This window comes from Albimonas donghaensis, from assembly GCF_900106695.1.
In the GTDB taxonomy this organism is placed as follows: domain Bacteria; phylum Pseudomonadota; class Alphaproteobacteria; order Rhodobacterales; family Rhodobacteraceae; genus Albimonas; species Albimonas donghaensis.
The window spans coordinates 171225-212189 of the sequence record NZ_FNMZ01000006.1 but is presented as its reverse complement, the minus strand read 5'-3'; the positions used below and the strand labels follow the sequence as shown (position 1 = coordinate 212189).

At 63.5% G+C, this 40965-nt stretch carries 31 protein-coding genes, 1 tRNA gene and 1 pseudogene (1 of these 33 cut by a window edge); 17 read left to right on the top strand and 16 right to left on the bottom strand.

All coding sequences use genetic code 11. The features are described 5' to 3' along the window. The first annotated feature begins 18 nt into the window (after window positions 1-18). Window positions 19-95, top strand: a tRNA-Met gene (locus BLV24_RS16285). Here the strand turns inward: BLV24_RS16285 and BLV24_RS23035 are convergent. From BLV24_RS23035 to BLV24_RS16250, 7 genes are all read right to left on the bottom strand, one after another. Then, window positions 52-1635: a recombinase family protein gene (locus tag BLV24_RS23035; RefSeq protein WP_425426105.1), complete on the bottom strand. Its 1584-nt coding sequence runs from the start codon at window positions 1633-1635 to the stop codon at window positions 52-54. The two genes, BLV24_RS16285 and BLV24_RS23035, sit on opposite strands and share 44 nt — an antisense overlap. Window positions 1636-2277: 642 nt before the next feature. Then, window positions 2278-2439 carry a hypothetical protein gene (locus tag BLV24_RS22070; RefSeq protein ID WP_176954782.1) on the bottom strand — a complete coding sequence of 54 codons (162 nt, stop codon included), beginning with the start codon at window positions 2437-2439 and terminating at the stop codon, window positions 2278-2280. A 75-nt stretch (window positions 2440-2514) separates the two neighbouring features. Further along, the gene (locus BLV24_RS16270) at window positions 2515-3240 is read right to left on the bottom strand and encodes a M48 family metallopeptidase (RefSeq protein WP_092683695.1); all 726 of its coding nucleotides are present in this window, start codon (window positions 3238-3240) and stop codon (window positions 2515-2517) included. After that, window positions 3237-6530 (bottom strand): type I restriction endonuclease subunit R, encoded by a 3294-nt coding sequence (locus BLV24_RS16265; RefSeq protein ID WP_092683693.1) that lies wholly within the window; start codon window positions 6528-6530, stop codon window positions 3237-3239. Before BLV24_RS16265 ends, BLV24_RS16270 begins: the two co-directional genes overlap by 4 nt. A 126-nt stretch (window positions 6531-6656) precedes the next feature. Continuing rightward, window positions 6657-7388 carry a DUF3800 domain-containing protein gene (locus BLV24_RS16260; RefSeq protein ID WP_092683691.1) on the bottom strand — a complete coding sequence of 244 codons (732 nt, stop codon included), beginning with the start codon at window positions 7386-7388 and terminating at the stop codon, window positions 6657-6659. A 1-nt stretch (window position 7389) separates the two neighbouring features. Further along, window positions 7390-8559, bottom strand: a complete 1170-nt coding sequence (locus tag BLV24_RS16255; protein ID WP_092683689.1) for a restriction endonuclease subunit S — start codon at window positions 8557-8559, stop codon at window positions 7390-7392. Further along, complete coding sequence (locus BLV24_RS16250; RefSeq protein ID WP_092683687.1) at window positions 8556-10061, bottom strand: type I restriction-modification system subunit M; 1506 nt, start codon at window positions 10059-10061, stop codon at window positions 8556-8558. The genes BLV24_RS16255 and BLV24_RS16250 overlap by 4 nt, the downstream gene beginning before the upstream one ends. 823 nt (window positions 10062-10884) lie before the next feature. Between BLV24_RS16250 and BLV24_RS16245 the strand changes: the two genes are divergently transcribed. Next, window positions 10885-11580 (top strand): hypothetical protein, encoded by a 696-nt coding sequence (locus BLV24_RS16245; protein ID WP_092683685.1) that lies wholly within the window; start codon window positions 10885-10887, stop codon window positions 11578-11580. A 526-nt stretch (window positions 11581-12106) separates the two neighbouring features. Here BLV24_RS16245 and BLV24_RS16240 read toward each other — a convergent pair. Further along, entirely contained in the window at window positions 12107-12694 is a 588-nt protein-coding gene (locus BLV24_RS16240; protein ID WP_281242933.1) for a recombinase family protein, read from the bottom strand. A gap of 553 nt (window positions 12695-13247) precedes the next feature. Between BLV24_RS16240 and BLV24_RS16235 the strand changes: the two genes are divergently transcribed. Together BLV24_RS16235 and BLV24_RS16230 are read left to right on the top strand one after the other, a co-directional pair. After that, window positions 13248-13781, top strand: a complete 534-nt coding sequence (locus tag BLV24_RS16235; RefSeq protein ID WP_092683681.1) for a hypothetical protein — start codon at window positions 13248-13250, stop codon at window positions 13779-13781. Between the two features lie 575 nt (window positions 13782-14356). Then, entirely contained in the window at window positions 14357-15673 is a 1317-nt protein-coding gene (locus tag BLV24_RS16230; RefSeq protein WP_092683679.1) for a phospholipase D-like domain-containing protein, read from the top strand. A gap of 208 nt (window positions 15674-15881) precedes the next feature. On the opposite strand, the pseudogene BLV24_RS22640 reads toward BLV24_RS16230, so the two are convergent. After that, window positions 15882-16121, bottom strand: a pseudogene (locus BLV24_RS22640) (transposase); the annotation flags it as partial. Window positions 16122-17195: 1074 nt separating this feature from the next. On the opposite strand from BLV24_RS22640, the gene BLV24_RS16220 reads away from it, so the two are divergent. Both BLV24_RS16220 and BLV24_RS16215 read left to right on the top strand, forming a co-directional pair. Further along, window positions 17196-17969: a hypothetical protein gene (locus BLV24_RS16220; protein ID WP_092683675.1), complete on the top strand. Its 774-nt coding sequence runs from the start codon at window positions 17196-17198 to the stop codon at window positions 17967-17969. A gap of 521 nt (window positions 17970-18490) precedes the next feature. Next, window positions 18491-18817, top strand: a complete 327-nt coding sequence (locus BLV24_RS16215; protein WP_092683673.1) for a hypothetical protein — start codon at window positions 18491-18493, stop codon at window positions 18815-18817. Window positions 18818-18897: 80 nt separating this feature from the next. Here the strand turns inward: BLV24_RS16215 and BLV24_RS21695 are convergent, their stop codons facing one another. Then, entirely contained in the window at window positions 18898-19251 is a 354-nt protein-coding gene (locus BLV24_RS21695) for a hypothetical protein (RefSeq protein WP_143040335.1), read from the bottom strand. A gap of 45 nt (window positions 19252-19296) precedes the next feature. Continuing rightward, window positions 19297-19743, bottom strand: a complete 447-nt coding sequence (locus BLV24_RS16205) for a helix-turn-helix domain-containing protein (RefSeq protein WP_092683669.1) — start codon at window positions 19741-19743, stop codon at window positions 19297-19299. Window positions 19744-19812: 69 nt separating this feature from the next. Between BLV24_RS16205 and BLV24_RS16200 the strand changes: the two genes are divergently transcribed. The 3 genes from BLV24_RS16200 to BLV24_RS16190 all read left to right on the top strand — a co-directional run bounded on the left by BLV24_RS16200 (window position 19813) and on the right by BLV24_RS16190 (window position 21888). Next, window positions 19813-20076, top strand: a complete 264-nt coding sequence (locus tag BLV24_RS16200) for a helix-turn-helix domain-containing protein (RefSeq protein WP_218133448.1) — start codon at window positions 19813-19815, stop codon at window positions 20074-20076. Then, on the top strand, window positions 20073-20453 hold the full coding sequence (locus BLV24_RS16195) for a hypothetical protein (RefSeq protein WP_092683665.1): 381 nt from the start codon (window positions 20073-20075) through the stop codon (window positions 20451-20453). Before BLV24_RS16200 ends, BLV24_RS16195 begins: the two co-directional genes overlap by 4 nt. A 196-nt stretch (window positions 20454-20649) precedes the next feature. Beyond that, window positions 20650-21888, top strand: a complete 1239-nt coding sequence (locus BLV24_RS16190; protein WP_092683663.1) for a hypothetical protein — start codon at window positions 20650-20652, stop codon at window positions 21886-21888. 17 nt (window positions 21889-21905) lie between these two features. Here BLV24_RS16190 and BLV24_RS16185 read toward each other — a convergent pair whose 3' ends face one another. Both BLV24_RS16185 and BLV24_RS22065 read right to left on the bottom strand, forming a co-directional pair. Then, window positions 21906-22475, bottom strand: a complete 570-nt coding sequence (locus BLV24_RS16185) for a recombinase family protein (protein ID WP_092683661.1) — start codon at window positions 22473-22475, stop codon at window positions 21906-21908. Window positions 22476-22660: 185 nt separating this feature from the next. After that, the gene (locus tag BLV24_RS22065; protein ID WP_176954780.1) at window positions 22661-23305 is read right to left on the bottom strand and encodes a hypothetical protein; all 645 of its coding nucleotides are present in this window, start codon (window positions 23303-23305) and stop codon (window positions 22661-22663) included. A 1099-nt stretch (window positions 23306-24404) separates the two neighbouring features. On the opposite strand from BLV24_RS22065, the gene BLV24_RS16170 reads away from it, so the two are divergent. Then, entirely contained in the window at window positions 24405-25703 is a 1299-nt protein-coding gene (locus BLV24_RS16170; RefSeq protein ID WP_092683655.1) for a reverse transcriptase domain-containing protein, read from the top strand. 73 nt (window positions 25704-25776) lie between these two features. Here the strand turns inward: BLV24_RS16170 and BLV24_RS16165 are convergent, their stop codons facing one another. The 3 genes from BLV24_RS16165 to BLV24_RS16155 form a co-directional block, all read right to left on the bottom strand. After that, the gene (locus tag BLV24_RS16165; protein ID WP_092683653.1) at window positions 25777-26478 is read right to left on the bottom strand and encodes a hypothetical protein; all 702 of its coding nucleotides are present in this window, start codon (window positions 26476-26478) and stop codon (window positions 25777-25779) included. A gap of 387 nt (window positions 26479-26865) precedes the next feature. Continuing rightward, window positions 26866-27141, bottom strand: coding sequence for a hypothetical protein (locus tag BLV24_RS16160; protein ID WP_092683651.1), 276 nt, complete (start codon window positions 27139-27141; stop codon window positions 26866-26868). Window positions 27142-27469: 328 nt separating this feature from the next. Next, window positions 27470-33430, bottom strand: coding sequence for a cadherin-like domain-containing protein (locus BLV24_RS16155; RefSeq protein ID WP_092683649.1), 5961 nt, complete (start codon window positions 33428-33430; stop codon window positions 27470-27472). Between the two features lie 307 nt (window positions 33431-33737). Between BLV24_RS16155 and BLV24_RS16150 the strand changes: the two genes are divergently transcribed. The 7 genes from BLV24_RS16150 to BLV24_RS16120 form a co-directional block, all read left to right on the top strand. Then, entirely contained in the window at window positions 33738-34934 is a 1197-nt protein-coding gene (locus BLV24_RS16150; RefSeq protein WP_092683647.1) for a transporter substrate-binding domain-containing protein, read from the top strand. Between the two features lie 26 nt (window positions 34935-34960). Then, window positions 34961-35638 carry an ANTAR domain-containing response regulator gene (locus tag BLV24_RS16145; RefSeq protein WP_092683737.1) on the top strand — a complete coding sequence of 226 codons (678 nt, stop codon included), beginning with the start codon at window positions 34961-34963 and terminating at the stop codon, window positions 35636-35638. Between the two features lie 193 nt (window positions 35639-35831). Beyond that, on the top strand, window positions 35832-36752 hold the full coding sequence (locus tag BLV24_RS16140; RefSeq protein ID WP_092683645.1) for a nitrilase-related carbon-nitrogen hydrolase: 921 nt from the start codon (window positions 35832-35834) through the stop codon (window positions 36750-36752). Continuing rightward, complete coding sequence (locus BLV24_RS16135; RefSeq protein ID WP_092683643.1) at window positions 36749-37921, top strand: substrate-binding protein; 1173 nt, start codon at window positions 36749-36751, stop codon at window positions 37919-37921. The genes BLV24_RS16140 and BLV24_RS16135 overlap by 4 nt, the downstream gene beginning before the upstream one ends. A gap of 85 nt (window positions 37922-38006) precedes the next feature. After that, a complete protein-coding gene (locus BLV24_RS16130) occupies window positions 38007-38840 on the top strand; it encodes a branched-chain amino acid ABC transporter permease (RefSeq protein ID WP_092683641.1) in 834 nt (277 codons plus the stop codon). After that, window positions 38833-40662 (top strand): branched-chain amino acid ABC transporter ATP-binding protein/permease, encoded by a 1830-nt coding sequence (locus BLV24_RS16125; RefSeq protein ID WP_092683639.1) that lies wholly within the window; start codon window positions 38833-38835, stop codon window positions 40660-40662. The genes BLV24_RS16130 and BLV24_RS16125 overlap by 8 nt, the downstream gene beginning before the upstream one ends. Next, on the top strand, window positions 40655-40965 hold the beginning of the coding sequence (locus tag BLV24_RS16120) for an ABC transporter ATP-binding protein (protein WP_092683637.1). Its footprint extends 457 nt past the window's final position; only the first 311 of its 768 coding nucleotides appear in the window; its start codon is at window positions 40655-40657; its stop codon lies beyond the right edge, outside the window. The genes BLV24_RS16125 and BLV24_RS16120 overlap by 8 nt, the downstream gene beginning before the upstream one ends.

Below are 40965 nucleotides of genomic sequence, written 5' to 3'. Positions count from 1 at the left end.
TCACGATAACAAAACACCCGCGGGGTGGAGCAGCCCGGTAGCTCGTCAGGCTCATAACCTGAAGGTCGTAGGTTCAAATCCTACCCCCGCAACCACTGACAGCGAACGCCCCGATGCCAATTGCTCGGGGCGTTTTGCTGTTCCACCCTCAACCAGCGCCAGGATGCCTCCAAGCTCGCCGTGGATGTCCACGGCGAACCCTTCGCCAGTCGGCGTCACGATCACCTTCTCCACCAGGCTTTGGATCACTGAGATCGCGTCTTGACGGAGCATCGGGTCGCTCAAACCATCGATCAGCTTGGCAACCTGTAACCGGTAGATCGCCTCCATGTTCGAGATCGGGATGACCGTCTCGTCGAAGGAATCTCCGATAGCTTGGAGCAGGTCATTCCGTTCGGCCCGAAGGCTTTTAATCTTGGACCCGATCAGCGGATCGTCGATGCCATTGGCAAGAGCATCTACCAATCGTTCCAATTGGACGTCGATCTCCGAAAAGCGCTTTCGCTGCGCGACAGCCCGGCTCGCCCGTTCCTTTCGAATCCGGGCGACCTCTCGCTGAAACTCGGCCATGAACTCCCCGACGATATCGATGTCGAACAGGCGGGTCTTGAGACCGCGGAAGACCCGCTTTTCGACCTCCTCTCGTGGGATCGTTTTGCTGTTCTCGCAGGTCCGGGAAGCGCGGTAACGGGAGCAGCCATAGCGACCGCCGCCGGTGATCGCCATCGGCCCGCCGCAGAGCCCGCAGGTTATCAAACCAGACAGGGCGTGGGTCTTTCGGTGCGCCCGGTTCAGTGCGTTCCCGTCGCCGTCTTTGGGCATCTCCAAGGTGACCATCTCCTGGCGGGACTTCACCGCCTTCCAGAGATCGTCTGGGACGATCCGTAGCTCGGGCACCTCCGTCACGAGGTGTTGATCCTCGGGCTGTAGGCGCGACACGCGCTTTCCGGTGCGCGGGTCCTTCACGTAGCTGGTCCGTCCATAGATGAGCTTCCCCACATACGCGGCATTGTTGAGAATGCCGGTGCCGCGGTCCCTTTGCCCTCGGATCGTCGTGTCTTTCCAGACCGCTCCACTAGGGCCGGGGATGTGATGGCGGTTCAGGCCACGGGCGATCTCCCGCGGGCTGACGCCCGCGGCGTATTCCCGGAAGATGCGCAGGATGACTTCGGCCTGTTCCGGCACCACAACGCGGCCCCCGACATCCGTTACGGCATAGCCATAGCCGAGACCGCCAGCGGACTTGCCTTTGGCCACCCGGCCCCTCTGGCCTCGCTTCGTCTTCTCCCGAAGTTCAGTCAGCATCTGTTGACCAACGAAGCCGGTGACCATGACGTGCATCGGCGTGATCTCACCCATATTGATGGTGAATATTTTGACGCCATAGAAAGTTAGGAGATCGTTGAACGAGGCCGTGTCGGCGAGGCTGCGCGATAGTCGGTCCATGGACTCGGTCAGAACGACGTCGAACCTCTTGCGTTCAGCGTCCGAGCAGAGACGCTGGTAGCCGGGGCGCTGCGTAGAACTGCCGCTGAGCGCAGCATCGGAGTAGACCTCGACCACGTTCCACCCCATGCGTTCGGCATAGGCCCTGCACTCGCGCACCTGGTCGTCGATGGACGCTGCGCTCTGCATTTCGGTCGAATAGCGGGCGTAGATGGCGACTCTCAGCATGGGCGACCCCCCTCGTCCAGAATGCCGCCTTCTCGGACATAGTCCAGCGCCGCCTGACGGGCGAGCACCCGAGCCAACGCTTTTAGCTTCCCTTTGTGGTGATCGTGTTCGCCCGCGGAACTCGGATGGTCTTTCAATTCTCGTCTGTCGACAGACGTATCCATTGCAAACCCTGCATATTCAGGGTCCGGGGTTTCCATGTCCGGCACCGGTGGCCGACGCGCACGAACAGGGACGCCTGCAACATGCAGCCGAGTGCAACAATTTAGCTTGCCCTGAACGTGGTTCGGCCCAGGAGTATCCGGGCAAGGGGACGCCGCTTAATCCTGGAAGAGGTAGGAACGACGGGGCCTAGGTTCAAGTGAAATCTCGCGCACAGCGTCAGATTAAGCATCTGCCCTCTCGTAGGCGGGGCTGAGGAGTGCGTCTCGGAATATCTCCCAGGCTTTTCATTCGCCAGCAACTTGATCAGCACTTCGGGGCTTCCGTATTTCGGGGGAATGCCGTCTCCATTAACATGTCTGCATTCGCCATGGAAAAGTTGACGAACGGATTGATCGTCGCCTGTAACCGGACGCTAGGCTCGTCGATCATGTCGACGGCTCAATGGGCCATGACCAGACGGACGCTCCCGGTGAGGTCCAAGCTGAGCCGCTGGTTCATAATTCGGATGATCTCCGAGATGGTCACTGCGACCAGATCGGCGGACTTCGATGTGCTGACCTCGTCGGTGCCGGGCAGCGCTGACTGATCGCCCGAGGTCACGCTGACGTCCTTCACCTCGGTGGACCCAGCGAACTTCAGGCCACTGAGATCGGCGGCTTCGGCAAAGTCGGTGCGCTACCCGTTCAGGACTTCGACCATCGCATCAAGTCGGGCCTTGATCTCGCGCCAGCCGGGTTGGACCTGATCCAGCAGCCGTGTGAACTCCACGCCGTGGTTGTGGTGCTTCAGGTGCGCGAGTTCATGCACCAGCACGTAGTCGATGGCGTCCCGAGGCGCTTTCACCAGGTTGGGATTGAGGACGATCCGCCCATCGGGGGCGCAGTTGCCCCATTGGCGTGTCATCACTCGAAGCTCGAACGGCGGCGGTGCAGGCACCCATGAGAGCGTCTTCGAGAGCGCGGCGATCCGCTTGCGGAAGTAGCTGCGGGCCCGATCCCGGTGCCACAGTCGAACCAGCGTTCGGACGGTGGACGGGGTGGGGTCGGGCAGGCGCACCTCCAAACGGTTGGCAACCAGCTTGGCCTGTCCGGGGCTGTCCTGGTCGGCGATCACCTTCAGGACATAGCGGCGGCCAAGGTGCAGAACCTGCTCGCCCGAGACATGTTCACGGGAGGAAACGTGTCGAAACCGGGCGCGGGCGTCAGCCACATGGGTGACGATCCATCGGGCTCGGCGACGGACGGCCTGATCGATCTTCTCATCGGGTTCGCCGGGAGGAGCGTCGACCTGAACCGAGCCGTCAGGATCGACGTGGATGGCGATCCGGCTGGTGCGGGTGGAGACCTCGTGGATCGTGTAGGGAACCCGCTCGTCGCCATAGGCGAGGACACCGTTTCTCATGCGGAGCCTTTGCCTAGAGCACCCGCCCGGACGACCTCGACGAGTCGATCCAGAACCGTGTTGGCGGGGTGCAGGCCGCCGAGAAGACGGAACAAGCGGGGCAGGAGAGTCTGGCGGATGGCGGCCTCGATGCTGGCGGGGTTGATCGCATTCGCGGCGATGGCATCCTCCACGATCTGGTCGATGTGCAGGGCCTCGGCGGTCATGGTCTCTTCGCCCAGCGCCGCCTTGGCGTCCTCGTCGAGGTCCATCAGCAAAACGCCGAAGAACGCCTGCGCCATTCGGTTGCCTTCGAGCGCCGCGGGCATGCCCGGGGTGCTGCGGTTGCGGACCTGCTCTTCGAGGTCTTTGAACAGGGTGTATTGCTTGCCGGGGTGGTCGAAAAGGGCCTCGGCTTCGCGGATCGCCTGACGCAGCAGTTCCGAAAACACCTTGCGTGCGTAGGGGTCGTCCAGCAGGTCCTGCTCGATGGTCTTTCGGATGCGGGTCTTGATTAGGTCGGCTTCGGTGCGGGTTTTTTCGTCCGACCACGTCACCGGATCGTCGGACTGACCAAGGTCGCCAAGGCTGATGAACCCTTCCGGTTCCGCGATCTGCTTTCCGATGACCTGCTGATCGATCATGCGCCTGATCTGGCCTTCGTAGACGGAGAAGTCGACCTCTTCCTGCGCGTCCCGGCGGGCTTGAATCCGGCGTTCGGTGAAGAACTTCAGGTCTTTCTTGTAGGTGCGTATCTGAGCTTCGGAGAACGCGCCGTCCTCGAAGAAGGAGCGAGACGAGAGGGCCAGCTTCAAGCACATTCCGAAGGCGGTCAGCGCTTCGTAGAAATCCTCCCGGACCTTCTGGTTCTGGTCGTAGGAGCGCCCTGTCTCATCCTCGCGCAGCACCGGCATGAGGATTCGGCGGAACTGCTCATGGTCCTCCGTGTTCTTCACATCGCGGAAAATCGCCCACAGCGCGTCATGCAGACCTGGCAGGCGTTTGTATTCGGTCGAGACGTTGGCGATGGTCCCGGCCAGATCGTCGATCTCGTAGCCCGCCTGGGTCTGCTCTGCGAGGTCCTGATAGTCCCGGATCGAGGTGTCGAGTTCGGCCAGAATCCCGCGGTAGTCGATCAGGTAACCGCGATCCTTGCCTTCGCGCAGCCGGTTCACCCGGGCGATGGCCTGCAGCAGGTTATGACCCTTCAGGTTCTTGTCGATGTAGAGCACGGCGTTGCGGGGCTCGTCGAAGCCGGTCAGCAGCTTGTCCACCACGATCAGGATGTCCGGGGGTCCGTCGGTGCCGAAGTCCTCGATCACCTTGGCCTCGTAGGCTTCGGGATCAGCGCCGAAATTGGCCTTCCACCACCTCTGAACTTCCGGGGATTTGGCCTCGTCCGCCTCATCGTGCCCCTCCCGAGAATCCGGGGCCGAGATCACCACGGCGCTGGTCACCATTCCGGTCGCATCGAGCGCACGCTTGTATCGGATCGCCGAGAGCTTGCTGTCGGTGGCAAGCTGGGCCTTGAGGCCGGGGGCCAACTTGGCAAAATTCTCTTGGAAATGCTCGGCGATGTCCCGAGCGATCAGATCGATCCGATTTACCGCGCCGTAGACCATCCCGCGCGTTGTGAATTTGCGCTTGAAATCGGCTTTCTCATTTTCGCTCAACCCATCCGCGATCTTCTCGAAGCGAATGTCGATGGCTTCTTCATTGAAGTCGATCAGCGGCTTGCGCTCCTCGTAGACCAGCGGCGTCACCGCGCCGTCTTCGACCGCCCGCTGCATGGTGTAGGCGTGCAGGATCGGGCCGAACTTGTTGCGGGTCTTGTCCTCCTTCAGCAGCGGCGTTCCGGTGAAGGCGACGAAGGCCGCGTTGGGCAGGGCCTTGCGCATCCGCTCATGCGCCTCGCCCCCCTGCGAGCGGTGCCCTTCGTCGACCAGCACGATGATCTGGTCTGAATCGTTCCGGCACTCGGGAAGCTTGGTCGCCGAGTTGAACTTCTGCAGTAGGGTGAAGATGATCCGTTCGGTCCCTGAGCCGATCCGCTGGGCCAGATCGCGCCCCGAGTCGGTCTTCGCCCGCTCCCCGTCCTTCTTCGTCGCCACGGCCGAGCCGAAGGCCCCGCCGGACATGAAGGTCCCGGCAAGCTGCTTCTCCAGATCGATCCGGTCGGTCACCACGATCACGCGACAGTTCGCCAGCCCCGCGTCCAGCAGCAGCGCCTTGCATAGCAGCACCATCAGGTTCGACTTGCCCGAGCCCGTGGTGTGCCAGACCACCCCGCCTTCGCGAGCCCCGTCTAACCCCCGACCGGAGAGACGCGCCAGCATCGCCTTCACGCCGAACGCCTGCTGGTAGCGGGCGGCCATCTTCCCGAGCTTGCTGTCGTAGAAGATGAAGAACCGGGCGAATTCCAGCAGCCGGTCGGGGCGCAGCAGGCCGACGAGGGTCTCGTCCTGTTCGGTCGTCAGAACCGGCCCGGCATGGAGGGACTCGTAGCGGTCCCAGGCCGATTTCGGGCGGTCGGCGAAGAGGGAGGCTTTCTGCGCACCGGACAGCTTGGTGGAGCGGATCGCCTGTATCTCCCCCGCCCCTATCCCCTCCTCCCGCCACAGCGACCAGAACTTCCTGTCGGTGCCGGTGGTCCCGTATCGAGCTTCGCTGCCGGAGATCGACAGCAGAAGCTGGGCATAGGCGTAGAGGTCCTGGATGCCATCGCCCATCTGGTTGCGCAGGTGCTGGCTGACGCCCTGCTGGACCATCGCCTCGCTGCGGGACGCGCCGGTGGGGCGCTTGGCCTCGATCACCGCCAGCGGGATGCCGTTGACCAGGCACACGATGTCAGGGCGATAGCGTTGCTGGCCGCCGGTGCGCAGGACGCTGAATTCCTCGGTCACATGGAACGTGTTGGCCGAGACGTCCGTCCAGTCGATCAGGGGCACGGTCACCGCATGTCGCTGGCCGTCGACGAATTCGATCACCGTGATGCCGAGGGTGAGGTGACGATAGACCTCCTGGCTGGCCTGGCCCAATCCGGCGGAGAGCCCGGGCGAGGCGAGCGTCCGCATCACCTGCTCGATCCCCGCGGGCGAGAGCGCCCGACGCTCCCCCTTCCAGTCGAACCGATGCCGGGCGAGACGCTCCCGCAGCACATCCCCCATCAGCACCGAGCGGTCGGAGCCGCGGCGGGCGAGGCACTCGGCCGGGCCGATATAGCTCCAGCCCATGGCGATCAGCACATGCAGGGCGGGGAGCTTGGCCGCAGCCTCTTCGCGGGTGTCGGGGGTGCTGCGATCCTCAGGCATGATCGCCGATCCGGCCCCGGAACATTTGCAAAATCGAAGCGCCCCGCCTATATCCTGACCATGGATTGGGAATTACCCGGTCGGCATCTGGGTCCTGGGAAACCGGGGCCCTTTTGCTTTTCTGGCTCATGGAAATTCCTTGATCGCATATAATTTCTCGGCGAGCACCGCGTAGGTGCGGTTCGCCTGATCAGGGCGGAGCGTCTTCAGCGCGAGGGGCCGGGCCGTCAGGTCGGCAAGCTGCAGACCGGTCGAGTTGGTCGACTTCCGGGCGAATTTCGGCTCGAATTCCAGGTCCGAGAACCGATGCTGTCGATAGCCCCACTGGCGTTCCCCCGCGACGATGCGACGGAAGGCGAGTTCGAGGCTCTCGTCCTCCTCCTTGCCCCGGCATTCGAAAACCACGTGAACCCGCCGCCCCGCCTGACCTGTCCCCTGCATGAACATGAGAAGCCGTTCGAGACAGAAATGCAAAGCGATCTCGTAGGGGCTCCACGGATTGGCGTATCTTTCGGTCAGCTTCACCTTGTCGATGACCGAGGCGATCACCCGGAACGGCGCATCCGCCACGATCTGGTGGAGATCGGCGTAGAAACCCTCCCGCAGCGCCCGGTTGGTGAGCAGGAAGGTGAAATCCCCCTTGCTCTTGCGGATTTCATGCTCGTGCAGGATCACCGCGTCGTGGCCCCAGTATCGGAATTTCAGCGCCTGCACCGCCGGGACCACGCGGTTGATATAGTCGACCTTGTCGAACACGCAGAAGGAAAGGGCGAAGACCGGGAACTGCCGGTCGATGGAGGTGAGGCTGTGATCCCCGCTTTCATCCACGAAGACGATGAAGTCGGAGAACTCGGACATGTCAGACCCGGACCCGACGCTTGCCGGTCAGGAGTTGCTGCATCAGGGCGGATTTTTCGGTGCGGAGGGTGCGGGCCTGGCTATCGAAAATTCCGATTTCCTCGTCACATGCCCGTAGGGAGACGGCGATCCGATCTTGCTCGGCGGGCTTTGGGACGCCAATCGGGACCGCGAGCATTAGGCCGGTATCGAGCCTTCCGGTTCCATGGTTGGCGGTATTCACCAGCTTCATGAACTGCGCCTTCCGCGCCGCGAGGGCGTAGGACAGGAACAGTCCCGAGACGTTTGGTTTTGGGGTCAGAGCCTTGACGTCCTGATTGAACGCCACCTTTCGGGTGGTGATGCCGACCGGGAAATCCTTCATCAGGGTCATGCCGCGAACGAGAACGAGGATCGTCCCGGCGGGCACGATCTTTGCGCTGCGGGCTCCCGCCTCGGTCAGGTGGTCCTCTGAATCCGACAGGAAGTGAGTTTTGAGGTCCTTGGCCGAGAGCCACGGCAGGTCGCCGTCCCAGTTTTCGGGGCTGGCCTTGCTAGGGGTGCCGCCGGATTTGATGGTGACGATCTCCTCCAGAGCGCGCTCGGGCCACGGCTGCCCCTCGAACTCCGGGAAGCGGCGCTTGCCGGTGAGGAGGGTCTGCATGAGGGCGCGTTTCTGGGCCTTGGCGGCGGCCAGCAGCGCCTCGGTCGTCTCGATGGCCCGGTCCCAGGTCGAGAGGATTTCCGCGATCTTCCGTTGCTCGGGGAGCGGGGGGATCGCGCACGGTATCCGTTTGAAGTCGTTGAAATACAAACGGAGCCTGTCCTCGGTGAGGCCGTATGAGTAGGCCCAGAAACGGTGAATCATCTCTGGAAGCTTGAACAGGTAGGAGGCGAAGAGCGGATCAAGGTTCTTGCGGGGCGCGAGGACCACGTAGGCAGGGCTCACCAGAGCTTCCTCGCACGCCAGCCCTGACGCGCCCTGCCACATCCGCATCATGTTGTATGCGATATCGCCGGGACGCACCCGAAGGTGTTCATGCGGGGCGAGGTTGGTGTCGGTCTTGCGGTCGAGGCTGTCGCGTCGAACCAAGCCCCGGTCGAGCGTTACCGAGAGCGTGGGGAGCCCATCCGCCCCTCGTTCGCGGCGGCTCGTGAAGTAGTCCCCGAGGCGCTGGCCATGATGGTTCATGCCAGCCCAAGCTCCCGAAGGTAGCCGTCCATCCGGTCTTCCAAATCCGAAAGCTCGCTCCGAAGACGCGTCCGGTCGGCGCGCACCGCCATCAGGTCGATCTCGGCTTCCTCCTCGAACGTGTCGACATATCGCGGGATGTTCAGGTTGAAGTCGTTGGCCTCGATCTCCGCCCGGGTCGCCCGATAGGCGTATTTCTCCACGCTCGCCCGACCCGCCACGACCTCCGCGATCCGGGCGACCTGCGCCTCGCCCAGACGGTTCTGGTTGGTGCCTTCCTCGTAGTCGCGGCTGCCGTCCACGAACAGCACGTCCTGATCGGTCTTGCGCTTGCGGAACACCAGGATCGCCGCGGGGATGCCGGTGCCGAAGAACAGTTTTTCCGGCAGGCCGATCACCGTCTCCAGCAGGTTCTCCTCGATCAGCTTGCGGCGGATTCTGCCCTCCGCGGCTCCGCGGAACAGCACGCCGTGCGGGACCACCACCGCCATGCGGCCGGTGCGGGGCTTTAGCGTCTCGATCATGTGCAGGATGAAGGCGTAGTCGCCCTTGGTCCGCGGCGGCAGGCCCCGGCGGAAACGGCCGAAACGGTCGGTCTCGGCGCTCTCCACGCCCCATTTCTCAAGGCTGAACGGGGGATTGGCCACCACCACGTCGAAGTGGCGCAGCAGATCGTCCGATGTGCGCAGTTTGGGGTTCCGGATCGTGTCGCCCCATTCGATCTGGTGGTTCTCCTCGCCATGCAGGAAGAGGTTCATCTTGGCCAGCGCCCAGGTGGAGCCGATGGCCTCCTGACCGAACAGGGAGTAGCGGCGCTTGCCGGTGCGGTCGCGGATCAGGCGTCCGCATTTCATCAGCAGGGAGGCGGAGCCGCAGGTGGGGTCGCATATCTCGTCGCCCTCCTGCGGGTCGACCAGCCGGGCGATCAGGTCGGAGACCTCGGCGGGGGTGTAAAACTCCCCGGCCTTCTTGCCCGCGGAGGCGGCGAAACGGGAGATCAGGTATTCGTAGGCACCGCCGATGATGTCCAGTCGGCCGACCCGGGACGGACGCAGGTCCAACGCTGGCTTGGCGAAATCCTCCAGCAGGTGGCGGAGGATGTCGTTCTTCTGCTCCTCGTCGCCCAGCTTGTTCGAGTTGAAGCTGATGTCCTGGAACACGTCCCGGAGCTTGGCGATGTTGGCTTCCTCGATGGCGTGGAGGGCCTTGTCGATCCGCTCACCGTTGCCGGGCTCGTGGCGGCGCTTGTGAAGGGCGTCGAAGCTCGCGCCCTCAGGGAGCACGAAGGGTTCCTGCTTCATCAGGGCATCGACCAGGTCGGGGTGCTCGCGATGCTGCCGCTCGTATTCGGCGCGATGGTCCTTCCACACGTCCGAAAGATATTTCAGGAACAGCATGGTGAGGACGAAATCCTTGTAGATCGACGGATCGACCACGCCCCGGAAGGTGTCGCAGGCCCCCCATGCGGCCTTGTTAATCTGGTCCTGAGTGATCGGATCCATTGTGGTTTTCGCCCCCGTTCGGTTGGCGGGCACGATTTCAGACAGCCGTCGTCGTGGCAACCGGAGTGGCTTCCGTGCCTGTTCCCCGTTCAGGAAACCGAGACGTCGAGACAACGTCGAATTGCGTCATGCGGAGTGTTCGAGATGAACAGCCTTCATAGAATCATGGATCAATTCTCAGGCATCTCTGGAGCGTCGAAATAGACATCAAGCATATAAAAAAGTGCATTTCTCGCGAAAAAACATCTTTAAGTATATTGACTTTAATAAAAATACTATTTTAAGTAATAAAAAAAGCTTGCAGTTGCCAAAGTGCGCCCATATATGAAGCATCGTTGATGCCTGGCGGCAGAAGAGACGCCGCAATGTCGACCAGTTGTTTGCTCTTAAGGTCAGTCATATTTTGTAAAGCCGCTAAAGCGGCTGTCCTGAGGTGAGGTGAATGAATAGAAAAAAACTTGGATATCATCGCGGATGAACCCGAGCGCTCAGCAACGTGGTGTCAGGAGAAGGTGGGAAAATATTCTGAGTGTGGAAGAAGGTGCATCGAGATTTCGAGTGATATGATCGAGATGAATAGGCTGTTTTATACATTTGCGGGTGGCTAAAACTATGGAAAATCGCCACCGCCTGTGAATTGAAAGACGCCAATTTGGTGCGTGAAGTAGCGGACGCAACGTCAAATGGGATATCTTCGATCTGGTTCGTGGCCTCTGATCCCGAAGAGTGTTTTGGGGACATCCTTGAGCAGGTCGAGCGATTAGGCGCGCTGCAGCCTGATTGAAATTCAAGTTCTTGAAAATCGTAATTGAAAGGAGATGCCATGAACATCATGGATGCGAACTACGCGGCTGAAGAGCGAGGAAGCCGATCAATCATCGCGCTGGGATCAGATTCAAGGGGGCAATTCCACTTGGATCGGCCCAAGCGAGATCGGCAGGAAGTGCGCGCCATCCTTGCGTCGAACACGTCGACTGCGCCTCTGGAGCAGGACCTAGTGGACGGCCTGATTTTGGACGTCAGTTCACGTCCGGAGCGGGTTTTCACCTGTTGCTGGCCGCGCGAACAAACCGAGACGGAACTGACCTTAGTGGTGGACGACCCAGCCAATGATGCACTTCATGTGGCCCACTTCTCGATAGGTTTTCCCAACAAGCGGGGCGCGAAGGGTTGCGTCGTCGAAATCTGCAGTGTCGGCATGTTGCTCCGGTGCGACAGCGACTGGCTCGCTCGGTGGGTGTTGGAACCGGGTCAGAACGAAAGCATCGATGTGGTGTTTGATCAACATGGACAGGTCAATGCCGCCGATCTCAGCCTTGCAGTCGGACGCGGCCGCCTCGCCGCCCAGCAGGTGGCGAACATGATCGTCTGGATCGGCGACTTGCTCTTCTCGCAGCCCCGACGCGATGTCATCGATGCGGTTGTCGCGAAGATTGCGGCTGAGGAAGCGGGTTGGCTGTCGGTTCCGCTTACGGCGAAGCAGGCCGATCTATCCGAGCAATTTGACCGTCGCGCCTAATGGGTCAATGCTTGGGTTGGTCGAGGCGGCCCCCGCCTCGGCCATTTTCGACCCTGCGAATGATCAAATTCTCCTAGAGATTCGGGACGGCTCTCGTTGGCGCGGCGGGCGTGGCCCTGAGCATCATGTGTCGGAGCGATCACGGCTGTGAAGGCTTCACGGTCGAGCGGGTCGGTTGGCATTCCTTCCGCGGTCTCCTCCTTTCGCCGGCGGGGGCTTCCGCCTTGAATGCGACCGTGACAACTTCTCGGGCGCTCCAAGGTCGACCCTCGTTCCTGCCGGACGGGTAGATAGCCGAAAGGCGAAACCGATTTGGAGCGTTCGAGAAACTCCATCTGCGGCATCGATGACGACGCCTGGGACATGCTGGAGGAAGTGCGGGAGATAAGCCGAGCCCAAACCGGTGCGCTGATGGTCGACGCCATGGTTCCTTGAGGGTTCCCGGTCGACCGGGTTCTGGAACGTCCTGCGTGGGTGTCTGCGAGTTGCGGGTTGTGGAATCTGACCCGAGCCATGCCGGGTCCGGTCAGTTGGGCTGGCGCAGGGCAGTGTAATACGACGTTCTCGAGATTCCCAAGGAGGAGCAGACCTCGGCGACGGAAAGCTCAGGGTCCACATGCAGGGTCTTCACCTGCCGAACCATCGCGGGGGTGATCTTCCGGGGGCGACCCAGTTGGACTCCACGTGCCTTCAGCACGTTCAGGGAATTCCGGGTTCGCTCCGAGATCAGGGCGCGTTCGTAGCTGGCCACCGCGCCGAGAACCGCCAGAAACACCTCCGCCACGACGCCGGACCCGGTGTCGATGCCATCGCTGATCGAGACGAGTTTGGCATTTTTGGCACGGACCCGTTCGACGATCGTCAGCAGGTCCAGGGTGCTCCGTCCGACCCGATCGATCTTATGCGCATAGATGATGTCGCCGGGCTCAAGCTGGTCCAGCAGCGCGGTCAGTCGGGGACGTCGCGCGGCGCTGAGGGCTCCGGCTATCTGTTCGATATAGATGTCCCTGCGATCCACCTGCGGGTCATGCCGGAGGATCGCGTCGATCTGGGCCTGAAGCCCGTTGGTCTGATCCAGCGTGCTGGTGCGGACATAGGCGAGCTTCTTGGCTATCGGAGCCTCCCGGATCGGATGTGCGGAAATGGCTGTGCGGAAACCCCAGACGGACTGAAGTGAATCGCACGGGTTTTACGAACACATCTGATATCGGTATCAGTCTAATTTGTGGAGTCCAAAGTGGCGTCCGACAAATGAAGGTTTAACGGACTCTACATCTGGTCTAGATTCTGTGGATATCATCCATTACGACGCATAAATACTCCTGACCCATAGGAGGACGCATATGCATATGGTGGAGAAGTGGACGGTTCGAAGAATTCCCGAGCGGGCTTTGGACCGATTGCGGGAGGTCAAAGAGACCTCCGGAATCCCCTTGGGGGAACTGCTCGGGCAAGCGGTCGAGCAATGGTATCGGGAGCTACCCGAGATGGAACCGGTTCCCGAGGGGTGACGCGGTAACCAGGGTGACGGGGGTTCCATATCTTTGCGATCACGAATGCTTCCCCTCGAACCCTGATCGATTGGCCCGATCCCCCATCATGATCCGGTCCAACTCCGACGGCATCGGCCCTCGGGATTCTTTGATTCATTCAACGGCGGTTTCCCCATGGTGATCTTGGTTCTTCCCCTTCTCGCGGGTCTGCTCCTCGGGTGGTTCCATCAAAGACCCCTGCTGAGGTGGTTCAGTGCGGGCCTCGGGGTCCTGCTGGGGATGGTCCTGCTCTGGTCGATCCTCGGTTTGATCGACCTCCTTGGGGAGATCATCATGGCTGATCTTCCCGCACTCACCCGGATCGATCTGATCCAAATGGGGGTGATCGTTCCTCTGCTGACCATCCTGGGCTTTGGCTCGACCAGGTGGGTTCGGATGCGGGTCACCGCGGGAGCACTGGACCGACTGGGCCAGATGCGAACCGATGATCTGCTCCGCCAGATCGAGCAGATCGCCCAAGATAACCGGTTTGATCAGCATCCGTGGATCGAAACCCGATGGAACCGGATGAGCCCCCACGGTCGACGGGAATGGGTCTGGGATCATCGGGACCAGCTTGACCAACTCCATCTGCAGGCCGGTCGGCTTGGTCTGATCAGGCTAGGAACGCATGGGATAGATCGGATCGAGCAGTTCGATCAGGGGTGATCCCGCCGGGACGTGGGGTGGCTGATTGGTCCAACGCGGACGCCAGAATCTCTCGAATTCAAAGATATAGAACCCCCGTCACCGCGTCACCACCGGGGGAAAGGGGGGGCGGTGCCGTTGGGGGGGGGGCGAAGTTCGCGATACGGTCCTCCGGCGCGTCGAGGAGTTTCACAGGAGCGCTCTGGTCCTGCCCGAACATACCTGGACGCCGCGCACGAAATCCGCGAGCTTCTACCCTGAAAGGTCACTTTCGTCCCCATGCAGACGTTGGCGTGCCGCGTGAGTCGACATTGACGCACCCGATAGCTGCCGTTCGCGGCTGCTGCGAAGGCCACGACCCAGCGCTGGCAAGCTCAGCGGACCTTTCAGACTTTCGGGGTGTTGGCTGAAATGAGCTTGATCGGCCCTGAGCTTCCGTCCATTCCTAGCGCAGCGTAGTTCGGGAGCCTGCCTCAAAAAATCCCGATCGATCAGCGGGAAGCGCCATTTTAGACCCGATAGAAGGCGGCTCCTGGTCCTGAGGTGTTTCATTTGGATAGCCGCAATATTTCACATACAAATGGATAGGCTCGGCAATGGCGCTTTCAGAATTATACGCAAACACGGGCGCAACGGGGTTCACCATCAATTTTTTTATGAACACAGGACCGCACCCCAGATCGGGGCTGCTGGCTGCGCCGTTCTTCACGACAAATGATCCCATCAGGGCTCTGACCGACAAAGGGTGTGATGTTCGTCTGATCGTCCGGTTTTCTCCGATCACAACACCGGATGCACTTAGGAAAGCCCTTGAGAACCCACGGGTCAAAACCCGGTATTTCACCGCCGCCAGGTTCCATATGAAGCTGTATATCGTCGACGATATCGCGCTTATTGGGTCTGCCAACCTCACTGATAGCGGCCTTAAATCAAATCGGGAACTTTCAATTCTATTAAGGCAGGGTCGGGATGAGGCTTTCCACTCGCTGCCTGGCCTGTTTGACGACTTGTGGAGCGACGCAGACGTTTTGAACGAAGAAGTGCTCCGTGAATATGAAAAGGCGTTCAAATCGAAGGAAAAACCCCAAGATGAGGACGCCTTCGAGAAATTCATCCACAAATTCGTGAAGCCTGCTGCCCCCAAGAGCGTCGTCGTTGGCAGCGAAAAAAAATCTAAAGAGCGCACATTCATCCAAACGTTTCGCAGGAAATATGACGAAGTCTTGGTGCCTGCGCACCACGAAGTTCTCGAAGTCGCCCAACAGCATGGCTTTGGTCGACCAGAATATGCAGGCCAGGACCCCCAGATCGAAATGGGAAGATTCCTCGGATGGCTGCGTCTAACACAAGGCAGCGGCGGTGGTTGGCGTGAGACGTCGCTGCTCAACGATCCGAAGGATCGGGCAGCGCGGATTGCCGAATACGTGCAGGTCTGGCAATCCGAAAAAGACATTGCGAAAAGCGATATGTATCAAGCATCTAAAGAGATCGAAAACATCGCGAACATACGGACTTTCCTCTGCGATCCGAGCGAGTTGGAACAATTAAGTTTTGACGATCTTTTTCGACACCTGACAGGCTGCCACGCCTTTTTGGAACGCTTGCGCTTTGTTTCCAAGGATATCGGGGAGAACCTGACCGGCCTCGAAAGGCTGCGCATCGACTTCCAGAAGGAAAACACGCTCGAGGCCGTAGTGCGAACAGTTCGCTATCTCCTGGCAGGCTCCGGCGATGCGATTGAGCGTGCCTATGACTGCGTATACGGCAGCTATAAGCTCAGCGGGTTCGGTGAAGCCTGTGTCATGGAGTTACTCGGTTGGGGAGACGCCAAACGTCCTCCATTCAATAATCGCTCCATTCGCGGTATCCGGTTGTTAGGTTTTGATGTGGAGCACTTTGTAGCCGGTGACTAGCCCGGATCATGCATCAGGGCGCGCCCGACGGTCCGGGCTAGGGACGCATGGGCTGGATCGGATCGAGCAGTTCGACCAGGGGTGATTTGTAAGCGTCCGGCCTCGCTGCTCTGCCGGGTCTGCTGAAGTGTCGATAGTGTCCTTGAAGGGATGATGGACACTATCGGGGGCGTTTTTGGGCAAGCAGGACGCGGGCGGGCGGTCCGTCGGCCTCAATCAGGGCCTCCAGGATCAGGTCCCAGACCCCGGCCAGGGCCCATCGTCGGAACTGGCGGTAGACTGAGGCCCAGGGACCGAAGCTGTCCGGCAGGTCCAGCCAGGCCGAGACGGTTCGGGCGATCCAGAACTCGTAGTCCAGAACCTGGCGGTGATCTTTCGGGGGACGGCCCCGCTTAGCACCGGTCTCGATCACGAAGGGCGCGAAGAACGCCCATTCCTCGTCGCTCATCAGGTCGACATCCCAGCCAAGCTCGGCCTTCGCCCTGGCGAGGTCCCGCCTCTCGTTTAATTCACTTTCGCTCCTCAGGTCCGGTTCGAACGCCCCGAACGCTACGAGGCCCCGACCGGCCTTCGTCACAACCTTTGCGATCTGGTCCATGGACGATCTGGCCTCGGCCAGTTTGATTTCGAGGGCGTCGAGGCTCTCGGCGAACCCCATGATGATCGTCACGAGGGAAAGCTGGCCTCGGACTTCCGGGTAGAAATACCGAATGGCACCCGTCTGGAGGTCTAGGCAGCGGACCTGTCGTGCGATGGGGCAGAGGATGGAGTCGTATCCATTCACACTCGGGTTGTCTTTGAACATCTTGATCAGATCATCGGCCCCTGCATGCCGGGGGTCCCTGTCCAGCGCATTGAGAATTCTCCTCAGCGCCTCAAGGTCATGCCGCAGATAAGGCAATTGCAGGATTCCCTCGTGGTCGCCTCGCGCCATCCTCTTGAATCCCGGGGCAAACCGTTTGCCCTTCCCGAGGACGCGGTCGATCCCTCCGTCAGTGGCTTTGAGTCTCGCATCCCTAATTGCGCGACTGCGGGAGGAGAAGCAGGAGTCGTCGGATATGTAAATTTCCATTTTCAAAGTCCTAGTTGGTCAAGCCCTCGTGGTTATGGCCATGTAGGTGCAACGATGTCTTCGATCTAGCGATAAATTGCGCGAGCGACCTGGTCTGTCGGGGACGATACGTTTTCGACAGGTTCCGTATTGATGCACCGCGCGTATCGGGACTTGCCCAGGCTCGGCTTTGTGGGAGTCACCCGAGCGCTAGCGATGCGCACGATTACGAATTTGATTTGTATTTTGATTTCCAACCGGAACACGGCAGATGCCACGCGAGACAGCCTCGCTCGCCAATCACATTATCAATTTTACAATGAAAAATTCGGACAGAGGGCGGATGGCAAAAAAATTTTCGAAAAAAGCTTTACAAGATGCAATATATATGCTAAGATGCACCTGCGGTGACTTACGTTTGCCCGAAAGTATACTGGTTGCCGTCGAATCTGTTACAACGAGGAAACTAAAATGTCTTTCACTATGACGCAGCAGCGAGCGCTCAGCGATCTCGCACGATACACCAATGCTCAGGAGGCCCGGGAGGCGGCGCTCAGGTTGAATGCCTACTCGCCGCGGCTCGATTCGGATCAGATTTACCGGGACATCCGGGAGATCATGATCCACACCGCAGGTAGGGATGGGTCTATCCATAACGCCCACCTGCCGCTGCTCGACTTCGCAAAGTTGCCGGGACGGCGCAGCAACCCCCTGCATGCCGCTGCCATGCGGCGGGCGTGCTGGGGAGTGTGGAAGGACGGGCTGACTCGCAGCCACGAGTCCGCGGGAACTGTCCCGGCCAACACGAACCAGTGGGCTCTCGAATTCGCTCGTCGGATGCGACCGACGCAGATCGAGAGTCCTCGGGAGCTTTTGTCGAACGGCGAAGACGGAGACGAACGGGATCGGGATTTCTTCGACGCCTTGCCGGACGAGTTCGTCGTGTGGCGCGGGGTTTCGGACATTGATCTGGACATCGCCGCGAAGGGCATGTCCTTCACCACCCATGAGGGCGTGGCTCGGTGGTTCGCGTTCCGGAACGGAGGCGATCCCCTCGTGATCCGGGCGACCGTGCGCAAGTCCGACGTCTTCACGGTCTTCGCTTATGACCATGAAGTCGTCGTCCGCCCCACGTCGGTCGAGGTGGTCGAGATGGGCTGCAGCGAAGCTCGGGTTTATCCTAGGGACTCTGAGTGGAATGGCGGCCCTGCCATCGTCATCACGGAAGGGGTGACTGCCTCCTGAGGTTCATCGCATCAGAAGCTGAACAGCGGCGGCATCGGGGGCGTCCCGGTGCCGCCGCCACGCATTGGACTGGCACTGAGTGGGCCGACGGGGGTGTCAGTGCTCGTCGGCCTCATCATCAAGGGTCGCTAGGCGATCCACCGCCCTTTGGCCGAGTCGGGAGACCCCCAGAGACCCGCTCTCACGATGCAGGGCTCGGAGAGAGGGTGTTCGCCTTGCGGTCCAGACCAGCTTCTGCTGGTTCGTCATCCCTGCCCAGCGCGACTGCAGCCATTCGTTCCCGGCGAGCCACGTCGCGGTGCCGTCAGTCAACTTTCCCTCCCTAGCCATAGTCCAGGCCCTGCGCGGCGAACATCCGGTTCCCGTCGACGCCCTCGTGCGCCGATCCTATTCAATGATCGTGGTCGTTGCAGGATGTGCCTGTCGGTGACGCGGATGACAGGGAGAATCTTGCGAAATCCGCAATACGTAAATATTGAACTGAGTGTCGATCCGGTTGTGGGTTTTGCGTGGGAGGGGTCATGCGTTGGATGATTTGCGTGGTGGTGGTGGTGATGGCGGCGGGACCCGCGGGTGCCGAAGAGGGGTCGGTGGTGCTCGCACAGATCGGACGCAGCATGTGCAGCGCCTACCAACCCGCGGTGGAAGCCGCGATCGGCTATGGCCAGCAGGGGTTGCCGCTCTCGGCTGCGGAGAGCGTCATCGAATCCGCCTATAATCTCGATGCTCGGCTGTGGAGTTTCCTCCGTGAATCCGTGCAGGTCGCATATCAAAATCCGGACGCTTTGGGTGCGGCGCTGCGGGACGGTCGGTGGCTTGCGCTGTGCGAACAGGCCCTCCGCCGATGATCGGCCTCCGGGATTGGTTTGGATGGGGTCCCGCCGGATATCCGCGAGGTTCCGTTCAGCGACCTGCTCGGTTCAACTCGCTACTCGCGGCGGTCCTGATGGCTCTCTCGGGATGTTCCGAGGAGATCAGCGAGGATGATTTCGTCAAGGCGACCCTGTGCGCCGTCGCGCTTTCCGCCGCCGATCCAGCGGCTCAGCGAGGGGCGATTCCCCTCAGTCACGACGACCTTGCGGGAGCAGTGGGCGCGTTCGGCCACTTCATCGTGGCGCATGGCCAAGACTTCATCGACCAACATCAGGCGGAGACCCGGCGGATCGATGCACGGGTTGGGAGCGCTGCGGTGAATGCCCGGACCGAGGTTCAGGCAATGAACCGGGATGGGTGGACTCCTCAGGGCGTGGAGAGCCTTCGCGAATGCATTCGGTTTCTGCATGATCTCCCCGGCAGCAGCGGTGGCGGTGGCCGACGCAGGTGATCGCTAGGGGCGAAGAGCGGTTCGGACAAACTCGTCGTGCTGGGCCGGAGAGAAGCTGACCGCGGCACCGGGATCGGCCAGGAGACGTTCGACCTCCCGACGGTAGACCTGCACGACCAGGTCCGCGACCTTCGCCGGAGAGGGTTTGACCCGCATCGTTCGGGCGGTCTCCAGCACCAGCAGGACCGCCTCATGCATCCGGTCCTGATCGACCATCCCGGGCATCCCGGTGAGTTGTCCTTCGAAGATATCCTGAATCTTGACCTGATAGAGTCTGGCCAGCACCTCGATCCGATCCGCGGCGACGCCGGAGACCGCGGTTTCCATCCGGGAGAGCGATGCGGTCGAAATCCCGAGATGCCGGGCCGCCTCGTCCAGCGACATGCCGCGAGCTTCCCTCGCCTTGCGAAGGGTGGAGGCGATCCGGGCTCTGGAGGGTGCGTCAGCCATGAGAGTCGGATTGCATAAAATGTAATTCTCCGCCAGCCCCGACGCGGCTTCGAGAAGAACTCGAAGGGATTGACGAATCGTTACGAAAACCGCAATTCGCAAATCATGAAGCTAGGCGATTGGTTGCGGATGAATGGGGTTCCAGCGGTGCGCTTCGCCGAAAGCGTCGGCACGACTCCCGCCACCATCTCCCGGGTGGTGAACGGGCGCGTGGTGCCGCGGCGCGGCCTAATGGCGGCGATCATCAAGGTGACACGTGGAGAGGTCACCGCGGGAGACCTGGTTCAGGTCGAGCCAAAGCTCAGCGAGAATGATCGAGGGGAAAAGGCGTGACGAACGCTTCGGAAGACGATCAGCCCGCGGGCTGCGTGCAGGGATGTTTCGCGATCATCGTGCTGCTGATGACCGGAGGGTCGCTGCTGGTCCTGGTCTGGCTGCTGTTCGGGGGGATTGTCACCGGGCTGATCAACTTCGTGCTATATCCCGGGTATGAAGCCTGCCAGACGCAGGTCCGTGCCGGGTTGAGAGAACCCAGTTCGGGAGAATTCTCGTGGCCTCCCACGACCCGGGAGCACCGCACCGATCCGAACCGGTGGGCCTACATGTTCGAGGTCAGCGCCCGGAACGGGTTCGGCGGTCGGAATACCCGGACCATGACCTGTGAGATCGACGATACCGGCGAGACCATGGGGGTGTATGTGCAGTGGTAACCGGGGGCGTGACCGACGAGTTCCATCACCTCTGATCAGCGTTCAGAAAAGCACGAAGTCGCTGGACATCAAGGTGGCGAGGCAATCCGACCTCTAGCCAAAGAAAAAGATTCAGGGTGCCGCCGTCGCCCCTGACGTCGGAGCTACCTATCTGCGGGGGAGAGACACGCTCATTTCCGCAGACAGGAGATTAATCATGGAAAAAAAGAAGAAGGGTGATCTATGCGTTACCCCTAACCTTCAGGCGATCTACGAGCAGAGGCTTTCAGCGACGGACGGAAAGGTCGAACGGGCCTTGGGTGTCCGCGGACCCTTCTCGGAGTCGTTCAAGAACCGGATCAGAAGCGATTGCGAGGGGATTCTTCAGAGCGAGTTCCTTGTCAAAGACCTGAAGATATTCAAGCACACCCTCAATGCACTGAACCGCGACCCGCATCATAGCCGAGCCCGCGACCTGAGCGAGATGTTCAGCGGCGATCCGAGGCGCTCCGGATACGATAGCATCCTCTGCCCCCTCGCCCGGCAGGTCCATGGGCTGAATCTCATGACCGGGGCCACCCGGTATTTCTTTCCAGAGGTTCGGAACCAACTCTATTTCCTCACAGTGGTAATGGACTTCGCCCCCGACCTGGAAACGCTGGCCAAGCAAATCGGTGACGCCCGTCTGTCGATGGAGAAGATCGGCGAGGCCATGACCAATAGCCAACGTGGCATCGTCATGTTCGGCACGTTCGAGCCCGACCTTCGTTCCGGCGAGGACTTCATAAAACGAAAGACACTCAGCAAGGCCGCCGGAGACCTCGGCTGGGAGGTGGACGATGCAGGTGGATGGGTGCTCAGCAGCCACCTCCTTGTTCGGGCCGTGGATGTGGCCCCACTGAAGGCGGCTCTTAAGAAAACCTTTCCGGCAAATGGCTGGCGGCGAGTTCATTTGAGGCCATTCGATAAAAACAAGACCGTTCTGGGAAACCTTTTGAAGTTGGTGAAATATGTGTCCAAGTCCAGCCCATCGATAGGTGCTCTCAATTCCGGAAGGGTGAAAATGGTCCCAAGCAACCTGAATCGGAATCTCAGAACAACCGTTCTTGGTCCTCAGGTGCCGGTGTCGTCGGTCCCCGATGAACTAGACCGTGATCATGCTGTCCGTCAGTTGGCGATATTTCTCCACGATACCGGGTTCGACAAACTGACGTTCTCCTACGAGTCTGGGTATGCTCAGGAATGGTATACTCACGAAGAAACATTAATGTTCCTGAACGAGGGGTGGCTTGAGAACTTGCACGGCTACTGCAAGGTCGAAGTTCACCGCAGCGACGACACGCACAGACCGAAGCCACGGCGCGTCACTCGGGAGCTTACCTACAAGTCTGCGGACGTGCCCGAACCGACCCGCGTCTATGTAGGGACCTCCGTGGGTATCAGTTTGGCCATCTGACCCACATCACACGAGCATCACCCCGCCGGGGCCACATCCCGGCGGGCGGGACAGTGACGGTATAGGGTGGCCACGGAAACCCCTAAGACGGTCGCGACCTCGGTGGCCGGACGCCCATCCTCCAGCAGGCTCCGTGCCGCGGCGATCTTCTCTCCGGTCATCTTCACGGGACGACCCCCAAACCGTCCTCGTTTCCTGGCGGCGTCCAGCCCGACCCGGGTTCGCTCACGGATCAGGTCCCGTTCAAACTCGGCGATGGCCCCGAAGATGTGGAACACCAGTTTCCCGCCCGGGGTGCCGGTGTCGATCTCTTCGGTCAGGCTCTTCAGCCCAACTCGTCTCTGGTTAAGATCGGCGACCAGATTGGTCAGATGCGGTAGGGAGCGGGCCACCCGGTCCAGCTTGAAACAGACCATCACATCCCCGGGGCGGGCATAGGCCAGGGCTTCCTGAAGAACCGGACGATCATCGCGGGCACCCGATGCGACATCCGAGAATACCCTCTCGCATCCCGCCCTGTGGAGGGCGTCAAGTTGACCATCGAGAGACTGGTCCCTGGTCGACACACGAGCATACCCAATCAGCATTCCGGTCCTCTCGATTCTTGAAACTCATCTGAACATACTGGGATCAGTGCTGGGTTTTAAGAGAGGATATTGAGACTGGTTCGGCTCAGTGATTTGGTGTGTCGGTCAGGACCCGATTTGATTATCGAAAACGACCGTATTCGAGAGCTAGGCCGCGACCAAGTCTTAAGTGTGGAAGGCATTAATCAGGATCGAGTATTGACCGAGCGTGGGAGTCTTAGCTTGGGAACATATCTGGATAGGTCATGTCGAAATGGTTGGAACCGGATGTCCGGGACATCGATAAAGTATCTCTCTGATCTGAGATATTGAATGGTCTGAGCAAGCCGATCTTGGTGCTTTGAACTCGACTCGATGCGGCCAAATTTGAGATGAAGAACAAGAAGCGCAACGTTTGCCAAGCTGTAGCCTGCGCGTGAGATTTTTAGTATTTCCCGCAGCGATTTTCTGACCGGGTCAGCGAGACGACTCTCCCTTCCCGGAAGTTGGTTGAAGTGGTAGAGGAACCGAAGCTGCTTTTCGAGCGCTGCGGGATGTGAAAGCGGTGCTTGGGTGAGTAGTCGCCGTGCGGTATCGATTTCGTCAATCCAAAGCGGGATTGTTTGGTAGATGGGCTCAAATTCGCTGTCCGGGTGGCTTTCGAAAGAAGAAATTTCAGCCAGAAACTGATTTTCCGTAGGTCGCCAGAAAATCGGCCTGTCCAGAAAATCACCTGACGGAAGTTCGATTAATGCTCGGTGCCATCGCCCAGATCGATTGCTGACTTCGAAAATATCTGCGCTCGGATTTTGTATGACGTCTCGCACGAGTATCGGGGTCCACTCATTCATTCCATCGAACCTCGTTGGGATCGACGGCTCGATTTTGTTCGATGCTCCCCCGAGTTTTGTCTCTGAGTATGTCAATCCCCGCGTGTCTGTGCAGGGATGTTTCGGCCAGGGTGGTCCCAATTCGTCGAAGTAGACACGTCCGCCGTGCCGACTTTGATAGAAGAAGACCGCCGCGCCGCAAACGGGACAGGATGCGTTTGGATCGGTGAATGACTCCCAAGTTTGCCGATATCGGCTATGCCACTCGAATCCTGGAACGTCCGCGGGTAGCCGGGCGCGTATGGCGGGGGTCTCAATAGGCGCTGCACGACGAAGAAAGAGCCCGCGTCCAAACCCGCCCGCGCCAACGCCTCCGCCCCACCCGCAATTACATTTTGGATGATGGTTGTGGGCATTACACATTTCTCGTCCTCGGATTCATCGAGCGGACATAATTGCCCAAGTTGGGGGAGGAGAGGGGCTTGCGCAACCGGAGGTTCGGTCGAGTCTAGGTCGCTGCTGGGAGATGCAGCGGCCTCGCTCCCGCCTGAGCTTCGATCAGGGACGCTGTTTGGTCTTGAAAATGAATGGGCTTGCGCTTACGTCAAGGCTCCTTCTCGGCCTCGGCCCCAGGTCCTCGGACGTGGTGGGCGCGGAAGCCGGGCACCGAGCCGGTCTTGCCGGTGACGTGCGGATCGTCGTGGAGGCCAGTCTCGGCTGGTCGTCACGCTCCGAGGGACGCCGACCCTTCGCCGCCTTTAACGCCATGGCCGCGGTGCACCTGAATGCATGTCACATGGCGGATAGGGCAATTTATCAGGCGGGGGGCCGGGGGCCGGGAGCGCTTGACGTGGTCAAAAACCTGCTATGGTGGAGACTGAGAACATGCGACCCGACCACACCACTCGCCGCCCCCGGGCGGCTCTGGTTCTCACCGCGATTGCGGTGCTGACCACGGCCCTTCTCGGCCTCGGCCCCAGGTCCTCGGACGTGGTGGGCGCGGAAGCCGGGCACCGAGCCGGTCTTGCCGGTGACGTGCGGATCGTCGTGGAGGCCAGTCTCGGCTGGTCGTCACGCTCCGAGGGACGCCGAGCGTGAAGGGTCGGAGTTGGCCGCGGCAATGATGGACTCCGACCGAACACGCGGCACATCGGCGAAGCTGACACTCAATGTGAGGAAGTTTCAGACCCTCTGGTCGGCTTGGATTGCAGTCCGCACCAAGGCACTCTACTCAAAAAACCGAAAGACGGCGGAAGATGCCGCCCGCATCGAGCAGAATCCGGCTCGTTCTATCCGAGCCCTCCATGAGGCATTGCGGGCAGGAACCTTCGAATTCAGTCTTCAGAAAGGTGTCCTCAAGACCCGCAGTGGGAAAGACCCGCGACCCATCGTGGTGTCGCCAGTGATGAACCGGATCGTTCAGCGTGCCATTCTAGACACGCTCCAAAGCGAGTCCCCCAGCCTCAAGTCGCGACTGGGTGCAATCCCCGAGACGCTCCGAACGCCAACCTCTGTTGGCGGGATACCGGGCCGAGGGGCCCAATCAGCGGTCCGTCTGATTCAAGGAGCGGTGGAAGGTGGCGGGCGTCATTTCATCAGGTCGGATATCCGCGATTTCTTTACCCGGGTCCCGACGGGCCAGGTGATCGAGTTCGTCAGGGCGCAGACGCGCGAAGATCAGTTCGCCGATCTGATCGTCCGTGGCCTAAGGGTTGAACTGGAGAATGCCGATGACCCACTCGTCAGGGAATGGCTGAGCCTATTCCCCGATGGTGAAATTGGTGTGCCGCAGGGGTCGTCGCTGTCAGCCTTTTGCGCCAACGTGGTTCTCGCGGAATTCGATGCTGCACTGAACGACCGCGGCATCACGATGGTCAGATACATCGACGACTTCGTGATCTTAGGACCAAATCAGAGAGCGGTGAACAAAGCCTGGGAGCGGGGCTTGAAAATTCTCAATGGTCTCGGGCTAGAAGCGCACACCCCGCGGCGAGGCGGGGCGAAGGCGTCTTTTGGCGACTCCGCCGATGGTTTTGATTTTCTGTCGTTCCACTTCCGAGGTTGCCAAGTTGGTGTATCGAGGGATGCGAAGCAGAGGCTCATACAAGAGGTTCGAGGTGATCTCTCCAAGGCTCGCCGTGACATAGGTCGCTCCACAAAGCTGCCTCGGCGAGCCGAGCCACGGTTCGCCCAGGCCTTGGTGGCAGTCGATAGAAAGGTCCGTGGATGGGGTGATAGTTTTAGGATCGTTGATCAGCGCGTCCAGTTCAGCCAAGTGGACGAGGTGATCTCCGATGAAGTAGAGCGCTTCATTCGTTGGTATGTGCGCCAATCTGCTGAAGCGCCATCAGGCGAGCGAATGAGAAGTCTTGGGGTGGCGCTACTTGCCGACACCCCTTCCGGATGGAGTGAAAATTGAGAGCGGAGATAATTGTTACTGGATTGCGTGTTGCCATCTGGGGTGGGGGGCGTGTCAGAAGATCGGGTGGGTTCTAGGTGGGGGCGTCTGGCTTGTTTTGACGGTTATTGCCTTGCTCGTTTCCAATGATGTTGGAGAGCATCGATGTCACCAAGAATTTTCCGAAAAACGTGTGGGTAATTGTTATGCTGGACTGAAAATGAGGAACCCCTGTAATTCTCGCCCTATATATTTTGGTATTGACCGTTCCCGGCGTCCCAAAGTCGAGAATTTCAGGAAGCGGGGCGCTATAAAATCTCAATAGCTCATTCTGAAGCTGCAACTCGCGCAGGTCTGCAGTTCCGGACAGGGAATGGTAGATGTGGCGAATTTTGTAGCGCTTTGGCAGGGACGCTTTGCAGGCCTTGAAGATGAGACCGAAGCAAAGGTGATCAAAAAAGTCATCTAATCTCGAAACCTGAACTCTATAACCCACAGAGCCATCCGTGTTTATGACAGAGCCTTTCGCGAGGCGCTTTCGAAGTGCGCCATTGTTGAATCCAAGCTGCGGCTTGACTCTAAGTTCAAATATCTCGCGCGCACGATTGTGCGGGGATGCGTTTAGGCATATTTGAGCGAGAACGTATAGATCATCTTTTGATTTGCGATTGTTATGCTTTTCGCATGACCTTACAGTGAGAAGTTGATCGCGCTCATCGTCGGGGAAAAATGATTTCGGCGGAATGTGCTCCTTCGTCGTTCCTGGAGCATCGCAGCCTGGATAGTAGCAAGTCATTTTAGTGTTCTGCGTTGGGAAATCTAGATAGCGGGCGCGTTGCGCGCTCTAGTCTAGCGTCGATGGCATAGTTCGATCACATTCCTTAGGTCAGCTATGCTCTGCAGGATAGCCAAACCTATAGCGGGGTTCCTGATTGCGAGTCACTCGGTGAACTGAACCCATGCATTGCCCCGTATCCGGCCTCGCCCATGAAAGCCATATCGCCCCACACACCGTTTGAGGCTGGTCGAAAGAGTCCGGGAAGAACGGGTTGCGCGATCGTCCTGCCCGTTTAACGGTGATCGTGGAGATCGACGCTGGCGAGATGAAGGTGGAGCTTTATGCCTAGGTGCAGGCAGCGGTGGCCGCGATGACCGGAATCGAGGTTTGAACGGCGAGCCCGTCTCATCTGAACGTGCACCCCGAGTAGAACGTCGAACCGGTCCCGTCCGGGTGCTCGATCTCGATCAGCAGCCGGATGCCTGTGAGGCCATGGGGGTCGTAGCGAAACTGCTGGGCTTCGAAGCTCGCGAGATCACCTGCCTCGATGCGCTTCTCAATCTCCGTCATGCAGCGCTGGTAAGCGAAGCCCGCGTCGAGCCCGGACAACAGGGCTCCAGGGTGGAGCAGTGCATAGCAGACGATCCCTGCTGTCGCGATGAGCGTGCCCAGTGCGAGCAAGACTATCCAAAATCGAGAGGTCTGACGTGATTGATCCATGCCGGTATTTACCGCGGCACGACCAGTCTGGCGGCACGTTGGAGGCTGCGTCGGCTACGACCCACGATCTACACCGCGATGGCGAATGCCCTCTTTCGCTCTCGGTGTGTTCGAGCCCCCGCAACCAGTGATACACATCGACCCCCCGCGATACCATCGCGGGGGGTCGTTGCGTTCCAGCGAACATCCCAATCGAAGGCCGGACACAGACGCGATGCGATGCCGGCAGTTCCCTGCCGGACCCGCCATGGGGCCCGCGCGCCGGGGAACTCGCCGGCGCGCGGGCCTGTCACACCAGCGTCTCCGGCGCCTGCACGGTGAACGAGGCATAGGCGGCGTCCTCACCCCCATGACCGTCCGAGATCGCGTAGTCGAACCCCGTCGGGAAGGACTCCCCAGCCGCGAGGCCGTCAAAATCCCCGTCCGGAACAAACCAGAACCGTCCGTCCAGAAGAAGTCGCACCGCGCCGCCACCCGGCAGATCCACGCGTTCGCCCACATTGGCCGCCGAGCCGAGGACGCTCGAAACCGTGAGCGCCTGCCCCTCCGGATCGCTGTCCGCGCCATGGCCGTTGTCATCGAAGACGGAGCGGGAGAAGGTCGCGGTCGGATTGACGACGAACTCGTCGTCATTCGCCACCGGCGCCGCGTTGGGCGCCGTCACCGTGAAGGTCGCCACCGCCGCATCCGTCCCCCCGGCGGCGTTGGCGATGGCGTAGGAGAACGAGGTCTGGCGGCTCTCCCCCGGGATCAGGTCCGCGAAATCCCCGTCGGACACGAACCAGAACCGCCCGTCCGCCAGCAATCGCACCGCCCCGCCATCCGCGAGGTCCACGCGTTCGCCCACATTGTCGGCCGAGCCCTCGAAGCTCGATACCGTGAAGCCCGGACCGCCCGGGTCGCTGTCCTCGCCAAAGCCGTTGTCCGCGAACACGTCGCTGGCGAAGGTCGCGCCCGGCCGCACGTCGAAATGGTCGTCCTGCGCCGCCGGCGGCACGGGCGGTCCGGAGACGTTGACCGAGAAAGTCGCCTCGTCAAACCCGCCTCGCCCGTCGGAGATGCGGTAGGTTCCCAGGTCCACCCGCACGGACTCGCCGGGGGCGAGGTCGTCGAAGGCGTCCTCGGGGACGAAATAGAGATCGCCGTTGGCTTTCAGCCGGTAGCGGCCGAAATCGCCCGAGATCGCCTGGTCGACCGCCCCCGGATCGCCGTCCACCGCAACGATCTGAAGCGCGTCGCCATCCGGGTCGGAATCGGGGCCTGAGCCGTCGCCGGTCAGCACGTTGAACTTGCGCGTGCCCTGGGACGGGGTTTCGAACAGGTCGTCGACCGCCACCGGCGCGCGGTCGTCGTTGGTGATCAGCAGGTCGAGCGCCGTGCCGTCGAAGCCGCCGCGGTCGTCGGAGATCATGTAGGTGAAGTACTGGAGCACGGCTTCGCCCGGGGCCAGATAGTCGTAGTCGTCTTCCGGCACGAACCACATGTCGCCGTTGGGGTTGACCCGCATCCGCCCGCCCGTGGGCAGGTCGAAGCTGGCGCCCACAGGCGCCGACGTGCCGTCGCTGAGCCACAGGCCGCTGACATGGATGTCGTGACCGTCGGGGTCGGTATCCGCGCCGCTCGAACCCGGCGCGTCCTCGAGGATGTTGCGGGAGTGGGTGCGGTCGATGGTGGCCACGACCACGTCGGAGACCGCCGTCGGGGCGCTGTTGTCCTGCACGGTCAGCGATACCTGCCCGACGTCGGTCCCGCCCATTCCGTCCGAGACGGTGTAGGTGAACCCCACATCCGCCGCATAGCCGTCCAGGTCGTCGAAATCGCCGTCGGGATCGAACCAGAAGCGGCCGTCCTCCATCACCCGCAGGCGGCCGCCCTCGGGCAGGTCGAAGCCCTCGCCGACCCGCGCGGCCTGCCCGTTCACCGCCGAGATGGTCAACGGATCGCCGTCGAAGTCGCCGTCGTTGTCCAGCAGGTCGACCGCGGAGAACAGGCCGCCGGGGCTCACGTCATAGTCGTCGTCGCCGGCCTCGGGCGCGGACTGCCCCCCCTCCAGCGCGACGTCGAAGAAAATGACCTCCTCCGATCCGGCGAGCGAGAAGCTCAGCGTCGTCGGCTCCAGCGACCCCGCGGGCAAGGCGTAGTCCGCGGCGCTGTCGGCGCGCATGTAGAACAGCCCGTCGGGCTTCATCCGCACGGTCATGCCGGGGAGGTCATGGGCGACGTCGACCCCGCCGGGGGCGGACAGGAAGCTGTCCACCACGATGGGGTCGCCGTCGAGGTCCTCGATCCCGAACAGCTCCTCCAGGTCGAAGCCGACGGTCCGGCCCTGCTGCGCGACCAGCGTCGGGGTCTGCGCCACGGTCGGCGCATCGTCTTCGCCGATCAGCGTCAGGCTCAAGGTGGCGCTGCGGGTGGCGTAGGCGTCGGCCACCTCGTAGTCGAAGTCGAACTCCATCTCCTCGCCGGCCTTCAGGGACCGGTTTTCGTCAAGACTGATGTGGAGGAGCTCGCCGGTCCCCACCTCGATCGAGAAGCGCCCGTAGTCATGCGCCGGAGCGTCGGCGTCGCGGCCGTCGAAGGACGCGATCCGCAAGCCGCCCGCGGTCGCGTCCGGGTCCACGTCGTTGGCGAGCAGGTTGATGGCGACGGCGGCGTCCCCCTCGTAGAGGGTGAAGCGGTCGTCCTCCGGCTCGGGCGCCTCGTCGTGCCCGCGCAGGGTGAGGTAGACGCGGGCCAGCGTGCTGTCGCCATGTTCGTCCCGGGCTTCGTAGGCGAAATTCAGGCTCGCCTCGTCGTCCGGCGTGGCGGCGTCGTCGATGCCGTCGGTATCGATCCACATCCGGCCGTCATCGTTAAGCCGCACCCGCACATCGCCGATCGCCGTCGAGAAGGTCGTCACATGCGTGCCGTCCGCGCCCAGGTCGTCGCCGTCGAGGCTGGTGACGACCAGCGGCCCGCCCTCGGGGTCTTGGTCGGGCCCGCCGCCGCCGTTGTCGTCGAACACGTTGAGCGAGATCAGCTGTCCGTCGCGCGCCTCGACAAGGTCGTTGACCAGAACCGGCGACTGGTTGAGCCCTTCCAGCCGGATCGTGAAGGTTTCCCGGCCGGTGGAGCCCTTGCCGTCCGACACCGTGTAGTCCAGGTGCTGCTCGAAATAGGTTCCGACCCGCATCTCGGCGTAGACGTCCGAGGCCACGACCCAGAATTCGCCCGTGTCCTTGATCCGCACCCGGCTGCTGTCATCGAGCGTGATCGCGGTGTCGACAGCCGCCGCCTCGCCGTTGATCGCGATGACGCGCAGGACGTCGTTGACGTCCCGGTCGGTGTCTTCGCGGATCGTGTCGGCGTTGCCCGTGGGATTGCGCCCGGTGACCAGGTTGCCGTTATACGTGCCGCGACCCGCCACGGTGAGCTGGTCGTAATTGGCGATGACCGCGTCGTTCACCCCGTTGAGGGTGATGGTGATCTCCGCTTCCTCGCTGGTCGCCTGGTAGCCGTCTGTGGTGACGGAGTAATAGGCCGTGGTCACCGCCTGCTCGCCCGCCCCCAGCGCCCAGTAGCCGGCGTCCATCGCATAGCGCAGATATGGCTCGGAGGTCGTGGGCTCCACGAACAGGCCGAACGTGTCGTCCGTCACGCGGGCGTCGATATGGCCCAGCGCGCCGTCGATGAAGACGTCGGCGCCCGAGCCGTTGTCGTCGAGCACCCGGAACTCATGGATCCCGCCCCCGTTCACCACGAAGGCGTCGTCGCGGACCTGCACCGGGTCGGACCGGCCCTGGACCCGCAGGTCGAAAACGCCGGTCGCGCTGCGGCCGGTGTCGTCCATGACGGTGTACTCGCCGCCGAGATAGCTCAGGTCGGTGTTGCGCAGCGACTGGAAGCCGTCGCGCACGTCGACGGTCAGCATCCCCAGGCTGCTCAGCGAATAGATCGTGCCCGACGGCGCGGTGAAGGCCGGCCCGTCTGCGACCAGGGTGAAGGGGTCGCCGTCCCCGTATTCCAGATCCAGGCTCACCGCGCGCAGGCTGTCGCCGCGGCCCGTGTCCTCGCCCTCGCCATTGTCGGCGAACAGGTCGAAGACCTGGACCTCGTCCTCGCGGATCAGGTCCAGGTCGTCGTTCCGGGCCTCCGGCGGCGGGGCGGCGACCAGGCGCAGCGCGTCCGCGGCCGTGCGCTCCACCGTCATCGCCGTCGCGACGACCGAGCCGGTGAGCAGCAGGCGCGCCTCCGGCGTCCCGTCGTCGTCTTCGTCCAGCGTGACCTCGACCCCGTCCGCGACATCCGCGAAGGTCACGCCGTAGCCGGTGAGCGCGGTCCCCTGGATCCGGATCTCGTCGCCCAGGTTCAGGTCGCGGATCACGTCGCCGTCATGGTCGGCCACGCTCCCCACCACGTGCTGCACGCCCGAACCCAGGATGATCTCGTCCGCGCCGCCGAGGCCCGCGACCGTGTCCGTCCCGCCCCCGGCGGCGCCGGTGCGCAGCACGTCGGCGCGCGCGGTTCCGGTCATGTCATTGGCGCCGCCGTCGCCCGCCAGCTCCAGCAGCGGGGGCGCGGCGGGATCGACGGCGATGTTCCGCAGATCGCCGTCGGGGTTGAGGGCGTCGAGATGGATGGCGACCCGGGAGCCGGTTCCGCCGTCCTCGATGACCATCCCCGCATTCGACAGCGTAACGGCCTGGGCGTATCTCATGCGGAGCGTCACGTCGCTCGGCGCCGGGCCGCCCGGCTCGCCGAAGCGCAGCGTCTCGAAGTCCGCGACGAGAACGCCGCGCAGGTCGTAGTCGCCCGCCGCCGCCGCGCCCGCGATCTCCAGCACGTCGCCGTCGCCCGTCCCGCTGTCTTCGTCCCCGCTCAGCAGCAGGTCGTCCACCAGGTGTTCGGCCGCGAGGATCACCACACGGTCGTCGCCACCGCCGGCATAGAGCCGGTCGACCCCGCCCGAGGTCTCGATCAGGTCGTTCCCCGTCCCCGCCGTGACGATATCGCGGATGCCGCTCAGCGGGGCGCCGTCGCGGTATTCGTGCGGGGTCGGGTCAAAGATGCTGACCGCGGGCCCGTGGCGGGCGGTCAGCTGCCAGAGCTCGGACATGATCTCGACGGTTCCGCCCGTCTCCGAGGTCCAGACATGACGCACCGCGCCGCTGTCGTCGAAGCTCAGCGCGTTCTCCCCATCCGCCCCGCCGGAATAGCCCTGCGCCGCGATGTCGGAGATCGCCGTCAGCGACCGGGTGGTCTCGTCCACCAGCAGCACGCGGGAATAGACGTCGGTGTCCGCGCCCGAGAACAGCTCGGTCCAGCTGATCACCGCGTGGCCCGAGGGCAGGATCTCCACCACCGGGTTCGTCTTGGCCCTGTCGGCGTCGCCCGCGCCCGACACCACGAAGGCGGTCCCGAACCCGCTGCGATCCACCCAGACCGCGCTGATTTCGTTGATGTCGGAGACATAGGCGACGAGGAAGCCGTTCGGCCCCGCCGCGATGCTGGGGGAAGCCTCCGCGCCGCCCGCGACGCCGTCGAGCGTCAGGCCCACGGTGTCGCTGATCCAGTTGGCGTTGCTGTTGCGATAGTAGGTCCGCGCGTTGACCGTCACGGTCCCGTCGGAGGCCTCCCGCACCCAGGCGAGGCCGACTTCGCGGCGCTCCTCGTCATAGGCCGAAACCGGGCTGGAATAGATGTCGCCGCCGAAATTGCGGGTCGGAACGATGGCCTCGATCTCGAACGGCGCCCCGGTCGCGAAGTCGAGCAGGTGGATCCGCAGTTGCGGACGGCCGCCCTCCATGCCCGTGACGAAGTGGTAGTCGCTCCCCGCGAAGAACGAGCCGGATTCGTAGCTGACATCGGTCGCCGACGCCGAATTGGGGAAGATCCGCTCATTGCCATGGGTCAGCCGCGCCCCGCTCGACGCCTGGTAGCTGACCGACTGCACGCCCGCGGGTTCGCTGGCGTGGGTCTCTCGCCAGGCGACCGTGATGTTGTCGGTCCCCTGGTAGACATCCAGCGACACGTCCGAGCCCAGCAGGTGGTCGCCGTCAAGCTCCGTCCCCGGGGTCTTGGGCGCGGCGTAGCGGGCGGTCAGGTCGGCTTCGTGGACCTGGAGGCGGGCCTGCCCGGCCTCCGACCAGGCCAGCGCGAAGGCGCCGCCGCTCAGAAACGCGATCTGCGGCCCGCTAAGGCCGGCGCCGCTCACGAGCACGGGGTCGTCGTCGCTGATCCGATCGTAGTCGTAGGTCGTGGCAATGGACATTCCGAGTTCCCCCATGGGCTCGGGACCGTCGCCATCCGAACGACCGCATCCCGGCGCCAGTACATTTCACGACGCGGCGCGGCCGGCTGCCGACGCCATGGACGTTTCGTCCGACTCTGGCACGAAGCGCCCGGCCGGGATGCGACCTGAGTCACGTGCTTCGCATTGATTCCGCACACGCGAAGACCTTAGGTCAGATATCTCCGCAGCCGCAACCGATTGACCGGCGCCGCCGCGCGCGGGCACAGTCCCGCGATCCCGTCCGCCCCCCCGCCGGAAAGCCCCGCATGATCCAGCAGTCCCGCCGATGACCCCGCCCGCGACCGCCCCCGCGCCCACGACCGCCGCCGCCCCCGCGACAGGCGCTGCGGGAGAGGCCTGGCGGGTGGGGGTGCTGTTCTCCCGCTCCGGCCCCACCTCGGTCACCGAGACCGAGCATTTCCTGGGAACCGAGCTCGCCATCGCCGAGATCAACGGCGCCGGCGGCGTGCTGGGCCGCCCCATCGTCCCCGTCGTCCACGACCCGGGCGGCGATTCCGGCGAATACCGTGCGCTGGCCCGCCGGATGCTGGCGGAGGACGACGTCTCCGTGATCTTCGGGGGCTCCATGTCCGCGTCGCGCAAGGCGGTGCTGCCGATCGTGGAGCGCTATAACGGCCTGCTGTTCTACCCCTCAATGTACGAGGGGTTCGAATACGGGGAGAACATCCTCTATATCGGCGCCACGCTGAACCAGACCATCTTCCCGCTGGCCGACTGGCTGATGGCGCGCGGGGCGCGGCGGGTGCATCTGCTGGGCGCGGACTACGTGTTCCCCCGCGAATCCAACCGGGTGATGCGCGACCTGGTGGAAAGCCGGGGCGGGGAGATCACCGGCGAACGCCACCTGCCGCTGCTCGCCTCCCCCGAGGCCATCGCGGCGGAGATGGAGGAGGTCGCCCGGCTCGCCCCGGACGTGGTGTTCTCCACCCTCGTCGGGCGGACGGCGCGGGAGTTCTACCGGCTCTACGACGCCGCGGGCATCGACCGGCACGCGCGCCCCATCGCCTCCCTCACCATGGCCGAAACCGAGATGCGGGAGATCGGGGTCGCGAAATGCGATGGCCACGTGCTCGCCGCCACCTATTTCAGCGGGCTGCCGGGGGCGGAGAACGCCGATTTCGTGCGCCGCTTCCGCGACCGTTTCGGCCCCGACGCCACGCCCACCACCTGGTCGGAGCCCGCCTATCTGCAGGTGCATCTCTTCGCCCGCGCGCTGGCCGAGGCCGGGTCCATGGACCCCCGCCGCCTGTCCGACGCGGCCCTGGGGCTGGAGATGCGCGCCCCCGGCGGGCCGGTGCGCATGGACCCGGAGACCCGCCACATGTGGCTGACCCCGCGCATCGGCGTGGCGCGGTCCGACGGGGGCTTCGACCTCGCCTGGACCGCGGATCGCCCCGTGCGCCCCGACCCCTGGCTCGCCGTCACGCGCTTCGAGGAAGCGTGGACGGCGGCGCCGGTCTGACGGGGGGCGGGCCCATGCGGGGGGATATGCAGGGAAGCGTCGGCAGGGGCGCTCGGGGCGGGCGCAACGATGGCGCGCGCCGGATCCTGGAGGATCTGCGCCGCGCCCGCGTGCTGGTCGCGCATCCGCCGGACGAGGACGGGGCGCTGCTCGCCAACCATCTGCGCCGGCTGGGCTGCGACGTGCGCGAGGCCTGGCCCGTGCCCGCCCCCTTGCCCGACGATGTGGACGCGGTGTTCCTCGCCATCGAGGACCGGCTGCCCGAGGCGCTGGCGCTGTCGGTCGGGCTGGAGGACGGCGGCCCCGCGATCATCGCCGTGGTGACCTACGAGACGCCGACCGCGCTGAAGGCCATCGTCGATCTCAACGTGCACGGCGTGATTTCCAAGCCCCTGCGCACGGCGGGGGTGCTGACCCAGTTCGCGCTCGCCCGTCACCGGCGCGGCTACGAGACCCGGCTTTCGGCCAAGGTCCGCAAGCTGGAGGAGACGCTGAAGGGCCGCCGGGTGGTCGAACGCGCGGTGAAGCTGCTGGTCGAGCATCAGGGGCTGGACGAGGACGCGGCCTACCGGCTGATCCGCGACCAGGCGAGCGCCGAGCGCGCGGCCCTGTCCTCGGTGGCGGAGCATGTGATCCAGGCGCATGAGACGATGCAGAAGCTCGGCCTGCGCATGGCGCCGCCGCAGGGCGGCTCGGGCGCCTGATTTAGCGGCGCCCCGTTCCGGACGCTCAAGAAGCGGGCTTGACCAGGACCGTCGAATCGTCGATTCTGGTTACAGGAGCAGCATCGCTCCTGCGCGGCAGGGTCGCCGCCATTCACATTCAGGCTATGCAGCCCTTGGCTTGCGGATCGCATATCGCGACCGCGCCAGGGGCTTTTTGCGTTTTGGAGGGGGCATGAGCTCCAGCAAGGACGTGCGGGCGATCACCATCGCCTGCCTCCAGTTCGAACCGAGGATCGGCGAGGTCGAGGCCAATCTCGACGCGCTCGACCGTCTCGCGCGCGCCGCGGCCGCGCAGGGGGCCGAGCTGATCGTGGCCCCGGAACTCGCCGACAGCGGCTATGTCTTCGCCGACCGGGCGGAGCTTTCGCGGCTCGCCGCCCCGATCCCCTCGGGCGCGCCGTCCCGGCGGCTGGAGGGGCTGGCGCGGGAGCTGGGGGTGCACATCGTCTCCGGTCTCGCCGAGGCGCGGGCGGGGCGGTTCCACAATTCCGCGGCGCTGTTCGGGCCCGACGGCTTCATCGGGGCCTATCGCAAGCTGCATCTGTGGGACGGGGAGACCACGGTCTTCGACCGCTCGCCGCCCGAGGCCCCGGTCTTCGACACCGCGCTGGGCCGCATCGCGCTGGCGGTCTGCTACGACGGCTGGTTCCCCGAGCTTTTCCGCCGCTACGCGCTGGCCGGCGCGCAGGTGGTGGCGGTCCCGACCAACTGGGTGCCCATGCCCGGCCAGCCCGAGGACGCCTCGGCCATGGCCAACATCCTCCACCAGGCCGCGGCGCATTCCAACGGGCTGATCATCGCCTGCGCCGACCGGGTGGGGGTGGAGCGCGGGCAGCCCTTCATCGGGCGCTCGGTGATCGTGGACGCGACGGGCTTCCTGCTCGCCGGGCCCGCCTCGGCCGACGCCGAGGAGATCCTGCTCGCCCGCGCCACGCCCGGCGCCGCCGCCGCCACGCGCCAGGTGACCCCCCGCAACAACGTGCTGAGCGATCGGCGCGAAGACGCCTATGGCCCCGGTTTCGGTCCGACGGACCCGGACGCGGCGCCGAACGCAGACGACAAGACGTCCCAGACCGCAGGAGAGGTGACATGACCAAGACCCGGATTTTCCCCGCGCTCGCCGCGTCGGCCCTTTCGATGGGGCTGGCGCTGGCCTCCGGCGCCGCCTTCGCCCAGTCCGGCGACCCGATCAGGATCGGCGTGCCGGTGGGCCTGTCGGGCGCCAACTCGGTGGTCGCGCCGTCGGTGGTGCAGGCGGCCGAACTGGCGGTGGAGCAGATCAACGCCAAGGGCGGCGTGCTCGGCCGGCCGCTGGAGCTGGTGGTGGCCGATGACGCCTCCGGCGCCGCGGGGGCCCAGAAGGCCTTCGACAGCCTGATCTTCAAGGAGGAGGTCGACGTCCTGATCTCCATGGAGACCTCGGCCGCCCGCAACGCCGGCCTTCCCGCGGTGCAGCGCGGCCGGGTGCCCTATATCTACACCTCGTTCTACGAGGGGCGGTCCTGCTCCCCCTATCTCTTCGTCAACGCCTGGGTGCCCGAACAGCAGGTTCCCCCGGTCGTCGACTACCTGATGGCCGAGGGCGCGACGAAATACTACCTGATCGGCTCCGACTACGCCTTCGGGCGCGGGATGCTGGAATTCGCCGCCAAGTATATCGCCGAGACCGGCGGCGAGGTCGTGGGCGACGACTACCTGCCCATGGACGGCACCGACTGGACGGCGATCATCTCCAACCTCAAGAGCTCGGGCGCCGAGGCGCTGATCACCTCCACCGCGGGCGGCGCGCCCAACGTGACCCTGACCAAGCAGCTGCGCGGCGCCGGGGTGAGCCTGCCCTACGCCAATCTCGCGGTGGACGAGGGCACGGCCGCGGCGATGGGCGCGGACGCGGAGGGCATCCTGATCTCCGCCAGCTACGTGACCGGGATCGAGAGCGAGGCCAACGCCGCCTTCCTCGACGCCATGAAGGCCAAGTTCGGGGAGGAGCTGCGCACCCCCAACGACCTGTCGGTCCCGCAATACGAAGCCGTCTTCGCCTATGCCGCGGCGGTGGAGAAGGCCGGCGACACCGACACCCGCGCCGTGCTGGCGGCGCTGCCGGAGGTCACGGTCACCGGGCCGCGGGGCGATATCACCATGTCCAGGCAGAACCATGCGCCGCTGACCATGTATCTCGGCCAGGTGCAGGCCGACGGCTCGGTCAAGGTGGTGTCGTCCTTCGAGAACGTCGACCCGGGCGAGCAGTGCCCGAACCTCTGATCGGGTCCGCGACCGGAAGGGAGGCGGGGTGCGCCCCGTCTCCCCGCCGCGCGCCGCCCCCATCCCGCACAAGGAACGCCCTGCGATGACGCTTGCGCTCGACATGATCACCACGGCGGCGATCCTGTTCATCGTCGCCTCCGGCCTGCTCGCCATTTTCGGCGTGCTCAAGATCATCAACTTCGCCCATGGCGCCTGGCTGACCGTGGGCGGCTATTGCGCCGTGGTCTGCGCGCAGGCGGGGATCACGCCCTGGCTGTCGCTGCCGCTGGCCTTCGTCGTCGGCGCGGCGCTCGGGGGACTGACCGAGCGTTTCATCGTCCGCCCGCTCTACGACCGTCCGCTGGACGCGATCCTCGCCACCTGGGGGCTGGGCATCGTGGTCGGCCAGCTGATCACGCTGGGCTTCGGGCGCGACGTGCAGTTCACCGAAAGCCTGCTGCCCGGCGCGGTGTCCTTCGCGGGGGTGGATTATTCGCTCTACCGGCTGTTCACGCTGGCCGCGGCGCTGGTCATCGGGGGCGGCTTCGCGCTGCTGCTGGACGGGACCCGGCTGGGCCTGTCGGCGCGCGCGGTCATCATGAACGAGCATCTGGCCCGGGCGCTGGGCCTCGACACCGCGAAGGTGCGCGCGGCGACCTTCATGCTGGGGGCGGGGCTGGCGGGGCTGGCGGGCGCGCTGCTGTCGCCGCTGACCTCGGTGGACCCGACCATGGGCGTCGGCTGGCTGGTGGGCGCCTTCATGCTGGTGATGGCGGCGGGGTCGTCCTTCGCCGGGCTCGCCGTGGCCTGCCTGCTGTTCGGATCGGCGCAGGTCATCGTCTCCACCTTCGTCTCGCCGATCCTGGGCGGGATCACCGTCGCGGTGCTCTCGGCGCTGGTGCTGCGGATCCGGCCGAAAGGGTTCTCCAATGTCTGACGCCCCCGCGCTTTCCGAAACGTCGGCCTCCCGACCCTCGCGCCGCCGCCGCGCGGCCCCGCGGCTGGCGCTGCTGGCGGGGACCGGGACGGCGCTGCTGGCGCTGGCGCTGCTGGGGCCCGAGGTCTTCGACCGCTTCACCATCAACGTGCTCACCCGCTCGATGATCTACGCCATGCTGGCGATCACCGTGGACCTGCTCTGGGGCTTCGCCGGGGTGCTGACCTTCGGCCAGGCGGCGTTCTTCGGGGTCGGCGCCTACGCCACCGCGATGATCCTCACCCATGTCGGATCCTCCCCCGCGCTGCTGGCGCTGGCGCTGGTCGCGGCGGTGCTGATCCCCGCGGCGATGGGCTGGCTGGTGGGCTGGATGAGCTTCTATCACGGCTCCACCGCCTTCTACGCCACGGTGATCTCGCTGCTGGTGCCCATCGTGGTCACCCAGCTGATCTATGCGGGCGGAGCGACCACCGGGTCGTCCTCCGGCCTCGTGGGGTATTGGGGGATGGACCTGTCGCTCGACGGCTATTTCCGGCTGGCGGGCGTGTGCCTCGCGGCGATGACGGTCGCGGCGCTGGTCTTCGTGAAGTCCGATGCCGGCCGGGTGCTGACCGCGATCCGCGACAACGAACTGCGCTGCGCCTATCTTGGGCTTTCGCCCCAGCGCATCAAGATCCGCCTGACCGCGGCGCTGGGGGCGGCGGCGGGCTTCGCCGGCTGGCTCTACGCCAACGCGTCGGGCGTGGTGGCGCCCGAGATCAGCTCCTTCGTCTTCGGGACCGAGCTGGTGGTCTGGACCGCGCTCGGCGGGCGGGCGACGGTGCTCGGCCCGGTGCTGGGGGCGCTGGGCATCGACTGGCTGTCCGCCTCCCTGTCGGGCGAGATGCCGTTCCTGTGGCAGCTCGTCATCGGCGCGCTGTTCGTGGCCATGATCATCGTCCTGCCCAACGGGCTGGCGGCGCTGGTCACCCGCGGATTCGGGCGCCGCGGGGGCGACCCCGCCATGGGCGCCGCCCCGCCGCTGGTCGAGGCGCCCCCCGCCGCCGAACCCGGGGCCGCGCCGCTCTCCGACCTCTCCGCCCCCCTGCTGGCGGTCCGCGACCTGTCGAAGTCCTACGGCGCGCACAAGGTTCTCCAGGGCATCGACCTGGAGATCCGGCCGGGCGAGCTCGTGTCCCTCGTCGGGCCCAACGGCGCCGGCAAGACCACGCTGATGCGCTGCCTCACCGACGGCGACGCCCGCTCGGGCGGGGAGGCCGAGATCGCCGGCCGCTCCATCGACGGGCTCACCCCGGACCGGATCGTGGCGCTGGGCGTCGGCCGCAAGTTCCAGGTCGCCAGCGTGTTCGAGAGCCTGACCGTGGCCGAGTGCCTGCGCATGGCCCGCGTCTCCATCGACCGCCCCAGCCCCTGGGCCTCGGCCGAGACGCTGGCCCTTCCCGCCGCCGCCATCGAGATCCTGCGGCTCACCGGGCTCGACCGCATGCTGGGCGCGCCGGTCAGCCTGCTCTCGCATGGTCAGAAGCAGAGCCTGGAGCTCGCCATGGTGGTCTGTCTCGAACCCCGCCTGATCCTGCTGGACGAGCCCACCGCCGGCCTCACCAAGACCGAGCGCGCGACCATCGGCGCGGTGCTGCGCAAGCTGACCGCGGAGCTGGGCTGCGCCGCGATCCTTGTCGAGCATGACCTGGATTTCGTGCGCGACATCTCCTCGCGCATCGTGGTGCTGCATCAGGGGCGGCTGGTGCTGGACGGCACGGTGGAGGCTGTCGTGAACTCCGACACCGTGCGCGAGATCTATTCGGGAGGCGGTCATGCCTGACGCATCCAACCCCGCATCCAACTCGGCGCCCAACTCGGCGCCCCACCCCGAAACCGAAACCGCGCCGGTGCTGGCGCTGACCGACCTGCGGTCGGGCTACGGCGCGCATGACGTGCTCAACGGCGTGGCGCTGGAGGTGCGCGCGGCCGAGATCTTCGCCCTGATGGGCAAGAACGGCATGGGCAAGTCGACCCTGCTGAAGACCGTGCTGGGTCTGGTTCCCGCGCGGGCGGGGGATGTCCGCCGCGCCGGCGTCTCGATCCTCGGGGCCACGCCCGCGGCGCTGGTCGCCTCCGGCCTCGG

Coding starts and splice junctions, on each gene's coding strand:
- BLV24_RS23035 (WP_425426105.1), bottom strand. CDS start 1,635: ATGCAGAGCGCAGCGTCCATCGACGACCAGGTGCGCGAGTGCAGGGCC.
- BLV24_RS16270 (WP_092683695.1), bottom strand. CDS start 3,240: ATGAGAAACGGTGTCCTCGCCTATGGCGACGAGCGGGTTCCCTACACG.
- BLV24_RS16265 (WP_092683693.1), bottom strand. CDS start 6,530: ATGCCTGAGGATCGCAGCACCCCCGACACCCGCGAAGAGGCTGCGGCC.
- BLV24_RS16260 (WP_092683691.1), bottom strand. CDS start 7,388: ATGTCCGAGTTCTCCGACTTCATCGTCTTCGTGGATGAAAGCGGGGAT.
- BLV24_RS16255 (WP_092683689.1), bottom strand. CDS start 8,559: ATGAACCATCATGGCCAGCGCCTCGGGGACTACTTCACGAGCCGCCGC.
- BLV24_RS16250 (WP_092683687.1), bottom strand. CDS start 10,061: ATGGATCCGATCACTCAGGACCAGATTAACAAGGCCGCATGGGGGGCC.
- BLV24_RS16245 (WP_092683685.1), top strand. CDS start 10,885: ATGAACATCATGGATGCGAACTACGCGGCTGAAGAGCGAGGAAGCCGA.
- BLV24_RS16235 (WP_092683681.1), top strand. CDS start 13,248: ATGGTGATCTTGGTTCTTCCCCTTCTCGCGGGTCTGCTCCTCGGGTGG.
- BLV24_RS16230 (WP_092683679.1), top strand. CDS start 14,357: ATGGCGCTTTCAGAATTATACGCAAACACGGGCGCAACGGGGTTCACC.
- BLV24_RS16220 (WP_092683675.1), top strand. CDS start 17,196: ATGTCTTTCACTATGACGCAGCAGCGAGCGCTCAGCGATCTCGCACGA.
- BLV24_RS16215 (WP_092683673.1), top strand. CDS start 18,491: ATGCGTTGGATGATTTGCGTGGTGGTGGTGGTGATGGCGGCGGGACCC.
- BLV24_RS21695 (WP_143040335.1), bottom strand. CDS start 19,251: ATGCAGAAACCGAATGCATTCGCGAAGGCTCTCCACGCCCTGAGGAGT.
- BLV24_RS16205 (WP_092683669.1), bottom strand. CDS start 19,743: ATGGCTGACGCACCCTCCAGAGCCCGGATCGCCTCCACCCTTCGCAAG.
- BLV24_RS16190 (WP_092683663.1), top strand. CDS start 20,650: ATGGAAAAAAAGAAGAAGGGTGATCTATGCGTTACCCCTAACCTTCAG.
- BLV24_RS16185 (WP_092683661.1), bottom strand. CDS start 22,475: ATGCTGATTGGGTATGCTCGTGTGTCGACCAGGGACCAGTCTCTCGAT.
- BLV24_RS22065 (WP_176954780.1), bottom strand. CDS start 23,305: ATGAATGAGTGGACCCCGATACTCGTGCGAGACGTCATACAAAATCCG.
- BLV24_RS16170 (WP_092683655.1), top strand. CDS start 24,405: ATGATGGACTCCGACCGAACACGCGGCACATCGGCGAAGCTGACACTC.
- BLV24_RS16165 (WP_092683653.1), bottom strand. CDS start 26,478: ATGACTTGCTACTATCCAGGCTGCGATGCTCCAGGAACGACGAAGGAG.
- BLV24_RS16155 (WP_092683649.1), bottom strand. CDS start 33,430: ATGTCCATTGCCACGACCTACGACTACGATCGGATCAGCGACGACGAC.
- BLV24_RS16150 (WP_092683647.1), top strand. CDS start 33,738: ATGACCCCGCCCGCGACCGCCCCCGCGCCCACGACCGCCGCCGCCCCC.
- BLV24_RS16145 (WP_092683737.1), top strand. CDS start 34,961: ATGCAGGGAAGCGTCGGCAGGGGCGCTCGGGGCGGGCGCAACGATGGC.
- BLV24_RS16140 (WP_092683645.1), top strand. CDS start 35,832: ATGAGCTCCAGCAAGGACGTGCGGGCGATCACCATCGCCTGCCTCCAG.
- BLV24_RS16135 (WP_092683643.1), top strand. CDS start 36,749: ATGACCAAGACCCGGATTTTCCCCGCGCTCGCCGCGTCGGCCCTTTCG.
- BLV24_RS16130 (WP_092683641.1), top strand. CDS start 38,007: ATGACGCTTGCGCTCGACATGATCACCACGGCGGCGATCCTGTTCATC.
- BLV24_RS16125 (WP_092683639.1), top strand. CDS start 38,833: ATGTCTGACGCCCCCGCGCTTTCCGAAACGTCGGCCTCCCGACCCTCG.